Source organism: Bacteroidia bacterium, assembly GCA_023228875.1.
GTDB lineage: Bacteria > Bacteroidota > Bacteroidia > NS11-12g > UBA955 > JALOAG01.
Genome location: JALOAG010000001.1, coordinates 403,700 through 461,370 on the forward strand (window position 1 = coordinate 403,700; position 57,671 = coordinate 461,370).

53 protein-coding genes (2 of these 53 running past the window's edge) are annotated in these 57,671 nt (G+C 35.4%); 27 read left to right on the forward strand and 26 right to left on the reverse strand.

Features of this window, described 5'->3' with window-relative positions:
- The 5 genes from rpoC to M0R38_01965 all read left to right on the forward strand — a co-directional run.
- Positions 1-2,617: the 3' portion of a DNA-directed RNA polymerase subunit beta' gene (gene rpoC, locus M0R38_01945; protein ID MCK9480505.1), read on the forward strand. It extends 1,676 nt beyond the left edge of the window; only the last 2,617 of its 4,293 coding nucleotides appear in the window; its start codon lies beyond the left edge, outside the window; its stop codon occupies positions 2,615-2,617.
- A 78-nt stretch (positions 2,618-2,695) separates the two neighbouring features.
- Positions 2,696-3,019, forward strand: coding sequence for a DUF3467 domain-containing protein (locus M0R38_01950; GenBank protein ID MCK9480506.1), 324 nt, complete (start codon positions 2,696-2,698; stop codon positions 3,017-3,019).
- A gap of 201 nt (positions 3,020-3,220) precedes the next feature.
- On the forward strand, positions 3,221-4,165 hold the full coding sequence (locus M0R38_01955; protein ID MCK9480507.1) for a DUF6089 family protein: 945 nt from the start codon (positions 3,221-3,223) through the stop codon (positions 4,163-4,165).
- Positions 4,166-4,193: 28 nt separating this feature from the next.
- On the forward strand, positions 4,194-4,874 hold the full coding sequence (gene purQ / locus M0R38_01960; GenBank protein ID MCK9480508.1) for a phosphoribosylformylglycinamidine synthase subunit PurQ: 681 nt from the start codon (positions 4,194-4,196) through the stop codon (positions 4,872-4,874).
- Between the two features lie 77 nt (positions 4,875-4,951).
- Positions 4,952-5,713 (forward strand): alpha/beta hydrolase, encoded by a 762-nt coding sequence (locus M0R38_01965; GenBank protein ID MCK9480509.1) that lies wholly within the window; start codon positions 4,952-4,954, stop codon positions 5,711-5,713.
- On the opposite strand, the gene M0R38_01970 is transcribed toward M0R38_01965, so the two are convergent.
- From M0R38_01970 to M0R38_01995, 6 genes are all read right to left on the reverse strand, one after another.
- On the reverse strand, positions 5,681-6,829 hold the full coding sequence (locus M0R38_01970; protein MCK9480510.1) for a glycosyltransferase family 1 protein: 1,149 nt from the start codon (positions 6,827-6,829) through the stop codon (positions 5,681-5,683). The two genes, M0R38_01965 and M0R38_01970, sit on opposite strands and share 33 nt — an antisense overlap.
- Entirely contained in the window at positions 6,816-7,916 is a 1,101-nt protein-coding gene (locus M0R38_01975) for a glycosyltransferase (protein ID MCK9480511.1), read from the reverse strand. The genes M0R38_01970 and M0R38_01975 overlap by 14 nt, the downstream gene beginning before the upstream one ends.
- The gene (locus M0R38_01980) at positions 7,895-9,817 is read right to left on the reverse strand and encodes a RecQ family ATP-dependent DNA helicase (protein ID MCK9480512.1); all 1,923 of its coding nucleotides are present in this window, start codon (positions 9,815-9,817) and stop codon (positions 7,895-7,897) included. The genes M0R38_01975 and M0R38_01980 overlap by 22 nt, the downstream gene beginning before the upstream one ends.
- A 66-nt stretch (positions 9,818-9,883) precedes the next feature.
- Positions 9,884-10,261, reverse strand: coding sequence for a DNA primase (locus M0R38_01985; protein ID MCK9480513.1), 378 nt, complete (start codon positions 10,259-10,261; stop codon positions 9,884-9,886).
- Positions 10,262-10,355: 94 nt separating this feature from the next.
- Entirely contained in the window at positions 10,356-11,744 is a 1,389-nt protein-coding gene (locus tag M0R38_01990) for a nodulation protein NfeD (GenBank protein ID MCK9480514.1), read from the reverse strand.
- 35 nt (positions 11,745-11,779) lie between these two features.
- Complete coding sequence (locus M0R38_01995) at positions 11,780-12,880, reverse strand: AI-2E family transporter (protein ID MCK9480515.1); 1,101 nt, start codon at positions 12,878-12,880, stop codon at positions 11,780-11,782.
- Between the two features lie 155 nt (positions 12,881-13,035).
- Here M0R38_01995 and M0R38_02000 point away from each other — a divergent pair, with 155 nt between their 5' ends.
- Positions 13,036-13,623 carry an N-acetyltransferase gene (locus M0R38_02000; protein ID MCK9480516.1) on the forward strand — a complete coding sequence of 196 codons (588 nt, stop codon included), beginning with the start codon at positions 13,036-13,038 and terminating at the stop codon, positions 13,621-13,623.
- Positions 13,623-14,645 carry a UDP-glucose 4-epimerase GalE gene (gene galE / locus M0R38_02005; protein ID MCK9480517.1) on the forward strand — a complete coding sequence of 341 codons (1,023 nt, stop codon included), beginning with the start codon at positions 13,623-13,625 and terminating at the stop codon, positions 14,643-14,645. The genes M0R38_02000 and galE overlap by 1 nt, the downstream gene beginning before the upstream one ends.
- Before the next feature lies 1 nt (position 14,646).
- On the opposite strand, the gene M0R38_02010 is transcribed toward galE, so the two are convergent.
- The 9 genes from M0R38_02010 to M0R38_02050 form a co-directional block, all read right to left on the reverse strand.
- On the reverse strand, positions 14,647-15,516 hold the full coding sequence (locus M0R38_02010; protein MCK9480518.1) for a UbiA family prenyltransferase: 870 nt from the start codon (positions 15,514-15,516) through the stop codon (positions 14,647-14,649).
- A 15-nt stretch (positions 15,517-15,531) separates the two neighbouring features.
- On the reverse strand, positions 15,532-16,479 hold the full coding sequence (locus tag M0R38_02015; protein MCK9480519.1) for a mevalonate kinase: 948 nt from the start codon (positions 16,477-16,479) through the stop codon (positions 15,532-15,534).
- A 75-nt stretch (positions 16,480-16,554) separates the two neighbouring features.
- Positions 16,555-17,592: a diphosphomevalonate decarboxylase gene (locus M0R38_02020; GenBank protein MCK9480520.1), complete on the reverse strand. Its 1,038-nt coding sequence runs from the start codon at positions 17,590-17,592 to the stop codon at positions 16,555-16,557.
- On the reverse strand, positions 17,583-18,539 hold the full coding sequence (locus M0R38_02025) for a GYDIA family GHMP kinase (GenBank protein MCK9480521.1): 957 nt from the start codon (positions 18,537-18,539) through the stop codon (positions 17,583-17,585). Before M0R38_02025 ends, M0R38_02020 begins: the two co-directional genes overlap by 10 nt.
- Before the next feature lie 427 nt (positions 18,540-18,966).
- On the reverse strand, positions 18,967-19,653 hold the full coding sequence (gene mnmD / locus M0R38_02030) for a tRNA (5-methylaminomethyl-2-thiouridine)(34)-methyltransferase MnmD (GenBank protein ID MCK9480522.1): 687 nt from the start codon (positions 19,651-19,653) through the stop codon (positions 18,967-18,969).
- Positions 19,640-20,614: a glycosyltransferase family 9 protein gene (locus M0R38_02035; GenBank protein MCK9480523.1), complete on the reverse strand. Its 975-nt coding sequence runs from the start codon at positions 20,612-20,614 to the stop codon at positions 19,640-19,642. Before M0R38_02035 ends, mnmD begins: the two co-directional genes overlap by 14 nt.
- Positions 20,615-20,684: 70 nt before the next feature.
- Positions 20,685-22,724, reverse strand: a complete 2,040-nt coding sequence (locus M0R38_02040; GenBank protein MCK9480524.1) for a site-specific recombinase — start codon at positions 22,722-22,724, stop codon at positions 20,685-20,687.
- A gap of 17 nt (positions 22,725-22,741) precedes the next feature.
- Positions 22,742-23,473 (reverse strand): TIGR00730 family Rossman fold protein, encoded by a 732-nt coding sequence (locus M0R38_02045; GenBank protein MCK9480525.1) that lies wholly within the window; start codon positions 23,471-23,473, stop codon positions 22,742-22,744.
- A gap of 59 nt (positions 23,474-23,532) precedes the next feature.
- The gene (locus tag M0R38_02050) at positions 23,533-24,603 is read right to left on the reverse strand and encodes a UDP-GlcNAc--UDP-phosphate GlcNAc-1-phosphate transferase (protein MCK9480526.1); all 1,071 of its coding nucleotides are present in this window, start codon (positions 24,601-24,603) and stop codon (positions 23,533-23,535) included.
- 229 nt (positions 24,604-24,832) lie between these two features.
- On the opposite strand from M0R38_02050, the gene M0R38_02055 reads away from it, so the two are divergent.
- The 4 genes from M0R38_02055 to trmD all read left to right on the forward strand — a co-directional run bounded on the left by M0R38_02055 (position 24,833) and on the right by trmD (position 29,813).
- Positions 24,833-27,175, forward strand: a complete 2,343-nt coding sequence (locus tag M0R38_02055; GenBank protein ID MCK9480527.1) for a TonB-dependent receptor — start codon at positions 24,833-24,835, stop codon at positions 27,173-27,175.
- Between the two features lie 3 nt (positions 27,176-27,178).
- A complete protein-coding gene (locus tag M0R38_02060; protein MCK9480528.1) occupies positions 27,179-28,036 on the forward strand; it encodes a DUF4249 domain-containing protein in 858 nt (285 codons plus the stop codon).
- Positions 28,037-28,130: 94 nt separating this feature from the next.
- The gene (locus M0R38_02065) at positions 28,131-29,105 is read left to right on the forward strand and encodes a hypothetical protein (protein ID MCK9480529.1); all 975 of its coding nucleotides are present in this window, start codon (positions 28,131-28,133) and stop codon (positions 29,103-29,105) included.
- 30 nt (positions 29,106-29,135) lie between these two features.
- The gene (gene trmD, locus M0R38_02070; protein MCK9480530.1) at positions 29,136-29,813 is read left to right on the forward strand and encodes a tRNA (guanosine(37)-N1)-methyltransferase TrmD; all 678 of its coding nucleotides are present in this window, start codon (positions 29,136-29,138) and stop codon (positions 29,811-29,813) included.
- A gap of 57 nt (positions 29,814-29,870) precedes the next feature.
- On the opposite strand, the gene rsmA is transcribed toward trmD, so the two are convergent.
- Positions 29,871-30,662, reverse strand: a complete 792-nt coding sequence (gene rsmA / locus M0R38_02075) for a 16S rRNA (adenine(1518)-N(6)/adenine(1519)-N(6))-dimethyltransferase RsmA (protein MCK9480531.1) — start codon at positions 30,660-30,662, stop codon at positions 29,871-29,873.
- Positions 30,663-30,711: 49 nt separating this feature from the next.
- On the opposite strand from rsmA, the gene M0R38_02080 reads away from it, so the two are divergent.
- Genes M0R38_02080 through M0R38_02090 form a run of 3 tightly spaced genes read left to right on the forward strand, consistent with a single transcriptional unit; the run spans position 30,712 to position 32,122 of the window.
- Positions 30,712-31,209, forward strand: a complete 498-nt coding sequence (locus tag M0R38_02080; protein MCK9480532.1) for a DUF1573 domain-containing protein — start codon at positions 30,712-30,714, stop codon at positions 31,207-31,209.
- A gap of 39 nt (positions 31,210-31,248) precedes the next feature.
- Positions 31,249-31,677, forward strand: a complete 429-nt coding sequence (locus tag M0R38_02085; GenBank protein ID MCK9480533.1) for a DUF1573 domain-containing protein — start codon at positions 31,249-31,251, stop codon at positions 31,675-31,677.
- A gap of 16 nt (positions 31,678-31,693) precedes the next feature.
- Positions 31,694-32,122: a DUF1573 domain-containing protein gene (locus M0R38_02090; protein ID MCK9480534.1), complete on the forward strand. Its 429-nt coding sequence runs from the start codon at positions 31,694-31,696 to the stop codon at positions 32,120-32,122.
- A gap of 13 nt (positions 32,123-32,135) precedes the next feature.
- On the opposite strand, the gene M0R38_02095 is transcribed toward M0R38_02090, so the two are convergent.
- Together M0R38_02095 and M0R38_02100 are read right to left on the reverse strand one after the other, a co-directional pair.
- A complete protein-coding gene (locus tag M0R38_02095; protein ID MCK9480535.1) occupies positions 32,136-32,987 on the reverse strand; it encodes a pyridoxal-phosphate dependent enzyme in 852 nt (283 codons plus the stop codon).
- 13 nt (positions 32,988-33,000) lie between these two features.
- Positions 33,001-34,782, reverse strand: coding sequence for a M1 family metallopeptidase (locus tag M0R38_02100; protein ID MCK9480536.1), 1,782 nt, complete (start codon positions 34,780-34,782; stop codon positions 33,001-33,003).
- Positions 34,783-34,996: 214 nt separating this feature from the next.
- Here M0R38_02100 and M0R38_02105 point away from each other — a divergent pair, with 214 nt between their 5' ends.
- Both M0R38_02105 and M0R38_02110 read left to right on the forward strand, forming a co-directional pair.
- Positions 34,997-35,761: a hypothetical protein gene (locus M0R38_02105; protein MCK9480537.1), complete on the forward strand. Its 765-nt coding sequence runs from the start codon at positions 34,997-34,999 to the stop codon at positions 35,759-35,761.
- Positions 35,742-36,437 (forward strand): hypothetical protein, encoded by a 696-nt coding sequence (locus M0R38_02110; GenBank protein MCK9480538.1) that lies wholly within the window; start codon positions 35,742-35,744, stop codon positions 36,435-36,437. Before M0R38_02105 ends, M0R38_02110 begins: the two co-directional genes overlap by 20 nt.
- A 40-nt stretch (positions 36,438-36,477) precedes the next feature.
- Here the strand turns inward: M0R38_02110 and M0R38_02115 are convergent, their stop codons facing one another.
- From M0R38_02115 to M0R38_02125, 3 genes are all read right to left on the reverse strand, one after another.
- A complete protein-coding gene (locus M0R38_02115; protein MCK9480539.1) occupies positions 36,478-38,376 on the reverse strand; it encodes a T9SS type A sorting domain-containing protein in 1,899 nt (632 codons plus the stop codon).
- A 148-nt stretch (positions 38,377-38,524) separates the two neighbouring features.
- Positions 38,525-39,601: a glycosyltransferase family 4 protein gene (locus M0R38_02120; GenBank protein ID MCK9480540.1), complete on the reverse strand. Its 1,077-nt coding sequence runs from the start codon at positions 39,599-39,601 to the stop codon at positions 38,525-38,527.
- 9 nt (positions 39,602-39,610) lie between these two features.
- Positions 39,611-40,447 carry a 2,3,4,5-tetrahydropyridine-2,6-dicarboxylate N-succinyltransferase gene (locus tag M0R38_02125; GenBank protein MCK9480541.1) on the reverse strand — a complete coding sequence of 279 codons (837 nt, stop codon included), beginning with the start codon at positions 40,445-40,447 and terminating at the stop codon, positions 39,611-39,613.
- A gap of 22 nt (positions 40,448-40,469) precedes the next feature.
- On the opposite strand from M0R38_02125, the gene M0R38_02130 reads away from it, so the two are divergent.
- On the forward strand, positions 40,470-42,707 hold the full coding sequence (locus M0R38_02130; GenBank protein MCK9480542.1) for a S9 family peptidase: 2,238 nt from the start codon (positions 40,470-40,472) through the stop codon (positions 42,705-42,707).
- Positions 42,708-42,740: 33 nt separating this feature from the next.
- Here the strand turns inward: M0R38_02130 and lhgO are convergent, their stop codons facing one another.
- Both lhgO and M0R38_02140 read right to left on the reverse strand, forming a co-directional pair.
- Entirely contained in the window at positions 42,741-43,949 is a 1,209-nt protein-coding gene (gene lhgO / locus M0R38_02135; protein MCK9480543.1) for an L-2-hydroxyglutarate oxidase, read from the reverse strand.
- Positions 43,946-44,254, reverse strand: coding sequence for a LapA family protein (locus M0R38_02140; protein MCK9480544.1), 309 nt, complete (start codon positions 44,252-44,254; stop codon positions 43,946-43,948). The genes lhgO and M0R38_02140 overlap by 4 nt, the downstream gene beginning before the upstream one ends.
- Before the next feature lie 174 nt (positions 44,255-44,428).
- On the opposite strand from M0R38_02140, the gene M0R38_02145 reads away from it, so the two are divergent.
- From M0R38_02145 to nadB, 10 genes are all read left to right on the forward strand, one after another.
- Complete coding sequence (locus M0R38_02145) at positions 44,429-46,243, forward strand: ABC transporter ATP-binding protein/permease (protein ID MCK9480545.1); 1,815 nt, start codon at positions 44,429-44,431, stop codon at positions 46,241-46,243.
- Between the two features lie 129 nt (positions 46,244-46,372).
- Entirely contained in the window at positions 46,373-46,606 is a 234-nt protein-coding gene (gene rpmB / locus M0R38_02150; protein ID MCK9480546.1) for a 50S ribosomal protein L28, read from the forward strand.
- A gap of 3 nt (positions 46,607-46,609) precedes the next feature.
- Positions 46,610-46,795, forward strand: coding sequence for a 50S ribosomal protein L33 (rpmG, locus tag M0R38_02155; protein ID MCK9480547.1), 186 nt, complete (start codon positions 46,610-46,612; stop codon positions 46,793-46,795).
- Between the two features lie 2 nt (positions 46,796-46,797).
- Entirely contained in the window at positions 46,798-46,950 is a 153-nt protein-coding gene (locus M0R38_02160; protein MCK9480548.1) for a DUF4295 domain-containing protein, read from the forward strand.
- A 61-nt stretch (positions 46,951-47,011) separates the two neighbouring features.
- Positions 47,012-48,004: a signal recognition particle-docking protein FtsY gene (gene ftsY, locus M0R38_02165; GenBank protein ID MCK9480549.1), complete on the forward strand. Its 993-nt coding sequence runs from the start codon at positions 47,012-47,014 to the stop codon at positions 48,002-48,004.
- Positions 47,985-49,295, forward strand: coding sequence for a 30S ribosomal protein S12 methylthiotransferase RimO (gene rimO, locus M0R38_02170; GenBank protein ID MCK9480550.1), 1,311 nt, complete (start codon positions 47,985-47,987; stop codon positions 49,293-49,295). Before ftsY ends, rimO begins: the two co-directional genes overlap by 20 nt.
- A gap of 2 nt (positions 49,296-49,297) precedes the next feature.
- Positions 49,298-50,890, forward strand: a complete 1,593-nt coding sequence (bshC, locus tag M0R38_02175; GenBank protein MCK9480551.1) for a bacillithiol biosynthesis cysteine-adding enzyme BshC — start codon at positions 49,298-49,300, stop codon at positions 50,888-50,890.
- Between the two features lie 128 nt (positions 50,891-51,018).
- A complete protein-coding gene (locus M0R38_02180; GenBank protein ID MCK9480552.1) occupies positions 51,019-52,560 on the forward strand; it encodes an outer membrane beta-barrel protein in 1,542 nt (513 codons plus the stop codon).
- Between the two features lie 172 nt (positions 52,561-52,732).
- Positions 52,733-53,668 (forward strand): quinolinate synthase NadA, encoded by a 936-nt coding sequence (gene nadA, locus M0R38_02185; protein MCK9480553.1) that lies wholly within the window; start codon positions 52,733-52,735, stop codon positions 53,666-53,668.
- A gap of 52 nt (positions 53,669-53,720) precedes the next feature.
- The gene (gene nadB / locus M0R38_02190) at positions 53,721-55,211 is read left to right on the forward strand and encodes an L-aspartate oxidase (GenBank protein MCK9480554.1); all 1,491 of its coding nucleotides are present in this window, start codon (positions 53,721-53,723) and stop codon (positions 55,209-55,211) included.
- Positions 55,212-55,228: 17 nt separating this feature from the next.
- Here nadB and M0R38_02195 read toward each other — a convergent pair whose 3' ends face one another.
- The 3 genes in view from M0R38_02195 to M0R38_02205 are tightly spaced (at most 16 nt apart) and all read right to left on the reverse strand, a layout consistent with a single transcriptional unit that may run on beyond the window.
- The gene (locus tag M0R38_02195; GenBank protein ID MCK9480555.1) at positions 55,229-56,443 is read right to left on the reverse strand and encodes an O-antigen ligase family protein; all 1,215 of its coding nucleotides are present in this window, start codon (positions 56,441-56,443) and stop codon (positions 55,229-55,231) included.
- 12 nt (positions 56,444-56,455) lie between these two features.
- A complete protein-coding gene (locus tag M0R38_02200; protein MCK9480556.1) occupies positions 56,456-57,097 on the reverse strand; it encodes a PIG-L family deacetylase in 642 nt (213 codons plus the stop codon).
- A gap of 16 nt (positions 57,098-57,113) precedes the next feature.
- Positions 57,114-57,671: the end of an acyl-CoA carboxylase subunit beta gene (locus M0R38_02205; GenBank protein ID MCK9480557.1), read on the reverse strand. Its footprint extends 984 nt past the window's final position; only the last 558 of its 1,542 coding nucleotides appear in the window; its start codon lies off the right edge, out of view; the stop codon is at positions 57,114-57,116.

Below are 57,671 nucleotides of genomic sequence, written 5' to 3' on the forward strand. Positions count from 1 at the left end.
AAACAAACTTACCTATAAATTTATAGATACTACAGTAGGTCGAGTGCTCTTTAATCAAGTTGTCCCTGCTGAAATGGGCTTTATTAATCAAACATTGACCAAAAAATCATTAAGAAACATTATTGGTGAAATGGTGCAAGTTTGTGGTATAAAAGTTACTTCTGATTTCCTTGATAATATTAAGGATATGGGCTTCTATTATGCATTTAAAGGAGGGTTGTCATTTAATATTTCAGACGTAAATATTCCTGAAATGAAGAAAGAACTTGTAGATCAAGCGAGAGCTGAAGTGGAAGAGGTAACAATGAACTACGAGAATGGATTCATTACAGATAATGAGCGTTATAATCAAGTTATTGATATATGGACCAAAGTTAACTCAAGAGTGTCTGAAATTCTGCTTAAACAATTAAGTGAAGACAGACAAGGGTTTAACCCAATCTATATGATGTTAGACTCTGGCGCAAGGGGGTCAAAAGAACAGATTAGACAGTTAGGAGGTATGAGGGGGCTGATGGCTAAACCAAGAAAACACGTAGGTGGTGGTGGTGGTGAGATTATTGAAAACCCAATTCTTGCGAATTTTAAAGAAGGGTTATCTGTATTAGAGTATTTTATCTCAACACACGGTGCTCGTAAAGGTCTTGCAGATACTGCACTTAAAACTGCAGATGCCGGTTATTTGACCAGACGTTTGCATGATGTAGCTCAAGATGTAATCATTACTGAAGAAGACTGTGGTACCTTAAGAGGTATTACAATGGGTGCGCTAAAAGAAAATGATGAAATAGTTGAACCATTGTCAGAGCGTATTTTAGGTCGAATTGGTTTACACGATATTTACCATCCCAAAACCAATAAATTAATTATTGCTGCTGGTGAGCAAATTGACGAAATCGTTGCAAAACAAATAGATGAGGCAGGAATCGAAGAGGTGGAAATCCGTTCTGTAATGACATGTGAATCACACTCAGGAGTTTGTACCAAATGTTATGGTCGCAATCTTGCAACCAATAGAATGGTGCAAAATGGTGAAGCAGTTGGTGTTATAGCTGCACAATCAATTGGAGAGCCAGGTACTCAGTTAACTCTTAGAACTTTCCACGTGGGAGGTACGGCTGCAAATATTGCTGCTGAATCTGAAATCAAGAGTAAGTATGATGGGATTGCAGTTTTTGAGGAAATTAAAACGATTACTGCAGAGAGGATTAATGAAGAGACTGGTGAAGAATCCAAAACTGAAATTGTGATTGGACGTTCAGGTGATGTGAGAATATTAGATAGTAAAACCAACTCATTGATTACAACCTATCATATTCCTTATAGCTCAACACTTTATATAAAGAATAACCAAAAAATTTCGAAGAACAATTTAATATGCTCATGGGATCCATATAATGCCATTATTTTATCAGATTTGGATGGAGTAATAGAATTTTCAGGACTTGAATCAGGTGTTTCTTTTAAAGAAGAAATAGATGATCAAACAGGTTATAAAGAGAAGGTAATTACTGACAGCAAGGACAAAACAATAATCCCTATCATTAAGATTAATGACAAGAAGGGTGCTACTCTGAAAGAGATAAACCTCCCTGTAGGCGCACGCTTAGCTGTTGATAATAAACAAAAGATAAAAGCCGGAGATGTAATTGCAAAAATCCCTAGAACAGGAAGTAAAACAAGTGATATTACCGGAGGATTGCCTCGTATTACTGAGTTATTTGAGGCAAGAAATCCATCTAACCCTGCAGTAGTGTCTGAAATTGACGGTATTGTTACTTATGGTGGAATCAAAAGAAGTAACCGTGAGATTATTGTTCAATCTAGGGAAGGCGAAGTAAAGCAGTATTTGGTGCCATTGTCAAAACATATATTTGTACAAGACGGTGATTTTATTAAAGCTGGAAGTGCACTCTCTGATGGAGCAATAACTCCGCAAGATATTCTCCGTATTCAAGGTCCTACAGCTGTACAAGAATATATCTTAAATGGTATCCAAGAGGTGTATAGACTGCAAGGTGTAAAGATTAATAATAAGCACATTGAAATTATTATTCGTCAAATGATGCAAAAAGTTGAGGTTGTAGAATCCGGAGATACTGTTTTATTAGAAGGTGAATCGGTTGAGAAATGGGAATTCAATCAGGAAAATGATGCAATCTTTGATAAAAAGGTAGTATTAGATGCAGGTGATTCAACCACGTTGAAACCTGGTCAAGTTGTTTCTTTGAGAGAATTAAGAGAAGAAAATTCAAAATTGAAAAGACAAGATATGAAACAAGTGGAGGTGAGAGACGCTGTAACTGCTACCATGATGCCTCTGCTACAAGGAATTACAAAAGCTTCTTTAGGTACTCAAAGTTTCTTGTCAGCTGCTTCCTTCCAAGAAACAACCAAAGTGTTAAATGAAGCTGCAATTTCAGGTAAAGTTGATGATTTACGTGGATTGAAAGAAAATGTAATTGTAGGGCATTTAATACCTGCCGGAACCGGATTAAGAGAATATGAAAATATTGTTGTTGGTTCTAAGGAAGAGTATGAAATGCTTTTGGCTTCTAAAAATGAAGATGAATTGGATGTTAAAGCTGGAGACTCAGTCTCATCCGCCTCTCATTAATTCTCAACTGTATAAAATGACTTATAAAGAAACCCACTATGCAGTGGGTTTCTTTGTCTAAACTAAAATTAAAATAATATGGAAAAGAAAGAAACAAATTTGCCTCCAAATCAATTGGATATAGAATTATCTGAAGAGGTAGCAGAAGGTATTTATTCAAATCTTGCAATAATTACACATTCAAATTCTGAATTTATTATTGATTTCGTTAAGATATTGCCGGGCATTCCTAAAGGAAAAGTCAAATCAAGAATTATATTAACCCCGCAACATGCGAAGCGATTATTAGCTGCGCTTTCTGATAATATGAAACGTTTTGAAGATAATTTTGGAGAGGTTGAGAGTAATAATAACCCACCCGGATTTCCAATTAATTTTGGGGGAATGACAGGACAAGCATAAAAATAATACTTTGTTCTCTAACATAGATCTTAAAAGTATAAATAATCGCAGTTATTAACATGTTCATAATATGTTAATAACCCGAATCGTATTGTTGGCGCTAAATTTTGTCCTTTTTTTCTGTTTTTATCCAATTCTGTTTTTGTTTTATTAATTCGTTGATTACCTTTGCCAACTGCAAAAAAAAGAGGAGATAGAAGTTTGAAAAGTATTTATTCAAAAAAACACATGGGAGGCGTAGTACGGTTTTTTAGACAGTCTTTTTTCTTAGTGGTGTGTTTATTTTTGTGTACACGCCAATCGTTTGCTCAATTTGAAATAATTGGTGCAGTCGGGACAAGTCATTTTCTTGGAGATCTAGGAGGAAAGCCATTGAGAGGTACAAATGATATTTCTGACCTTAATTTTGCTTCAACTCGTTATGCTCTTCTAGGCGGCTTTAGAGTTTTTTTAGGAGATAAAGTTGCTTTCCGTACCAATATTGCCTATGCACGGATTACAGCAGATGATAAACTTACGAAAAACGTTGAGAGACATGGAAGAAATGCAAACTTCTTTAGCCCAATAGTGGAAGGAAGTGCTGTTTTTGAATTACACTTTGGACATAATGGACGAAGTCGATACGATAAGTCAGGTAGTTTCTATCTATATGGCGGGGTAGGCTTCTTTTATTTTGAGCCAAAGGGCAGATTAAATGGAGAAGTTATCAAATTAAGACCACTTGGAACGGAAGGTCAAAATTATCGAGATGATATAAAACCCTATAAAAACACAGGTGTCAATATACCTTTTGGTCTTGGATATAGATTTAGAGTTGGTGATGGCTATTTGGGTATTGAAGTAAATACTAGAAGAAATTTTACTGATTACCTTGATGATGTTAGTACTGTTTTCCCGGATCGAAATAAATTATATACTTCAAGTGGTGCTAAAGCATTAGAGTGGGTTAATAATACTACGAGTACAATTCCGGGTTTCGATGCGCCAGGTGCAATTAGAGGAGATCCTAAGGATAAAGATGGATATTTCTTTATTCTGATTAAATTTGATTATCCGCTAAGAGGTGTAATGGATCTGGGATTCGGTTCCGGTAAGCGTGGACGCGGAGGATTTAGATTTAATAAAGGTAAATGTTGGGAGTTCTAAACCGCTTAGTATTTCATATTTTTGTTGCATGAAAATTGGTGTTGTTGTTTTCCCTGGTTCAAATTGTGATAGGGATTTGATAGAAGTACTTTCATCCATCACTCATACTACCGTTGAAGAACTATGGCATAAGAGTTCTGATCTTAAAGGTTGTACACATATTTTCCTTCCAGGAGGGTTTTCCTTTGGGGATTACCTTAGAAGTGGTGCATTGGCTAAGATTTCTCCTATTATGCAAGAGCTGAAAGTCTTTGCTCAAAATGGAGGTAAAATCATTGGTATTTGTAATGGATTTCAAATACTTTGTGAGTCAAATTTACTACCCGGTGCTTTGTTAAGAAATGAAAACAGAAAATTTGTTTGTAAAGATGTTTATCTAAAAGCCAATTCAAATGCTGTCAAGACCCAAACATTATCCCATATCCCATATAAAGTGCCAATAGCACATGGTGAAGGGCGCTATTTTGCAGACACAACTACTTTAAATAATCTGAAAAAGAATAATCAAATCTTGTTTACTTATTGTAGTGCTGAAGGTTCCTTAACCGAAGATTCTAATCCAAATGGGTCAGTTGATAATATTGCCGGTATTTGTAATGAAACGGGTAATGTTATTGGTATGATGCCACACCCTGAAAGATGTGCCTCTGACTTTTTATATAATGTTGACGGTAAAGCTATCATAAAGGCTTTCTTAAAACTGTCGTAAAAACTAGGGGTTATATGCCCATTTTCTCTTCTAGAAATTCAAAGATTCAATATTCCCTTTTTGGGGAGGGTGAAGTTTTGATAATTGCATTCCATGGTTATGGTAAGGATGCCGATAGTTATAGGGTCTGGAGCGATTCAATTTCAAATGCAATGGTACTTTCAATTAGTCTTTTTGAGCATGGAGAAAGTGTATGGAGAGAGGAAGGAGGGCTTGAAAAACAGGATTTTAAAGAAATTCTTGAGGCATTAATTCAATTTTTAAATCTTGAAAATAAATTTATAGTTTCTCTGGGCTATAGTATCGGTGCTAGATATGCTATCTCTCTGACTTGCTTATTGCCTCATTTATTCAAGTCATGTATTCTTTTAGCTCCGGATGGTTTTCAGAAGGTGAATGTTGTTCAAATTTGTGCTCGACATCAATGGATACCTAGATTCTTAATTCACCATCCTGACATTGTTTTTTTCATATTAAAACTGCTTACGTTTATTCAAATACTACCTGAAGGAGTATTCCAGTTTTATTTGCAGAAGTTTAATTCAATTCCAAAAAGAGCCAGATTATTTACTGTGTGGCTACAAACAGCCGCTATTTCATTCTCTAAGACACAGATTCAACAATGTTTTCAAGATTATTCGATATCAACTTTCTGTATTCTTGGAAAGGAGGATAGAATTATAAAGCCTTCTATTCAATCCACTGTTCAAAGAATATTTCCGGAGGCGAGAATTAGGATTGTTAATGAAGGACATGCGTTAATAAATCCCAACATTGGAAGCGTGGTCAACGAGTTTATTATCGAGTTATACTCTCACTTTCTCGTCTCTTCTAAATAAGTCAAGAATCTTTTCTGCACTTGAAGCATTGCTGAATTTGCTGTCCAATAGGTGTACTCTTTCTTTTACTTGAATTTCGGAAAAAGGTTTTTCCCAAAGGTTGAAGATACTTTCAGCTAATTCAAAAGGATTATTAGCTACATGACATAATGCTTCAACTCCGGTATTTTCAACCATTTGTTTATTAACAACGGTATGTCTGCCAATAAATAATGAATTGAGTAACTTGAGCTTAATTCCGGTAGCTTGGAATGTTACCAGCACATTTACTTGTGCATCGCGAATATGCTCCATGATTTCTTCATTGCTAAGATTATCTTTGAGTGTTACATAAGATAATTTTTTAACAGCTCTTCTCAATTCTGCAGAAGGATTACTGCCTGCAATAATTACCGGAAGGTTGATTAACCTAAAGACTTCTTTTACAAGGAATAAAGCTGCATGATTATTCTCTGGTACTCCTAAGTTTCCATGATAAAATATGTAATTTCCTGTGCCCGGCTTAATATCTACATAGTCATTAGGATGAAATGCTGATACCCAACGAGCGTTAATGCCCTTACTTTTTAAATATGTCGTATCGGGTTGTGAAATTGCAAGAACGTAATTTGCATGGATTAGATTTGACTCATAATTTTTTAACCTCATAGCTTCTTTTTGAAAAAATATTCTTTTGAAAATATTCTTTTCGACTTGAGCTAGATTGTTATAGTATTCGTGTTCAATATTATGGTTACGTACTATCTTCAATCGGTGTTTTAAGTCAGGATGATTTAAATAAAACGTAGTGTGAATTCCTTCAAATATGATTGGGTAGTTATCTTGAAGGAGATTAGTTAAGAGTTCTGGACATTCTCTGGATGAAACAATATAGGGCAGGGTGCCTTTTAGTGGATTTAACAAGCGTTTGCGTGGGTAATAATATACTTTATGACAATATTTATTGAGTTCAGCTTGTGCAGATCGTCCATATTGAAAACAATGTAGTATTATATTGATATTGCAATCTGCCAAAGCCCTTATTTTATGAAATACATCCATTACTCCACCGTAATCGGCAGGAAAAGGTACATCAAAACTAATGATGTGTAGGTAGTTGTCTTTATATTCTAGCATAGAGTGTGATTAATTGTTTTTTTTCATTTTCCCAGTTCCAAATTTGAGCAGCTCGTTGGCAATTGCGCTTTAGTTGCATATAGTATTGATTGTTTGCAATGGCTAAACGTGTTTTGGCTACTAAGTCTTCAGGTCGAGAATCTGTAAGGATGCCTACTTCTTGAATTTGGTTTAAATTTTCGTATTCTGGAAACTTGTTGAGTAGTGAAGGTAGCAGCGCATGTACATAGTCAAAAAATTTATTGTTGAGAGAATAGAAATAACTTAGCCCAACGTTTTCAGATACATTCAATCCTAAAAAGGCTCTTTTTGAATAACCTCTCAGTTCTTCTGGTGTCATATACCCTAAGAATTTAACTTTGTTTTCTAAGTTATTTTCTTTTACCAATTTTTTCAGAATATCACTCAAATCACCTTCTCCAACTATATGAAATTCAATATCTAATTGTTGCATGGCAAGTATCATGTTTTCAATACCTCGCGCTTTGTTTAAGGCTCCTTGATAAAGAATAAATTTTTTTTCAGGAATAGATAGTTCTGCATGAAGTATGCTTTCATCTAACTTTGGTGTATTTCTTATAACATAAAATTTACATTTCAGTCTGGTAGTAAAGTTTTCAGCCAACTTTTCCCCCACGGTATAACATAAATCTGCTTGTGGAACGAATGTTTTTTCAATCCAAGACCAAACCCTCTGCACACCTTTTCTGTCAACTACTTCTGGTACTTGTGTGAAATATTCATGTGCATCAAAAACAAGTTTTTTTCGTTTAAGTTTTGCAATGATTGCACAAGGACTTATGGTATCTAAATCAACGGAAGAAACAATATCAAACTTAGAAAAGAGTAAGTATATCAACAATCTTACATTGTATTCAAGATAAAACAAGAACCCTTTATTTATGTAACAGCGCAGCCTTTTTTGCAAATAATTCCTTTCTTGTAGTTTTTGAGAAGAAGGTAATTTTCGTCCTACTAACACAACTTGATACCCTTCCTCTGCCAAAGCACTACAAATCTTTTGCATCCTTTGGTCAAAACTGAGATCGTTTGTTACCGTAAATATTATTTTCCTCTTTTTTTCCATTCAAATAATCCGGTTTTGTCTCTCGTAATCCAATTGTTATTAAGCATCCATTCAAATGCTTCAAGGAACTTTCTTTTTTCTGATGTCTTTAAGCCGAGTACAAGACTTTTAAGGTCTTGTTTTTGTTTTGTTAATTTATCTTGAATCAGATTCATGTAAATCTCGAACTCTTTCTCGGATAAAGGTTCTATATTGTTTTCAATACAAACATTGCATTTGCCGCAAGTGTATTTTGATTTTTCTCCAAAATACAAGGCAAGAAACCGATTGTTGCAAATTTTCTCATTTTGTACATAGGTGCGAATACTCTCAAATCTTTCTATAGCCTTCTTATGCAAGAGATTGACTAACGTTCTGTTAGGGTTTATTTTGTCATATCGGGATTCAGTGAGAATGAGTTGAGGTGTGGAAGTTTTTGGAATATAATCGATGTAACCCTCTTTGTGGAGGGCTAAGAGCATTTTTTTTACATTTGCTTCCTGTGTGTTAATCAACAATGCAATTTTCAACTCATCTATTTGAGTATAAAAGTCAAAGTATCCACCGCGTGTGCGTAGTATTGCTAAGAAAAGGAGATTGTAATTTTCATTTTGGACTTGTAGTTGATATAATTCTTGAGGAGTTACAAGGATTTTGAGTGTGCTGATTACAATGCCTGTTTCATTGATTTGAAGATACCCTAATTTTTGTAACAGACTAATGGCAAAGTATGAATTACGTAAGGGGAGTTTGTATTCATTGCAAAATTGACTAAGGGTAAAATCATGACTAATTCCTTGTCCGCTTCCTTCCATAATTTTGAGAAAATTGCAGATTTTCTGGTATATTGAGTTAAGAGATGTGTTATCAGGGAATTGTTCGTTGATTCTTGTACGTTCATTTTCAAAATCAATATCCATGTAACACAAGATACAGTAAGCCTTTTGACCATCTCTACCTGCTCTGCCTGCTTCTTGATAATATGATTCTAAACAGTCGGGAGGTTCGTAGTGTACAACAAAACGTACATCCGGTTTGTCAATACCCATTCCAAAAGCATTAGTGCAAACTATAACTCTTGTTTTGTTTGAAATCCAGTTGCTTTGTTTTTGATTTCGTTCTTCTGTTGTAAGTCCGGCATGATAGAAATCACTTTGAATCCCATTTTGACTTAGATACTTTGAAATTTCCTCTGTTCCTCTTCTGTTCCTGCTGTATATGATGCCTGTACCTTGTACCTTTTTGCAGATTTCCAGTATCTTAAGATTCTTATTCTCAACTTTTCTGGTTATATAAATAAGATTCTCTCGGATAAAACTATTTTGAAAAACTTTAGCTGTTGGTCTAAATTTCAAAGACTTCATAATGTCTTTGACAACTTCTTTAGTAGCACTTGCAGTCAAAGCAAGCATAGGTACATTGGGAAACAATTCCCTAATTTCGGCAATTTGTAAATATTCCTGTCTAAAATCATAACCCCATTGACTGATACAGTGGGCTTCATCAACGGCAATTAAACCTAATTCCATATTTTGAAGCCAGCCTCTGAAATCCTTGGAGGCCAACCGTTCCGGTGATAAATATAAAAACGATAATTGATTATTAACTGCTTGGTCTAAAATGGTGTTTTGTTCTTTTGCAGATTGTCCGCTAAAGAGTGCATGTGCTGTGATGCCTTTAGACACAAGATGCCCAACTTGGTCTCGCATTAAAGCTATTAAAGGAGAAATAACGAGGCAGAGTTTTCCGGAAAGTAATCCCGGCACTTGGAAACAAATTGACTTGCCTCCACCAGTTGGTAGAAGAGCTAAGGTGTCGTTTCCTGCTAATACAGAGCAGATGATATCTTCTTGTTGAGGTCTAAATGAATTATAGCCCCAATAGTGTTGAAGTGTTTCTAGAAGTTTTTCTTTTGAATTCAATCTCTCTGCTTTGTTCTATCTCTGAAATGTCAAAAATAGAAGTTGCAGAAATCTCATTTAGAAATATTAATCCTCATCATCATCCTCATCGTCCTCAGAAGCAGAATCATAATTGTCTTCTTCATCATCTTCCTCTAATTCATCTTCAGGTATGATGTCTTTAGGAACAATATTTTTTGCTAAGGTTGAACTAACATCTTTGTCCTCATCATCGTCCTCATCCTCATCATCATAGTCTTCAAGCATTTCTTTTAGTTGTTTGCTAACCTTGACGAGGTAAATTGCAGAGTTGGTTTCGACTCTTACAGCATAAATTAATTCTCCTTTTGCATTTGGAAATTTAATTACATCATGTTCAAATCCATCAGGGTATTTTTCTTCCATTAAAGCCAAAATATCCTTAGGAAGAGAACTGTATTCAATAATTATGCGCTTCTTCTCCATTTCTGATGTTGCTTTCAGCGTTCAAATAACTAATCTAAAATATTACAAAAATTAGAGCTTAAAAGGTTATGGACGAAATAACATTTTTTTGCGACTAATGCGCTTCTACTAACCAGCTATTACCTTCTTTCCTAATGAATTTTACCTCACTATCTTTTTCAATTAGTCCATAAATTGAATGTACAGGAACTATTTTATTTTGACAAATTACTTTGCCTTGGGGTTTGATGTCGGTAAATGCTATTCCTATATCTCCAATTGAAATGTAAGCGTCTTCTGTGTTTTCTATTTGTTTTGATTCTGTTAATGTTGATTCTAAACTCATTTTTTTCAATAATATAGAATTATGGAATGAGACACCGGAATATATTATAATGCTGATAAAGACTGCAAGCGCAATGCTGACAATTAAGAGAGCATTGCTGATTTGAGCAGGGTTTTGAATACTAAAGTCGAATCCATTGTTTGACACTAAACCAAGCACTAATGAAGAAAGTATTGCGATAATGCCGGTAATCCCGGTTACACCAAATCCTGGGATAGCAAAGATTTCTATCAAAAGCAGAATAACACCAACTATAAAAAGCAGGATTTCCCAATTTGCAGCTAATCCGTCAATATAATTTGGCGCAAAGTACAGCACTGCTGATACTGCTGATACAACAATTGGAAAACCAATTCCGGGTGTGCGTAGTTCATAATAAATTCCTCCAATAATTAATAGAACTAGAACACTGCTAACTGCAGGATTTTTAAGAAATCCGAATATAATATCAATGACATTCTTTTCTACTTTAATTATTTCGTAATGTTGGATACCTTCAGCATTGATTACTTCTTCGATATTGTTTTTAATGCCTTCACAAAAACCATATTTAATAGCCTCAGCGGATGTAAATGTTATTACCTTTCCCTTTGCTGTAATACCTTCAATCTCAATATCCTGATCAACCATTGCTTCAGCAATATCCGGGTTGCGTATCCAGATTGAATCACCTGCTGAGTTTATGGTCCTGCCATGAGCTTCTGCGGTGGAGCGCATGATACTTCTCATATAACTTTGATATTTGTCGGGAGCAGCATTTCCATCTTCTGTAACCACTGTTGCAGCACCAATACTAGCACCTTGAGACATATAGATGTGTTTACAAGCGATTGAGATTAATGCACCCGCAGATGCAGCATTAGGATTAATAAATACAACAACCGGAATCTTTGATTTTAGAATGGCGTATCGAATCGAGTCTGCATCGTTGACTAAGCCGCCATAAGTATCCATATTAATGACAATTAAATCTGCATTTGCTTCTCTGGCAATGCTTAAAGCTTTGCTGACAAGCCGGGTTGCAGTAGGAGCTATCTCTTCTCTTATGTCAAAAACTACAACGGTGGACTTTGTTGAGTCAGATGCGTATATGTTTAAAAATGGTAGAAATGGGAGTAAGACAATCAAAAACAATCTCTTGCTCAAGCGTAGTAACATAATTACAAAGATAGTAGTTTGTGAAATTAATATGGTTACTTATTCATCTTGTCAGTGAGTTTTTTTACCACTTTTAAACCGGGGAAAAACTCTCTGAATATGACTCTGAATATCGTGTAAACCGGAATGGCAGCAATCATGCCTAATATTCCAAATAAAGTTCCGGCAATCAATACGACAATAAAAATTTCGAGGGGATGTGCATTAACACTTTTAGAGAAAATAAGCGGTTGAAAAACAATATTGTCCAACAGCTGGACAGCCATGTACACTGCAAATATTTTTATAGCGAAAATGCCAATGTTCACATTGCTTGCTATTGCCAACTCTGAAGTAATTCCAATCAATACTCCAATAACAATGCTGATTAAAGGTCCAATATATGGAATAATATTAAGCAGCCCTGTAATCAATCCTAACACCAATGCATTCTCTACACCAATCATGGCAAGCCCTGCCCAAACAACTATAGAGATTAGAGTAATTTGAATGAGAAGTCCTAAAAAATATCGGGATAACATCTCTTTGCTATTTTGGATTGTGTTCTTCACTTTATCCATGTATTTTTCGGGAGTTAATGAAAGTATTATTTGATTGAACAAGCCTGCATCTTTTAGTAGAAAAAATGTAATGAAGAAAGCAGCAAATATGGCAATTAGTATTCCTGTAGAAATACTTAGTGCTGTTCCAAAGTAACCACTGATGTCTTTTGCAGAAAATACGCTTAATATTTTGTTGAAAATGGATTGCCAATCCTCTTTCGAGGGCCATAGATTGAGCTGTTCTAACCGTATAATTATTCCGGACATCCTTGTTTCTATTGTGTTATACACTGCGTTATAATCTATGCTTGTTAAGAATTTAATTTGTTTGCTTATCAAAGGAACAAACAACAAAATAAAGCCAAAAATCAATAATGCAAAAATCAGCAAGGTGAATATTGCTGCCATTGAGCGAGGTATTTTAATTTTTCCAACACCTTTTTCAGAGAGTATGTGTACCAACGGTCCTCCAAGAAATGACAGTATAATGGAAATAGTAAAATATAGAATGACATTACTCAAATAGGTAAAGCACAGATAAATTATTAATGCAATGCCTATCCAAACCAGCCAATGTGTTAATTTGCCTTCCATAACTGTGAAAATGTAAATGCAAACATAGTGAAGTTCTGAGTCGATACACACTTTGTTGCTTCATAAGTATCTTAAATATATACCACTCAAGAATCCAAAAATGTCTTTATGAAGAGTTGGAATACTTGGGTCTAAAACTATATTTTTGCACTCCAATGCAAAACAAAGAGAATACGTATTTTGCCCATGAAACAGCTGTTGTTGATGAAGGGTGTGAGATTGGAGAAGGTACCAAAATTTGGCATTTTACTCATATTATGAGTAATTGCAAAATAGGCAAGAATTGTAATTTTGGACAAAATGTTGTTGTGTCACCTGAGGTTGTGTTGGGTAACAATGTAAAAGTGCAAAACAATGTTTCAATATATACCGGAGTTACTTGTGATGATGATGTTTTTCTCGGACCTTCAATGGTTTTTACTAATGTGATAAATCCACGTAGTGCTGTCAATAGAAGAAACCAATATGCCAAAACACATGTTGGACAAGGTGCAAGTATAGGAGCCAATGCAACGATTGTGTGTGGTAATGATATTGGGAAGTTTGCATTTATTGGAGCCGGTGCTGTTGTTACTAAAGATGTACCTGATTTTGCACTGCTTATTGGAAACCCAGCGCGTCAAACTGGGTGGATGAGTGAATTCGGTCATAAATTAGTCTTTGATAAGAATGGCTTCGCCACTTGTCCTGAAAGCGGTCAAGAATATAAGTTAAGTAATAACAAAGTTGTCCGTATTAAATAATGGCTAAAGATATTTTAGTTACCGGAGGATTAGGATTTATAGGATCACATACAGTTGTAGAACTGTTTGCCAAAGGGTATAATCCTATTGTAGTTGATAATCTGAGCAATAGTTCTGTCAATGTGTTGAAAGGCATAGAAAGTATTTGCAAAAAGTCCCCAATATTTTATTCTATTGATGTGAATGACAAAAGCGCATTGGATATGATTTTTCAGCAACATTCTATTGATATGGTGGTGCATTTTGCAGCCTATAAAGCGGTTGGTGAAAGTGTGCAAAAACCGCTTTTGTATTACAGAAATAATGTTGGTGGCTTACTAACTTTGATGGAAGTAATGCAAAAGAATCATTGTTCAAAAATTGTGTTTTCGTCATCTTGCACAGTCTATGGACAGCCGGAGCATTTGCCGGTTGCAGAGAATGCGCCTGTCGCCATTCCGACTTCTCCGTATGGCAATACAAAGAAAATATGTGAAGAAATTTTACGTGATTCAATCAGCGAATTTCAAACCGTATCGCTTAGATATTTTAATCCGATTGGTGCTCACCCTTCGGCTGAGATAGGAGAGTTGCCTTTAGGTGTGCCGAACAACCTGGTGCCATTTATTACCCAAACCGCAATTGGAATTAGAAAAGAACTCTCCATTTTCGGAGATGATTATAATACCCCTGACGGAACTTGTATTCGTGACTATCTGCATGTGTGTGATTTAGCTGATGCACATATACTTGCATTAGAACGATTACTCAATCCGGCATTTGGTAGTAATGAAGGAAATTTTGAAGTTTATAATCTTGGTACAGGAACAGGTTATTCTGTAAAAGAAATGGTTGAAACTTTCCAACAGGTAAGTGGCGTCAAGCTGAATCATGTATATGCAAAACGAAGAGAAGGTGATGTCGAACAAGTATGGGCAAACCCTTCAAAAGCATCTCAAGTGCTGCATTGGCAGGCAAAAAGAGACTTGACAGAGATGCTTGATTCTGCTTGGAAGTGGCAGCTAAAACTCAGCCGACAATAATTTAGAAGAATACTAAGTTGAGTGTTCCTAACACTATCAGTACTTTAAACACAAAGTTGAGTATATAAAAATCTCCTTGTCTGAGTTTGAGCAATCCAAACAAAACACCTAATAAAGTAATATTAGAGAAGAATATATAATACAGCCAATGCGCAGGATAGAATTGGAAATAAAGAAATACTGAGTAAACGAGTTGAATCAATATAGAAATACTAATCACAATGCGTGTTCTGCGGTCGCCCAAAATACCCGCAATACTGTTGCGCTGCAATAAAATATCACCTTTTACTTCTTCTTTCCCTTTGATAATTGCTTTGGTGAAAAGTAGCATTGTGAAATAGACCCCAAATGCAATCACTTCCCAATAAATTTTGCCATAGTGCATTCCCACACTAAAGAAGCATGACACTGTCAGCAATGATGAAGCAATCTCTTTAATGAGTGGATATTTCTTCAACTTGTGAGAATAGAACCAGAGCGAAAATGCCAAAACAAAGAAATATAAGAAGATTTCGAATGATGCAATGAGTGCTAATCCCAGTGCAATGAGATTAAGCCAGACATACAGTCGTATTCTGAAGTCTTTAGATAAATACTCTTGAAAGATTGTGATATGAGGTCTTACTATTAAATCATGTTTGAAATCATAAAAGTCATTGATGAGGAATCCACCGGCAATTATTAATAAGGTGCAGAGAACTATCAGATGGAGTCTCAGGTCAAATAAAATGACAAGTAACCCCTCAGGAAATGAATTGAAAATACAAATTGCAGATAGATACTGTGCAAATGCAGTTAATAGAATATTGTACCAACGTACAGAAGACATCAGCGCAAGAACCTTAAGGTATTTAATGTTCCGGCTGTTCATATTACAAAGGAAAGGTTAAAATTTATATATGATTTGCGGGTTATATGCTTTTAGATATTGCTCAGCAGCTTTGAAATCTTTAGTAAAACCTAAAATATAACCACCGCCTCCACTGCCGCAGAGTTTGAGATAGTAAGCATTCGTCTCTATGCCTTGTTGCCAAAGCGTTTTAAACACTTCAGGAATCATAGGTTGGAAATGTTCAAAAACCAAAGTGGACAGTTCTTTTAATGAACCAAACAAAGGTTTGAAATCTTTTCTCAGAAAAGCATCTATACACAGGTCATTGTATTTTTTAAACTCAGTTTTAATCAGATTCCTAAACCCTTCCGTTTTGCATTTTTCTAAGAATAATGTAACCATACTTTGGGTTTGACCGGGAGTGCCAGAATTGATAAGGAAAATCGCACCCAACCCTTCATCATCTGCTTGTGGCAAACCAATTGGGCTGATATATTGTTCTGATTTTACCAGAACAGGAAGGTTTAAATAACAAATCAGCGGGTCAAGTCCCGAACTCTTGCCATGAAAATAGCTTTCCATTTGAGCAAGACCAGTTTTTAACTCTAAAATTGATTGACTATTTAAATCTTGTACTGTGATTCTATGTTGTGCATATTTATCATATACAGACGCACACAAAGCACCCGAACTGCCAATGCCAAAACCTTTTGGAATACTTGAATCAAAATACATCCCTTTGTTTACATCCTTTTCAAAAGCATCAATGTCAAGTGCAACAATCAATTCGTTGTTGTTTGACAGTTGTTTCAAATAAGAAACGAATTTTTTCAGATGTTGATTGGATTCACTGGATTCTTGTGTAGAACCCTCTTTCTGGATTTTTAATGAGCCTCCAAAGTGATTGAAAGGAATAGAAAGACCCATAGAGTTTTCTATGATTCCATATTCTCCAAAAAGAAGAATTTTAGCTGTGAATAATGCTTTTTTACGCTTTCCCAAGGTAGAGACTCTTTAGTTTTGCGCCTGCAAATATAGTGATTTGTATGAAGATGCTGTGGACTTTAACTTATTAGTTTATAAACGTTGAGGTCCTTTACCTAAACCACTGTGTATGCAAGAGTTTTCAGCGCAGTATCGAAGCAATTGGTTTTCTATAAACAACTGAACATTGTGCTTGTCTTTTTCGAAATACAATACGTGAACATTCGCTCCTGCGTCCATAGTAAAAAAGACAGGAAGATTGCTCTTAGCTCTGAATGTTCTAATTTCATTTAATACAGTCAGTGTGTTTGGGTGAATAAGAAAATACCCGTGAGGAGAGGTAAGCATCATGGCATGTAGGGTAAGTGCTTCTTGTTCGGCAATTTGTCCAAAAGAGTGAATATTATTCTCCTGCAATGAATGTAGCAATGTTAATGTATGCGCTTTCCCTTGCTCAAACCTGCGACTTGCATACCAATGTTCATTGAGCATGTCATGTCCCTTGCTGCTTGACACACTTTTTTCTGTATTTTCAATGAGCAATACACTGTCCATAATATGCATGAAGTCAGGGTGAATGTTTGTTAACGGAATAGCATATTCATCACTGCTTCCGTTGATTTCACTATGATAGCCCCATTCACTGAACCCTCTATAAATTGACCTGCAGGCACTTCCGGAACCTATTCTGCTATAAAATGAAGACTTTCTCATAAAATCATGCTCTGAAAGGATTTTGTTTGACAACTTGTTGTCTATTTCTATAATACACAATGCTAAAGCACTCATTGCAGATGCAGAGGATGCAATTCCGGTTCCGTAGGGAAAGTTATTTTTTGAATGAATTTCTAAATGATAAAGGTTGAGCCAAGGGAAATCATTGCTTATTGCAGACAGAAATTGTGTGATTTTAGGAATAAACTCAGGTTTTGGCTTATCATCGAAAAAGAATGTCAGGTCTATAGTCTGAGTACTTTTTTTCCTTTTGATGTAGAGTTCTGTTTGGGTAAAAATTTGATCTAAAGTAAAACTTATTGAGGGGTTTGCAGGTATTTGAAATCCCTTTTTACCCCAGTATTTGACTATGGCAATGTTGGAAGGGCTTTGCCATGCACTTTTCATTATTTCCATTCGTAATCAATCATTTTGCTATAATCCATAATGGTTTGATAACCTTTTTCTAAAAAATATTTCTCTGTGTATTCGGATGTGCTGTTTGAACAAGCGAGAATAAAGTCACCACCCCATGCCCCTAGTGATTTGATAACACCATCAAAGTCAGGAAAAAGTTCATCTTTGATACATTTCTTCTTTAACACTTCTGACATTATCAACTCATGTCGTCCCAATAGTTGCCTAAACTCCTCGTAGTCTGTAACTGTTGTAATCCTTTCACTGATATTGCTTATTTCTTCAATGAAATTACGGTTTTCATTTTCTTTCCATTTGCTCTTAAATCGGCTCACTTCGACATTGCTGTCTTGTTTGTGATTGAGGTAAATCAATCGACATTGATTTGCAAATTTCTTCCAAGATAACTCTACGGGTTCTGCCCAATGATACATTTCTTCTTCTATAAAATATAGGATAGGTTTACCCATAAGACTGGTAGCAATGTCGTATCCGCTCCCTTGGTTAAGAGTGGATTGAAAAACAAGTTCGAAGGGTTGTAAGTCGGTTAGCATAGCCAAGTTCACAATCAATGAAGAACTGCTGCCCAATCCCCAACCGGGGTCAAAATCCATAAAGGTTTTAAAATTGTATGTTCCTTGCTCTGCAAAGAAATCAGGTTTTGAATTGTTTATTGTGATGAGCAGGCTTCTGATAAATTCAGTTCTTTCACTCCCTTTCTGTTCTGAAGGTTCAAAGTTTTGGTCTATAATGAATTGATTTGAGTACCAAATCAATTCACCTGGTGTCATGGATACCCAATTCACAATTCTTGTTTTGCGTCTTCTGTCGTGGGTGAAATGAAGCTGCTGCCCTAAAACTGTAGGAACTGCCAAAGCTTTTGCTCCACTGATTACTAAATATTCACCGGTAATCATTAACTTGCCCGGACTCCAGAATTTTTCCAACTTGTTTTTTTATTGTGTTGGGCAAAGGTAGTTTTTTAAGAATCGAAATTTGTATTTATTAGGGTTAGATTTAAAGTTTTTTGTTTAGCCAATGCCGCCAATTCATTCTGTTGTTTCTTGTAAAGAAGCAATTGCCTTGTAGAGTTGGATATGGGAACATAACTCAAGTTTTAACCTAAGATGATTGAATACACAGGGTATAGCACGTGAAAATAAACATAGATTTATCAAAGTTTGCAATATTGTGGTGTTTCTGAAATACTTGAGTCTTCATAAATATCTTTTAAAGTACACCCTTAATTCTCTAAATAAAGTCAATGATTTGATTGCTATTTCGATATTACATACCTCTGTATTGGCTCACATGTAAATTAGAACAGTTTGTATAAAGAGGCAATTTGTGTTGCTAATACTATGGATGTAAATTCTATTTTTTCTGAGCTTGGGTAATTTCTCTTCTTGGTCCAATTCCAGGTGGGTTGAATAATGCCATACCCAACGCTTTCATATTGCGCTTAAACTGACCATTGGCGCAATAGGTGATAAAAATACCGCCTGTTTTTAGTAGCCACACACATTTTTCCAATACAGCATAATCCCACATTTCCGGCTGCTTTCGAGGTGCAAATGCATCATAATAAATTAAGTCATAAGTAGATTGCATTCCGTTAAATTCTTGAATGGTTGTTTTCCAACGAGTGAACATGAAGTTTTTTCCAATAGCCTGAGACAGATCAGCCTGTTGTGTGTGCATGTTTGTTAATATTTGCAACAAGTCTTTTTGTTTGGAGATATATCCCATGTCCAAATCCTGTATCATAGAAGGTGAAATAGGAAATGGTTCTAAACTTTCATATACGACCTTCTGTTGTTGTTTTTGAGCTTCTTCAAAGGTGAGAATTGCATTCATTCCTGTTCCAAACCCGACTTCTAAAATTTTGATTGTTTCACCATGATTTATACAGTTAAATCCGTGGTTTATATATACATGAATACTTTCGGTTAGAGCGCCTGTTGCACTATGATACGTTTCGTCTAATGTTGGGAGATAGAGTGTATGACTTCCGTCTTCTGTTTTTTGTAAAATTGGTTGTTCAGGATTAAAGTTCGACATGGCTAAAATCGATATCTCTCATACATTTAAAATGACCCCTTGGGCAATGATCGAAACCCAGTTTGCTGCATGGACGACAAGAGAGGTTTTTAACCTCAAGTATCACACTATGTTTGGCGGACTCACTGTCATTTGCAAAAAATGGATACATGCCAAATTCAGGGATAGTATTGCCCCATATAGAGATGGTTGGTTTGTCAAAAGCTGCACCTATATGCATTAACCCTGTGTCGTGGGTAATGAGTTTGAAACAGTGTTTGACCATAATAGCACTTTGAATCAATGTAAGTTTACCGCATAGATTATAAACCTTCTTGTTTTGTAATAGTGTGGTAAGTAATTCGCCTTGTGCCGAATCTTCTTTTCCACCTAATAAAATAAGTGGATAGGTAGATTTGAAGAGTAATTGTGCAAGCTTTTCTACGGGCATTCTCTTTGTAAAATAAGAGCCTCCAATGGCAACTGCATGATAAGGTTGAGCCGAGATTTCTTGTAATTCTATTGGCAATGTTTCGTTGCCTTCAAAAAAATCTAATCCCTTATTGTCATAAGTAACTCCCAATGATTTAACGGTTTCCATATACCTGTCAACGATATGAAGATTCGGCATGTACTTCTTGTTTTTGGTGCGAACCGTGAGCCACTTCTGAAAATTTAGTTTGTGAAAGCTCTTTGATTTTGTTTGCAACATGGCTTTCATTCTGCATGTACGAAGGTTGTGATGTAAATCCACCACAAAATCAAATCGCTCCTTTTTAATTGTTTTGACAAAAGCACTAAAATCAGACTCTAATAAATGAAGTTGGTCAATATATGGATTGTATGAAACTAAGGATTTGTATTGTGCTTTGGTTGCAAAATGTAATTCAACGTCTTGAATTTGTGATTTAATACAGCGTAGTACAGGAGTTGTAAGAACGATGTCTCCGATTGAGCTAAATCTTACTACGAGTATTTTCATTGATTGCAAAGTTAAGGAGCTTTCTAACCCAAGCATTTAGAAAACGGAAAATAATATAACTTTATCAAGGTCAATGTTCAGTAGCGTCATTGTTTGATTCTTCTGAGGCAATGGATTCTGCCTCTTCGCGAAGTGCATATATTTTTTTAGGTGGAGGGATGAAAAAATCACGTTTATTGTGTTTAAATCTTATCCAAATTGCTATAAAGATTGGTTGGATGTCAAAGAAATGCAGATTGCGAGATCTCAAAGCTACATAGAGGGATAAAATAAAACTCACAATAAAATTAAAGAAGCCAATTAGCCCTATGCCAACAATGGCTATAATGATTTGCCACATTGAGATATCAAATTGCAGCCCCATTAATGCAAGTCCGAAGTTGCCTGCAGCAAAGGTGATATGCCTGATTCCAAGGTCTAAACCAAAAAACATTCCAACAGCTCCTATTGATCCAAGCATCACGCCAAACCAAAAATTACCTGATAGCCCTCCTATATGTTTGTCATAAATTTCAGCTACCTTATTCAAAGTCCTATCCGGAAAAAACCTTCTTAACATTGGATGTTTTTTTATTCTGAATGATATTCTGTCATGGATATTGCGATTAATATAGTACCCTGAAATTAAACCGCTCAAAAATAAGAAGACCCCTGTGAGCATGGCATGAGGGATTGCTTTTGATTGCAAGAAGTTTACTTCTTTCAGCATTTTCTGACTGTGTTCAACAGTGAGGAAGTCAGCGCCAAAGAGGTATTTCCACACTAAAAATAAAAGTATTGCCACAGGAAACGCTAAAAACACATTGCCGATAAAGGCGACAAACTGAGAGCGGAAAAGCCTTGCAAACAGCTCGGCAAAGTCGCTATAGCTAACCTCCGACTTTCTATCCGATTTAATTGCTTTGGCTAAAGTAGCCGCAGTCATAGCGGGTTGTTTGGTTGCAAGGGTAAAGTTGAAAAGATAAATCGCTATAAAACCCATAGCGTAGTTCATACTGTATAAAAATGCTTGGCCAAACGGACTTGTATCAATATTGGAAAGCTGTGATTTGAAAATACATAAGAATCCAACCACTATTCCACCTCCGGCAGCAGAATAAAACATTTTCTTGTATTCATCCCTGGTATTTGTAATATAATGTTCACCTGTTTTGCCTGAATGTTGTGTAATTTGATAGGCTATTAAGTTTGATGAGGTTCGCCAAAATTCTCGAATATTATTCTTTTTTGCATTGAGGTAAATGAGCTTATTGAGAAAAGAAATAGTCTTTTTTTCTGTGTCTTGGTTGTTATCAATAAGAATGTCAAGTAACAATTCCAATCTGTCAAGTTGTTGTTGTAATCTAACAAACTTTATTGTGGTAAAGAAACTGATTCCATATCTGTCTTTGTTATCCAGCGCACGTTTGAGATAGTCTTGACATTGTTTGATTAGAATTCGGACTTGTTTCACATTAATGTCTTCATGGCTTCGTTGAACGTCTTCACTCTTGAATGAGTTTAACATGACTGACACTTCGGTTTGAAGAGTAATAAAAGGGCTGTCGAATCCAGCGTATTCAGGAAGCATGCGCAATAAGGAGTAATCCATAGCTGTGCCTGATATCCTAAGTGCCAGAATATCTATGGAAAACATGAGCTCATTGACAGTAAAACTATCGTTCTTTTGTTTTGTGATGGGAGTGAGATCTAACAATTCAAAGAATACTTTCCAACTTTTTTCATCAATAGCAGAAAACCATTTATAGTCTTTGCGATGGTAGAAAATATTAGTCAGCAAGAAATCCATACTGTTTTCAGGCGGTTGTATCGGTAGGATTTTGTGATAAAATCGTTTAGATACTTCTCTCCAGAAACCACCGGCAGACACAATGCCCAAATCGGCTATGAGTGAACTGAACTTTCTGTTTTTAAGTAATCTGTGTATATAGGATCGGAAACCAAAAAGCAGGTATTCATCTTTCTCTAAGATAAACAGTAAATCGTGAAAACGTCCGACTGCATATTCTGTATTGCGTGAATCAATTGGACGTAATCGCTGTACTACTTGGATAAGGTAGTCCGGGTTTGCATCTTTGCTTTTTGCAATCCTTACGAGAATGTCGTACATTGAACTTGTATGCATTTTTAGAGTCCTGCTTTTTCAAAAAACCAAGGTTTTGGAGTGAATTTTTTCTTTTTTAACCCAAATTTCTTAATGGCATGATCATTAATAAACTGAAGAGCTTCTTCAATATTATCTGTTATTAATAAAGAGGGTATTTCACTCCAGTGTGCAGTACCGGCTTTGTCAAAGTCATTGAGCTGTTTGATGGTTCCTTCCCAGAATTCTTTACCCATAAGCACAATCGGGAAACCTTCTATTTTTTGTGTTTGAACCAAGGTCATAGCCTCGTACATCTCGTCACCGGTTCCTATACCTCCGGGGAGAATAATAAAGCCAAAAGAGTATTTAAACATGAGCACTTTCCTTACAAAAAAGTACTTAAAATCAACTTTGATATTTGCATAAGGATTTGGTTCTTGTTCAAACGGTAGCATGATGTTGCATCCAATGGCTTTGCCACCGGCTTCAGCAGCACCTTTGCAAGCAGCTTCCATAATTCCAGGACCTCCGCCCGTCATGACTGCAAATCCCATTTTTACTAATCTCCTGCCTATTTCTTCTCCCAATTTATAGCTTGGGTGCTCCGGTTTGAAACGTGCAGAACCAAATACGGCAACAGAGGGTCCTGCAAAGTGCAAGGTTCTGTAACCTCTAATAAATTCTTTAAAAACGCGAAAGGTAAAACTTAGTTCGTACCATCTGCTTCTGGGTCCTTCTAAATATAGTTGTTCGTATTTTTTCTTTTCTGACATAGCGACTTCTTCGTTCAGTGTGTGTGATACACTAATTTACAATATAAAATTTAATTTTATCATGTTGATTGATTGTCCTCCTCTTTTGTTTTTGTACGGATATCAATGATGCGGGTCTTAGTAAATCTATTTCTAACACAAATAAAAAGTGCGATTTGAGCGGATATAATAATGAAAACAAGTGAAATTTGTGCATAGACTCCTTTGTTAAAGGGGAGGAATATAATAATAGCATTTATAATAGCTTGTATGGATGCATATATCAATGCAACTTTAACATGGACATATTTGCCAATGTGGACTAATTTCTTAAATAGAAAATCGCGGTGTGGAATGAAAATGTTCTCTTTCAAAATTAGCTTGTAAATTACAGTAAGACCGGAGTCAATTCCTAAAACTGAAATTAATAGAAGATAAGAAATGTTGCCTGTTTTTGAGACAAGCATATAGATTAAATATGTGGTAATAAAAGCAATGCCAACACTGCCGGCATCCCCCATAAATGTTTTTGCATGATAACGAAAGTTGAAGAATAGGAAAACTGCAAGGGAAGCAATTAACGAATAAATAAGTATTGGATCTGCAAACCGGATTAAATGTCCTTCTGCATCTGTTAAAGTTGCATTCAGATATGCTAAACTGAGTAATACAACCATCATACATGAGCCAAGCAAACCGTTAATGCCGTCCATGAAATTAAATCCATTGATGATGAAAGTGCCAAAGATGGTTGCTCCAACCCAGATAGGAAGTTTCTCTGAAAAACTACCATTACTTTCTGAAATTGGAATAACCGATACTATTAAAGCCATTGCAATCAATTGAACAATAAATCTATATGAGTTTTTTAGAAAAATTAAATCATCAACAAAACTCACTGTTACTAATAAAACCAACCCAATCCAAAAGAAATAATGGACATGCATCTCAACAAAAATAGAAGTGATGAACAAACTGACTGTAAACACAATGCCGCTACCGGTGATTGTTCTCTTTGTGTGTGAACTGCGTCCTATAGGGCTGTCATAAATATTGAAATGATTAGCAAGTAAAAAATAGAGAGGGAACAGTATTACTGAAGGTGTAATTACTGCAATCCAGTCCGTTAAACTTACGTAATTATCGAGCATTTTATGAGGCGGCAAAGGTAAACATAATACCGATTTGATTTGATTCTTTTTACATTGACAATATGTTTTATTACTCTATAGTCATTGTTGAGGATATAGGACGATAAGAGCGAATTGCATCAATGAAATGATGTCTTTTTTATGCGTCTGTCGTTGCAATTTTTATTTAATCTTAAATTTCTCTATCACATTGTTTATCAGGTATTTTTGCGACCGTCTTTAACACTATATGTTCCGATCAATTGTATTTCTACTTGTTCTATGTATTCCGGCTGCTGTAGCAGGGCAATCAAAAATCAGTATCAGTGGATATGTAAAAGATTCTTCAAATGGCGAAGCCTTGATTGCTGCTTATGTTTATATAGAAGAATTAGCACAAGGAGCAGTAACAAATTCTTATGGATACTATGCTGTCAATGTGCCTCAAGGACGTTATACTTTAAGGTTTTCTTACATTGGATATAACGATAAAGTTATCGTAAAGTCATTTAATCAAAATACTACTATTCAGGTTGAATTAGTATCAGTATCAAAAATATTAGATGGTGCGGAGGTGCGTGCGAAAAGGAAATCCGAGAGTGTCAAGTCAACAGAGATGAGCGCTGTTAAACTGAATATGAGAACAATTAAGAAAATACCGGCTTTTTTGGGTGAGGTTGATTTGGTGCGGGTTGTGCAGATGATGCCAGGTGTAACTACTGTGGGAGAAGGAGCAACAGGCTTTAATGTTCGCGGTAGTTCGGTGGATCAGAATCTTGTTTTGTTAGATGATGCACCGGTTTTTAACTCTGCCCATTTGTTTGGGTTCTTTTCTGTTTTCAATCCCGATGCGGTAATGGATGTCAAACTCATTAAAGGAGGTATCCCCGCGGTATATGGCGGTCGTCTTGCCTCGATTTTAGATGTGAGAATGAAGGAAGGCAATGTGAAGGAGTATCATGGTACCGGAGGTGTAGGTGCGATTTTTAGCAGATTTGCACTTGAAGGACCTATTGTGAGAAACAGAGGCTCCTTTATTGTTGCAGGAAGAAGGAGTTATGTGGATGTATTAGCTAAACCTTTTATGAGGAAAGAGCTTAAGGGCAGTAGATTTTATTACTATGATTTCACTGCGAAAGGGAATTATTTTCTCAATAAAAATAATCGAATCTTTCTATCTGCTTACTTAGGTAGGGATGTTTTTTCTGCTTCAAACATTTTTGGATTTGATTGGGGAAATCAAACAATAACTTTAAGGTGGAATAAGGTATTTAACAACCGACTGTTTTCTAACCTGACTGCGTTCTATAGCAAATACGATTATAAAATAGATGTGAAAATGGATGAGAGTGGTTTTGACTGGAAATCCAATATTATTAATTATACCTTAAAGCCTGATTTTACTTATTACTTAAGACCCGAATTAGTTGTCAATTTCGGTGCGCAATCTGCTTTCTATAATTTCGTTCCCGGCACATCCCATACAAATATTGATGGTGTTGTGAGTTCACGTTCTTTGGACAATCGTTATGCATGGGAAAATGCTCTTTATACAGATGTTGAACATAAGATTAGTAAGAATTTGAATTTGCGATATGGTCTGCGTTATTCGTATTTTAATTATATAGGAAAGGGTACTGCTTATTATTATAGAGATACAACTGCTAATATTCGTAAACCGTTAGAGAAAACTGAAAAGGTATCTTGGTTTAAGTCCATTGCTGCTTATGGAAACTTAGAACCTCGCTTAGCAGCGACATATACGTTGGATTCTTTTTCTTCTATTAAGTTAAGTTATAACAGAATGGCGCAGTATCTTCAAATGATTTCTAATACTGCAGCTTCCATTCCTCTTGATGTTTGGACTCCTGCAACCAATAACATACCCGGACAGATTGCAAATCAATATGCTTTGGGCTATTTCAGAAATTTTCAGGAAGATAAATGGGAAACCTCTGTTGAAGTCTATTATAAATCTTTGCATAATCAAGTTGAATACATTGACAATGCAGACTTATTGCTCAATGAGTTTTTAGAAGCAGATCTGTTAATAGGCAAAGGGCGGGCTTATGGAGCAGAGTTCTTTGTTCGAAAACACGAAGGTAAACTTACGGGTTGGTTGAGTTATACGCTTGCACGAAGCGAAAGACTTGTTGAAGGCATTAATCGTGGCAAATGGTATCCTGCTCGTTTTGATAGGGCACACAATCTCAATTTGGTACTCATTTACGAAATTACCAAGAAAATTTCAGTGTCAGGTAACTTTGTTTATTATACCGGAACTCCCGCAACTTTTCCCACTTCTAAGTATAATTTTCAAGGTTATATCATTCCGCATATTGAAAATGATGCCCGAAATAATTATAGAATACCGGATTATCACCGTTTAGATTTATCTGTTACAATTCAAGGGAAAAAACGAAAGAAATGGGAAAGCAATTGGGTTTTTTCTGTTTATAATGTCTATGCGAGAAGGAATCCTTTTTCTATCTATTTTCAACCAAACCCAGAGGATTATATGCAAACGCAAGCGATTCGCTTTTCAGTATTAGGTAGAGCGGTACCGGCAATTACTTATAATTTTAATTTTTAGTCCATGAATATGCATAGAATCATTACGGTATTAATAATTGGATTTTTTTCTCTTACTGCTTGTGAAGATGTTGTGGAAGTGGATGTAAATAAGTCTGAAACGCAAATTTGTATTGATGCGATTATAACAAATGCCAAAGAACCTCAAGTGGTAAGGATTTCTCAAAGCATTGCTTATTTTGATAATTCAGGAGATTTTCCACCTTATGCTGTTGACTCGGTTGTGATGTCTGATAATTTAGGGAATAAGTATTATTTTGACAAAACTCAAACCGGTGTTTATACTTATCTGCCTTCACCTCTTGATTCGTTAGAGCAAAATTCTCATTTCATTTTAAAAGTATATAAGGGTCAAGCGGTCTATACAGCCCAAAGTACTTTAATGCGAAGTACATCAATTGACTCTCTTACATACCAATATAATGAGCGAATGAATGGATATATAGTAAGTTTACATGCGAGAGATGCGTATGGAGTAGGAGATTGTTATTGGCTTAGAACATACAGAAATGGTGTGTTTATGAACCATCCCGGTAAAATTAATATTGCCTATGATGCGGGATATCCTCAGATGTTTTCAGATAGCTTAGAGTTCGTTTTCCCAATTGCTATCATGCAAATTAATGATTTTGAAAAGCCTTATCAAATTGGAGAAAAAGTGAAAGTGGAAATATTGGGAATCAACGGGGATTATTATCAGTACTTGAGTATGGCTCAACAACAAATGCAAAATGGTGGAATGTTCGCTCCTCCTCCTGTGAATGTAAGGACTAACTTTACTGCTAATGCACATGCGTTGACCCCGGTAGGCTTTTTTAATGTTTGCGAAGTTCAGTCCGCTGAGATTGAAATAATCAAATAAAAACAAAGACAAGATATTTGTTTTTGTTTTTTTTGTATTTTGCTTGTGTCTAATTGTTGTACTCATACATTTGCGGATAAATTTATTGTTGAATATGTATAAAACAATACTAACCTTGGCTGCATTCTTATCTTTCAATCATTTGTATTCTCAAATTTCTTATAAAGTTAATCAAGATAACCCGTTTTTGAAGGTACACGTGGGTGTGGGCGGATTTTTTGATTATGATTTTTTAGATAAAAATTCGCGAAGCGCAACAAATGCCATTCTTCAGTTTCACCCTTCAAAAAGAATTATGTTAGGGGGCGAAGTTGTATGGGCTAATAAAAAGAATGATAAGGTGATAAAAGAATCTGCTACTGAAATTAAAGCGACAATGTTTGAATGGAACGGGCGACTTTCTTTGTTTCCAAGTGCAAAGGTCAAAAGTAAACAAGTAAAGATTGTACTCGAATCCGCAAGTTGGTCTGATTATTCTTATAACTATTCGTATGAAAATTACATTTTTGCTCCTGCAAAAACCTTGTATCAATACGGTTTCACTTTTAGCGCAGGATCTTTTACTAATAATTTTCTCGACTCAAAGAATGATTCATTGTTGCTCTTAGTTAATAAAACTAGTGGTTTAGACGAGTATTTACCCAATACCGGTACTACCTATACCGGCATGAGATTTTCAGCAGGAGTAGTATATAGTGAAACAAGAAATTTCTCAATTGATGCAAAAGATAAGCGTACGGGGAATGTTTATGGCGATAAGGTAAATAGAGGGCGCACGGAATTTATTGCTGAAATCGTTGCAATGCCAACAATTACAGTAACTAAAGACTTAGTTGCCAAAGAGACCGGAACTGAATATACACTAAAGACAATGCCGGAATTAAAGAATATCGGATATAGGATAAGATTGGAACAGTACTCAACCGGTGTGTTAGCACTTGGCTATCATATTGAATTTGGACAAAGACCGGGTATCCTATATAGATTTGGCAAGAAGGAGCAATTGCGCACCATGTATTTTAAAATTGGAATTAGTGCGTTTATCAATGGAATGAAATCTAAGATATAGCTGTATTTCAACTAATTTTGAAGGCGTAATATGAGAATTGACATACTCACTGTTTTGCCCGAACTTTTTGAAAGTCCTTTGCAACATTCTATCATGAAACGCGCACAAGAGAAAGGCGTGGTAGAAATACATGTTCACAATTTACGTGATTATGCGGTCAACAAATATGGGCAAGTTGATGATTATCCCTATGGGGGTGCTGCCGGTATGGTGTTAATGCCGGAACCGCTTTCCAAATGGATAGAACAATTGCAATCAGAAAGACAGTATGATGAAGTTGTTTTTCTCACACCGGATGGTGAACCTACACGTCAATCGCATGTCAATAAACTTTCTTTATCACAGAACTTACTGATTATTAGCGGACGTTATAAAGGTATAGATCAGCGAATTAGAGATAAATATGTAACTTTAGAACTTAGTATAGGCGATTTTGTTGTAACCGGAGGAGAGTTGCCAACGGCATTGTTGATTGACGGGATAGTTCGGTTGATTCCTTCAGTGCTTAGTAATGAAGAAAGTGCTCTTTCAGATAGCTTTCAGGATGGACTATTAGCCCCGCCTGTTTATACCAGACCTGTGGAATTCAAGGGTATGAAAGTGCCTGATGTATTACTTTCCGGCAATCATGCTGAAATTGAAAAATGGCAACTAAGTGAAGCAGAGCGATTAACCAAAGAAAAACGTCCAGATTTACTCCGTGATTAAATGGAAGAAAGCCATAGTCCTCTATGAGAAGTTAGGATCATGGGTGGAACGCTCTTTTTATCTTTGATTTTGTGTTTCTATTACTTGCGTAATTTTAATAAAGTCTTGCACAGATAAATTTTCCGGTCTTAGTTTGGCAAAGCCTGTTTGTTCAAGTGTTTCTGTTGGTAAGTTGAATTTCTTTAGGCAATTGTTCATCGTTTTTCTCCTCTGGTTAAATGCAGTTTTAACAACATCAAAAAAGAGTTTGTCTGAACAATCACCCAATGTTTCCCTGTATCTCCAACCTTTAATTACTCCTGTTTTTACTTTGGGAGGCGGATTAAATACATTTTCTGATACTGTGAAGCAATATTCCATCTGAAAATATGCTTGCACTAGCACTGAAAGAATTCCATATTCTTTTGAATGTGGTTCAGAACAAATTCTGCGTGCAACTTCTCGCTGAAACATACCTCCAAAGCCATCTACAAACTGCCTGTTCTCTAATATTTTAAAAAGGATTTGAGACGAAATATTGTAAGGAAAATTTCCTATCACAAACCAGTTTGCATCTTTCAGCATTGATGAAGCATTTTTCAAGAAATCACCTTCAATTATCCTATGATGGTATGTAGCATCAATCAAGTTTTCCTTTAGATATTCAATTGATTCAGTATCAATTTCGCTCAGATATAAGTCTTTCAATCGTGTATTCATGAGAAATTGGGTTAGCACACCTGTTCCGGGACCAATTTCCAATATTTTGCCTTCAAATTCTACCGGAATGATAGTTGCGACTTTTTCTGCAATTGATTTGTCTTTAAGAAAATGCTGACCGAACTTTTTTTTGGGTTTTACACAATTCACTTTACTTTTGGAATGAAATTTGAAGCAAAGAAATTCTAAAAACGTTAATATGAAAAAAATATTCTTATCCGCTTTCATTTTATCTGCATTTGTTTGGCAACTCAATGCCCAAACTATTGTTGATAAAGGCTACGAAGGAACCTATGCAGTAGCTAAGACTCTCAATGAGATGCCTTCGACTGTTGCAGTCTTTGGTCCTGAAATCACTTTTACTAAAACTAAGCATAATTTTGGAACTATCAAGCAAGGTGTACCGGTTAAGGTAAAATTTGTTTTTGAAAATACCGGCAATGCCAATCTTGTAATCAATAAAGCAACAGCAGGTTGCGGTTGTACCACTCCTGCCTATTCAAAAGAACCTATTGCGCCAGGCAAAAAGTCTGAAATTGAAGTTGGGTATGACGCTAAAGCTGTGGGCAGTTTTGTCAAAGATGTTACTGTGGAAACGAATGCAGGTACTGTAAAGTTAGTTATTACCGGTGTAGTAGAAGTGGAAGCCACCGACAACAACGGAGGAACTGAAATCAAAATACCAACTAAAAAATAATCTCAAACAATCTAAATTCAATTTTAATAAATAATCGTTATGAAAAAAATTATCCTATCTACAATTATGCTTTGCTTCACAGCAGTAGCTTCTTTTGCAACCGGTTACAACGAACCTCCAACTTCTGAAGATTCTGTTAAGTTTGAAACTCTGATTCATGATTTTGGTGATGTTCAGGCGAACTCGCAAGCCAGATATGAGTTCCATTTTACTAATAACTCTAACAGACCCCTTGAAATTAAAAGTGTAAGAGCAAGTTGTGGGTGTACCGCTCCTTCTTATTCAAAAGAACCTGTGGCTCCCGGTAAAGTAGGCTCTGTGGTTGCTGTTTATTCAGCACCATCTAAAGCTCAAAACTTTGTTAAAACAATTACGGTTGAGACTTCTCATGGTACGTTCAGACTTACAATTAAAGGTACTGTTATTGAAGTAGAACAACAACCGCAAACCCCTGTGAGGGTGAACTAATCAATCCGTTTCTTATATGGTTGATATGAATCTTTCAAAGAACCTTTGTAACATCTGTTCAAAGGTTCTTTTTATTTTTGTTTTAATCTGTAGCGTTAGCTCATCTGCAAGTGCCATTAATGGTGATACCTTACATTTTGACTTCCCAAGAGATACGTTAGACCTTGGTATTGTTAAAGAAGGGGAGATTGTACATTTTTCTTTTACCGTTAAAAATAACTATGAAACCATCGTGCATATCAATCAAGTCTATCCGACTTGCGGGTGTACAAAAACGGATGAAGCAATTGATGCATTCTATCTATATCCTGAAGAGAGCAAAGTGTTGAGTTTTAACTTTGATTCGAATGGCAGAGTGGGACTCAATTATAGATTAATCAGGGTGTTTACTGAGAAAGGTTTATTTGATGTCTATTTCAAAGTTTATGTAGAAAAGAAGGAGTAGGATAGGGTGATATTTATAATGACCATAGACCCGTAAGTCCTCCTGTGTGAACAAAAATTACCTTTGCGTTCTTTTTAAATGTTCCTTTCTTAACTAAATCCAAAAAACCTTTCCATGCTTTGGCTGTATAAACAGGGTCAAATAATACTCCCGTTGTACGAAACTCATCTTGAATAAAGTTAATTAACGTATTGTCAAATTTGCCAAACCCTTTGCCTGTGTAGTCAAACAAAAAATTAAGATTGGATGAAGCAAGTTTAGTTAGAGATTGATCTTTAACAGTTGCAAGAGCCCATACTGTTGAATGTGTGTTATTGTTTTTAAGGAGAGCATCGGCAATTCCTTTGGCAGAAGTTCCTGTACCGGCTGCAATTACGAAATGGTCTGCATTCATTTCAGATTCAATAATAAAATCTTCAAATCCTATTCTGCCGGGTAAGCCACCTCCACCTTCCGGTACATAAAGGAATCCTTGTTTATTCCCGAACATGCTGTTAAAACATTCGTCTTTTTTCCTGTATTGTTCACGATTTACATAATAAATTTCCATACCAAAGAGTTGGCAATGCTTTAAAACCATATTCATTGGCTGCTCTTCGCCTCTAACAATTCCGATATTCTTAAAACCAAAAATAGTAGCAGCAAATGCAGTGGCTATTAGGTGATTTGAGTATGCGCCTCCAAATGTAACCAACGTATGAGATTGCGTTCGTTGTGCTTCTGTTAGCCAACCTTTGAGTTTTCTTATTTTGTTTCCTGAAACAAACGGGTGTATGAGGTCGTCTCGCTTTATAAAAACATCAATTTGATGTTCTTCGAACAGTGCTTTTTCTATTTTCTGAAGTGGTGAAGGGAGATTAAACATGTTGTCAGAGAATCTATGAACCGAATTTAGAATCTAACATTTGTTTAATTGTGTTGTATGAAACAGCATGGTAACCTTTGGCAGCTTTTGCAAATGTTTGCTTAGCAAAATCATTCCACTTTGTGTTGGCTAACATTGCTTCATAAATAGGCTCGAGAAACTTTCTTCGACCGACCTTGGTTAAGAAATCTTCTATGAAAGGTTGAGCCTCAACAAAATCACTTTTTATACACAATATAAACCAATCACAGGCAATCTCTGCATTGTGAGATTGTGTAAACTGTCCGATTGAATCAATTATTTCTATATGATTACTGTAATAGTCGAAGGGCAGATTTCTAAAGAAATACAAAAAATGATGTGTTGTCCAATTGTTGAACATGTCAACATTAATAGGCGTGCCATCAATAAGGCGGTCTATCAGTGAATCTACAGAGTTCAAATATTTTGATTGAATATTAGGAAAGTTATCCGGTATGCCGGGTTCGAATACCCATTGATTTACTCCAATAGAATCTTTTATGTCCGGATAAGCATCCAAGAGGTTTTCATTGAGGTATTGAATAAATGTTGCGGTATTGATTGTTTTAAATGCGAAGGTGTGAAAATATTTTTTCAAAAAAGAGTCAAATACAGGTCGTCCTACATAATGCTCAATTGTTTGAAGAAAAAATCTGCCTTTATCATACGCAATGTCACTCATGCCCTCGTCAGGATCTCTGTTGGATAAATCAAGAAATAATTTAGTGTCATTGGGGTTGCTTTGTAACATTTCCTGCACTGTTTTTTTGAGTGCATCGGAGTCTAATTTACGTAGCATTTCTGCAAAATCAACTCCATACAAGTGTTCCATGATTCTAGATTCGAAGTAAACAGTAAAACCTTCATTTAACCAAAAGTCTTCCCATGTTCTATTTGTAACAAGGTTGCCACTCCAAGAATGTGCGAGCTCATGAGCAATTAGAGATACTAAACTCTTGTCTCCTGTAATAATAGTAGGGGTTGCAAAAGTTAATCGAGGATTCTCCATTCCTCCGAACGGAAAGCTTGAAGGTAAGACCAATATATCATATCTGCCCCAATAGTATTTGCCATATAAGTCTTCAGCGGTTTTTATCATTTTTTCCAAATCTTCAAACTCGGTAACGCATTGTTTAATCATGTCCGGTGTGGCATACACTCCACATTCTTTTCCTAATGGAGCAAATATCAAATCTCCAATGCTTAGTGCCATTAGATAAGAGGGAATTGGTTGTTGCATCTCAAAGTGATATACCGAATCATTTGATTTTTGTTGAGGATTAGTAGCACTCATAAGAGGCAGTAAATCATGCGGACACGTAATAGTTGCATTGTACGTAAATCGAATTTCCGGCAAATCCATACACGGAATCCAAGTTCTGGCTAAAATTGCTTCACTTTGTGTATAAAGAAAGGGTTTGCCTTTGGTTTGTTCAGCACTAAGCCATTGTATTGCTTCCGATTCAGGCTTTGTTCTATAGAAAATCTTAACAATTTTGCTATCTTTTTGAATGGGTATAACTAATGCGGAACCAAATATTTCGATATCTTTTTCTTTCGAAAAGTCTATTATTTCGCCATCTACTTCGGTTGTGATAATTTCAAGATTCTTGGTGTCAAATTGAATTCGATGAACGTTGTTGACTGGTTTTATTTCCCACTCTGCAAAGCCTTCTAACACTTTGGACTGAAAGTTTGCCTTTAGGTTTAAATTGAGATGTATTGGTGTGACTTCGTGAGGATTAGCAAAGCTGTGGTTTTGGAGTTTTATCATTGTCTGGTATTCTTTTTGATTAGGAGATAGACATGAGTTTGCTATGAGTACTATTGCTAAAAAAAGGAACAAATTGGATTTCATTATCAAGGAAATATAAATTTAGAATATGCGTTGTATTACACGGACAAAATTAAAGGGGAAAAGTCAAAAACGAAGCGATTCTTTTTTAATTAAATTTGCGCACCATATAAAAAAACAGCTGACACAAAGAATGATAAAATATAGTAATTGGGTGAGACCTAAGTTTTGGTCTGTTTTAGTTTTTTGTTTGATGTTTTCTTTCTCTAATGCTTATGCCCAGTGGGGAGATGAATACTCAGACTCATCAGAAACCGACTCATCAGACGAAGCCTCATGGGATACAAGCGGATATTACAGTGATTATCCCGTTGATGAAAGCAATGGCGATCAAGGTACACCACCAAAACCACTTAAAAAATATGAGCGTATTGATATTATACCTGTAGATACGCTTACAAAGTTGATTACTTACACAGCCATTCACGATGTTGAAAGTTCATGTGAATATTGTACAGCTGATTCTCTGTATTTTAGGATTAAGAAATATTTGTTAAACAAATATGGAGATGGAAAGAAATTACCCAAGGGTTGGGTGATTGAAGATATAACCAATCAAAGAATTATTATGAAAGTGAGGTTGCCATTGATAACCCATCCTAATTCTCATAGTAATGTTCAAGATGGTGAATATGAATTCAAATTTCAGTTTTGGATCAGAGATTATGCTTATAAATACAAGTTCACTCATATAGTCCATTACGATCCGGTCTTGAATGGGAAGCCCGGTAATTTTACACCCGTATATCTGGAATATTATTTAAAAAATAAATCCAATGTTAAATACACGGATTTAATCCTCAAAGCAATAGATACTGATATGAAAAAACTTATTGAGGAATTCATTATTGTGATGAAGGATCCTGTAACAGTAGATATTGATGAGGAAGATTTCTGATTTAATATTATCAGTCTTTCGTTATATTCCTCAATACTTTTTCCTGTATTTACTTCTTTTTATCCCCATTGTTGTGAGTGGTGGGAATGGTTTTGTTGATTCAATTCCCTTTTATGTGAAAAATAACAAAGGTACCTTGGTAGGTGGTTTTCATAATCGGAATAGTTTTTTAGGGACTGTTCCAGTCAAAGTATATGGTGCACGAGTTGGTTTAGATTATGGACGTAGGGTTGGTGTTTTTATTGGATATTATACAACTTATAATGTTGCAGACAGATATAGTTATAAGGAAGTAAAGCCCTCGGTTTTTGATACCATTGTTCGATATACAAATCTTTCCTATCTTAGTGTAGGTGGTAATTATGTTTTTCATACCTATAAGCGTTTTTCATTTGACTTACCTATAATGGTTGGTTTTGGAGCCGGATTTAGGCATACAAACATTAATCATGTACCTCAAGGCAAAGAACTCATTTTTGTATTACCCATAGAAGCAGGGTTGGGAGTGTCCTACTCTCTGGTTGATTGGTTGGAAATAGATAGTAATATTGGTTTGCGAATCACACCGCTAAACGCCAATGAATTTACCAGTTCCTATTATTCTTTTGGTTTGAATATCAGATTTGGCTATATTTATCGAAAGCTCAAAAAGCAGATTCTACAGCGAAAGAATTAAAAATCATTTTATATGTGATTACAAGTTTGATTAAAGACTTTTATTCTTTAATTACCTTGTAATTTAGCACTGAATGATTGCTAATAATTTTGATACAGTACACACCGCGTTGAAATGCGCTCATGTCTATCATTAACTTTGAATCTGATTGTTTTATAATATTCGGTTCAAATGAGCGCCCATTAAAATCTGTAATAGCAATAGAAATGTTGGTAGTTTGATTTGGTGCATTGATATATAAATTGTTCTCAACAGAAGTAGGGTAAAGGATGAAGTCATTTTGAGCAACTCTGTTGTCCAATATTCTCATACCTAATTCGGTTGTTGTTCCGTCAATATCTGTTTGAGTTAATTTGTAATATGTAACACCGTTAATTGTATGATTGTCAATAAACTCATACAAATTTTCTTGGTGGCTATTTCCTGTACCTGGTATAAAGGCAAGACTCACCCAATGTATTCCGTCTATGGATTTTGATAATGTAAAATAATCATTATTGACTTCTTCAACAGTAACCCATTGTATTGTACATGATGTTGAGCTTATTTTTTTGATGTCATAGCGTAACAGTTCGATCGGCAGCGGTGTTAATTTGCTATTTAAAGAGCCAAGAGTGAAGTAGCTGTTGTTACTCAAAGCAGTAACACCGGAAAATTTATATTTCCTGCCACCCATATTCGTTGCACCGGTAATAGTAGTTGCATTTGAGAAATCCCCATCATTATCTACTAATAAAACCAAATCGCTTGCATTAATAGGTCCGGGGTGGCTGCTTAAATCCCATGTAATATCAATTGCACCTACATCTACTCCTGTCCCACTGTTATTGACCTCGTTTATCCTCCACGTTCTCCCCATGCGAGTTTTCACAGTTGAAGGCATATCATAAATATCTGAAACTAATATATCTCCATTGTTGTGACCCCAAATAAAGAACTCGTTATCGTTTAGATCTTGGGCATTATTAATTCTAATGATACTACTACCTTCTGCATCTGTGTGTAAATCAGTCGAAGAAATTCTGCCTATACCCGCAACTTCAAAAGAAAATCCACCATTAGCAACATTGTCTTGTACATAAAGTTTGTTTGAAGATAAAGGTAAATTGTATTTTGCAGAAAGGTAGTTGTCAATAATAATGCGTTGTGTATTATTTAGCTCAATATTAAAAACAATCACTTCCGCAATATTTCCATCCCAAGATTCGGCAGCTTGCATGCCTATATTGATACTTGACCAAGATTGCAGCGTACCATCAAATGAAGAGTTGTTGTTTGAAGCACTGCTGTTCACGTATTGGTCAATTCGATTACTTCTGTATATGTTGTTTGCAATAAAGAATGTTTTGCTTGCAATCGTTGTCCCTTTTGGAATGTCTTGTTGTACACCATTTGATTGTACTCCGCGCCCCCAAATATTAGAGGTGCTACTGTTTACCCACATTCCGATGGATTTATCTCCAGGTGCAGCAGGGTTTAAAACTGTGGATGGGCGTCCTTGTATGATTCCTGGGTTAGGAGTGGGAAGACTATTGTATGAAGCAACAGTCCAAACAGATGCTCTATTATTTGTTGTAACACCTACTGATTCCAAAAAATCGTTATTCGAACCTGTAAAAGTTATTATTGGTAAGCCATTTAATTGGTTGGAATAATAATTAGGTCTGTTAGATGCAGTAGTTTGAATGGCGTTCTTTCCATTGCCGGAAGCGTCTTGCCATTGATATACATTGTCCGAATTAGATGCATTGGTAATTCCATTGTCATTATAAACCCCTTTGTCAGCTCTAAGCCAAAGTACATTGTTGGAAGAACTTCCTACACCACCCGGTCCTGTTTGAGCATTGAGATTAGAAAATGATAATGAAGTTGTAGTTAACAAAAAAAATGTAAATTGTGATATTTTTTTTGTTTTTGTGGTTAAAAACCTGTTTTTCATTTTGCAATGAATTGAAATAAATGGGCGGCAAAGGTAAACTCTTTTTGATTGATATTTACAAATTATTTTTTATATTTTATTTTCAGTATAATAATACCTCGTTGTATTACATTGAAAAACAGATGATTAATGAAATGTAACCGCTTGATTACAGCAACTCTAAATATGTGTGCTGAAGTTGCTTACTTGTAAAAATTGGTGAGAATTTTTCAGGGAGCCCAATTGGTTTGGTCGAGATAAATTGTTGAGCAGAAAAATTGGATAAGATATTTTCAAGCGAATTATTATCTATAAGAGAAAAATATTGTGCTAAGTTACCCGCAATTTCTCTAAATACAGGAATATCATTTAAAATAAGTGGTTTGCCAAGTTGCATCGCCTCTAATAAAGGAATGCCAAATCCTTCATAAGAAGATGGATATATAAATGCATCAGCATGAGCGAGCCAATGATATTTATCGATTTCAGTAAGATTCGTTATTACCTTGACATCTGCATGTAGTTTGTATTTTGTAATAAAATTTTTCACCTCAACTAATGTTTCACCTTCTTGTCCGGCTAATACCAACATTCGATTGCTCTTGTTTTTGATGTTTGCATAGGCTTGAAGAAGTGTCAAATGATTTTTGCGCTGTTGAAAACTGCTTAAATAGAAAAAATAAGGTTCTTCAATCGGTGGTGTTTGATTGATATGGATTGGCACCTCTGTTCCTGATTGATATATGACTTTAATTCTATCATCTGATACTTTCATTAGTTCTTTCAAATCGTTAGCAGTCTGGTTACTCGTTGCAATGATCATGTCGCAATGATGACAAGCGTGTTTGAGTTTTTGAGTATAGAAGTAACGATCGATTGCTTTATATGTTTGGGGTATTTTTAACCAAATCAAATCATGGATGGTACATACATATTTTGTTGTTGGATTGAGTTTCAATGGGATTTCATTGCTTAACCCATGAAATATATCGAGATGTTGTTTGGCAATACTTTTATTGATGCCGTATGAACGCCAATAGGAATGGAATGGAGTTTTAGGTGTAATTACCTTAAAGTTATTTGTAATGGTATAAAAGCGGTCAGTTTTAGAAGGTGTATATAATAGGTATTCGTTTTCCGGAAACTCTTTTGCCAAATTTCTAACTAAACTCCTTCCATATACACCCAATCCGGTTGTATTATTATAAATACGTTTAGCATCAAATCCTATTTTGAGTGCTTTCATAGAAAGGTATTAAACAACCACATCATTTTCTCTAAGCGCATTGTTAAGAGAGGTTTTTTTGTCTGTACTTTCTTTTCTGCTTCCAATTATCAAAGCACATGGTACATGAAACTTGCCTCCGGTAAAATCTTTTTCGAAAGACCCCGGTATAACAACTGAACGCGGAGGAACATAGCCTCTATACTCGATAGGGGTAGGGTGTGTGACATCTATTATTTTCGTTGATTGAGTAATAGTAACACCGGCACCGATCACTGCTTCTTCACCAACTCTTACCCCTTCAACAATAATACATCTAGACCCAATAAAAGCATTATCTTCAATGATAACAGGTGCTGCTTGAACTGGTTCCAATACCCCTCCAATACCAACACCCCCACTCAAATGTACATTTTTGCCGATTTGAGCACAAGAACCAACTGTAGCCCATGTATCAACCATAGTACCGCTGTCAACGTATGCACCAATGTTTACGTAGGAAGGCATCATAATAACTCCTGGTGCAACATAGCTCCCATATCTGGCAACGCCATGTGGAACAACACGCACTCCCAATTTTTCAAAATCTTTCTTCAATGGTATTTTGTCATAAAATTCCATAAATCCTGCATGAAGAGTTTCCATTTTTTTGATTGGAAAATAAAGGATTACTGCTTTTTTTACCCATTCATTAACCTGCCATTCAGTTTGCCCTACTAATGATTTGCTGGATTTTGGTTCAGCAACCCTAAGTTTCCCTGTGTCCAACATTGCAATAATTTCTTCAATCGTTTCAACTGTTTTTGAGGCTTTTAATAAGTTGCGATTTTCCCATGCACGTTCTATAATTTCAATGTACTTCTCCATGTTTGAATATTATGCTGCAAAAATGCAATCATTTGATAGCTTTACAAAATTAATTCACTTGAACCCTTTGTTGATTCGTTCATTTATGAGCAAATTTGCACGACTCAATATTATTAGTGTAATGAAGAAAATTTTTCTATTATTTGGATTACTTCCTTTGTTTCATTTGACTTTTGGTCAGGAATATGGAATGTTAACCCTTGAAGATGCTGTTTTGAATACAAAATTGTATCCCAAAGGATTGCTTAATTTGTCTTTTTTGCCATCCGGAGAATTTTTTGCTTACTCAAGAAGTGAAACAAAGAAGTTATATTTAGAGAAGATTGATAAAATTCAAATTGATTCTTCATTAACGCTTGACCGGCTTAATAGTGCATTGGAATCTGTAAAAGAAAGTAAACTGTCAGCTTTTCCTCGTATTACTTGGATAAGCGACAATACAATTGAATTTATTTCAGGCAATAAAATAGTAAGATATAATCGGACTGATAATATAGCGAATGTTGTAAATGAGATTCCAAAAGATGCTGAAAATCCGGAATGGAATAGCGACAAGACTTTGTTAGCTTTTACCAAGGAATATAATTTATATGTAAAAAAGGAAGGAAGAGTCGAAAAATTGACAGAGGATGGACATTATGGAGTTGTTTATGGGACTGCCGTACATCGCAATGAGTTTGGAATTAATAAGGGTTTATTCTGGAGCAACAACGGCAAAAAGCTTGCATTCTATCGTATGGATGAAAGTGCAGTTACTGATTATTATACGTATCAGAATGAAGATAAACCCGCAACGATGCAAAAATTCAAATATCCATTCGCGGGAACTACCAGCCATACTGTGAAGGTGGGCATTTATGATACTGAAACAGGTATAATCAAGTATTTAAACATTGAAGGTCCTTATGATCAATATCTGACAAACATTACATGGTCGCCTGATGATAGGTTCGTTTATGTCGCAAAAGTTTCACGTAATCAAAAGAATATGTGGCTTGAGCGTTATTGGGCAGATGATGGGAATTTAGATATCATTGTGTTATCAGAGTTTAATGCTAAGTATGTTGAACCGCAGAATGGACCCAAGTTTTTGCCTTGGAATAGTGAACAATTTATCTGGCAAAGTCAAAAGGATGGATTTAACCATATTTACCTTTATTCAACTAATGGCAAGATAATAAGACAATTGACCAAAGGAGAGTGGGTAGTAACAAATGTTTTAGGTTTGAGTGAAGAAACTCAGCATGTGTTTGTAGAAGGCACAAAAGATGGAGCAATTGAAAGACATGTGTATGCTATTGCTTTGTCAAATGGAAAACTTAGAAAAATTACAACTGAGCAAGGCACCCACAATGTGCAAGTAAACAAAACCGGTTCTTTTTTCTTAGATTCATATTCCTCACTTGTTATACCAAATAAAGTGGATTTGCTCAGTGAAACAGGGGCGTTCTTACGCAATATTCATACAGCTCCAAATCCGCTGAAAGATTATGTGTTGGGAGAAACCAGTATTTTTCCATTGCAAAACGGTAATACAACACTCTATGCACGCATGATAAAACCGGTGAATTTTGATGAAAAGAAAAATTACCCGGTGATTGTGTATGTTTATGGTGGACCACATGTACAATTGGTTCGTAATACATGGTTAGGGGCAAGTAATTTGTGGATGCAGTTTTTAGCTCAACAAGGGTTTATTGTCTTTACAATTGATAACCGAGGTTCTGCAAATAGAGGCTTTGAATTTGAAAGTGCTGTTTATGGACATTTGGGAACCAAAGAAATTGAAGACCAAATGATAGGCATAGAATATCTAAAGAAACTACCTTATGTAGATGCAAGTCGTATTGGTGTACATGGGTGGAGTTTTGGAGGATTTATGACAACCTCTCTAATGACAAGAACACCAGGAGTCTTTAAAGTGGGTGTAGCCGGAGGTCCTGTAATAGATTGGCGCATGTATGAGATTATGTACACCGAGCGTTATATGGGCAACCCGGCTGATAATGCTACCGGATATGATAGCGCAAATCTATTGAATTATGCAGATAAGTTAGAAGGAAGGCTGCTTATGATTCATGGCTGTGATGATGATGTTGTGCTTTGGCAGCATAGTCTGCTGTATGTACAAAAGTGTATTAAGAATAATAATACTTTGCTGGATTATTATGTTTATCCGGGACATAAACATAATGTATATGGGAAAGACCGGTTACATCTAATGACAAAGATTACAGAGTATCTGTTTGAGAATCTTTAGCGAAATTCAAACCGTTCAACATAATCTTTACCTTTATAGATTTTCTATTTTTGAAATTAGTCTGTTGGCAATCGTGTTGCCAATAGATAGGCTTGAAGTTGCAGCGGGAGACGGTGCGTTCAATATGTGAATCATTTGCTGAGTTTCCTCAATTAAGAAATCATCAATTAAAGAGCCGTCTTTTAAACATGCTTGTGCACGTACACCTGCACCCCCCTCGCAAAGATCTGATTCTTGTACTTCCGGAATAAGTTTTTGAAGTGCTTTTGTAAAAGCAGCTTTTGAATAAGAACGATATATTTCACCTAAACCAGTTCTCCAATATTTCATGGCAACTTTCCTGAACCCTTTCCAAGAAATGCTCTCCCATAACTCAGACGCATTAAAATCTGTTTTGTGATATCCTTCTCGTCTATATGCCAACACTGCATTTGGACCTGCCTCCACTCCACCATCAATATGTCGGGTGAAATGAACACCTAAAAACGGAAATGAAGGGTCGGGGACAGGGTAAATAAGGTGTTTAACCAAATGCTTTCTTTCTTCTTTTATTTTATAGTACTCTCCCCTGAATGGAATAATCTTCATATTGGGTTCTTGAGGGTTATCCATTTGGAATATCTTGTCACTGAAGAGTCCGGCACAATTAATCCCAAAATGACAAGGATAGCTGCCTTGGTTAGTTTCAATGGTAAGTTGATTATTGTGTTTGTGAATCCCTTTAACTTTTTGGTTGAATAATATCTCTCCACCCCTTGCTACAATTAACTCTGCTAATTTTGCTGAAACTTTTTTATAGTCAATGATGCCTGTTTGTTTTACTCTTATTGCTTTAATGCCTGCAACATGTGGTTCAACATGTTTTAATTCGTCTTTTTCAAGGAGGATTAAATTTTCTAAACCGTTCTCATTACCACGTTCAAGTAGTTTTTCCAAGCCGAGAACTTCAGTTTCTGAAGTTGCTACAATTAATTTTCCGCAAATATCATATTCAATTCCATGTTCGTCACAGAACTCAAGTAGCATATCATATCCCCAACGACAATTATTTGCTTTTAAACTTCCAGGTTTATAATAAATTCCTGAATGAATAACTCCCGAATTATGCCCTGTTTGATGCCGGGCAATACCATTCTCTTTTTCAAGAATACAGATTTGTAAATTAGGGTTTTTATTTTGTAACTGATAAGCAGTGGCGAGACCTACAATGCCTCCACCTATTACAACCACCTTATTGCTCATTTGCTTTCTGTTGTGTTTGATGTTACTTGTTTCTCTAATCGTGTAATTTCTTGTTCAAGTCTTAGAATTTTACTGTCAGAACTATCTGCTTTTCTATACTTAGGATATAAGAGTACCAACATCAGTAAAACTCCTATTACAAAGGCTAAAAAGAGTAAAACAAATAGAGGGAGAGAAAAACTCCAAAAGTAAATTTTGACTTCTTGAGAAGTGCTGTTTTGAAGTGCTAAAGTAACAATCAACCCTATTAAAATCAGGGTGGAAATTAGTCTAAATAGACTCTTGTCAGATTTTTGATTCGGCATGGCGATGCAATAGTTTGTTGTGCAAAGGACGTAATTATCTCAATATCTTGAACACTTTTCGCAAAAGTTCAGGTATTGAGTTGATAGTATTTTAAATTCATTGCCCTGACTGAGCCTCTGAGAAGAATTTGTAAAGATTAATGCCGAACCCCTCCTATATTTGCGCCTCAATTCATGAAGAATTTTATTCAAATACTTCGCTATGCAAAAGGACAGGGAAAAGAGATGTTTCTTAATATACTTTTTAACCTGATTTTTATTCTCAGCAGTGCATTTTCTCTAACGCTTGCGATGCCTTTGTTGAAATTTCTGTTTTTATCTGAGAAACCTGAAGTTACAGAAAACACTGGCGGATTAGACTTTAATTCAGTATATCAACATGCAATGGCTTCTTTCTATGAATTAGTCTCAGAAGATAAAAGGTACGCATTACTGCTGATTTGTTTGTTTCTGATTGTGTCCATTCTTATTAAGAATACCGCACGTTATTTGGCTTTAGTTAATCTGAAAATATTGATTTTTAAGAGTATTGAAAAACTGAAGAATAAAATATTTGATAAAATACTCTCCCTGCCAATGAGTTACTTTAATCATGAAAAAAAGGGGGATATTATTTCAAGAATGAGTAATGATACCAAAGAGCTGGAATGGTCTATGTCATCCTCTTTAGAGTCAATTTTCAAAGAACCGGTTACCATAATAATTTTCTTGAACATATTAATATATATGAGTCCATTGTTGACCTTATATGTCTTGATGCTATTGCCCATAACGGCATTAATAGTCTCTTTTTTAGGTAAAAAGCTTAAAGCAAGATCTAAGCAAACTCAAGAAAAACAAGGGCTATTGCTTTCGTTTCTTGAAGAAATCTTGGGTGGAATGAAAGTAGTTAAAACCTTCAATGCGGAGAGTTTTATGAGAAAGAAGTTCGGACTTGTAAATAAGGAAACAACCAAGTTGAGTATTAGCGTTAACAAGCGCGTTGATTCAGCATCTCCCATATCTGAAATATTTGGAATAAGTATCGCTGCTGTTTTGCTATGGTTGGGTGGAAATATGGTCTTTCAAAACCGGATTGAACCCGAAGTGTTTATTGGATATTTAATAGTCTTTAGCCAATTGATTCCACCATTCAAACAATTCTCATCTGCGTTTTATAATGTTCAAAAGGGAATAGCAAGTGCAAATAGGTTAGAAGAGATTTTGGCTACAGATATTAAAATATATGAGCACCCTAATGCCAAGAATATCAGCAGTTTTTCTAATAAAATTGAGTTTAGAAATGTGAGCTTTAGTTATGGTCACCATCATGTTTTGAAGAATATCAATTTGGAGATACAAAAGGGAACTAAAGTAGCATTGGTCGGGCAATCAGGTTCGGGTAAAACAACACTGACTGAATTAGTCCCAAGGCTGTACGATGTCACTGATGGGGAGATTTTGATTGATGGTAATAATATCAAAGATGTTTCTATTTTCTCCTTGCGTAAACTTATTGGCTCAGTTAATCAAGAATCAATTTTGTTCAATGATAGTATTCTAAATAATTTAAAAATTGGAAATCAAGAAGCCTCCGAAGAACAACTGTATGAGGCGCTACGTATGGCAAATGCATTAGATTTTGTGAAACAGAAAGAAGCAGGATTGGATGAAATTATTGGAGAAAGAGGCAGTAAATTAAGCGGAGGGCAAAAACAGCGTATTAGTATTGCTCGCGCAATATTAAAGAATCCCGAAATTCTCATTCTTGATGAAGCTACGTCTGCGTTGGATTCAGAATCAGAAAGGTTTGTTCAAGAAGCGTTAGACACCCTTTCAAGTGGTCGAACGACATTGGTAATAGCACATAGATTATCGACTATTTTGGATGCCGATGTAATTGTTGTGATGTCTGAAGGGCAGATTGTTGAACAAGGAACCCATCAAGAATTGATAGAGAAGCAGGGTGTGTATAAAAAACTATATCAAATACAGTTTCAAGATGCTTGACAATATGCGGACTACTAGGCTCTGTAGTTGGGTTTTATTGGATTGCAAATAAATCAAAATTTTAATTTGAAATACTTTTAGAATTAAAAAAGTATGCATACATTTGCACCCCATTTAGAAAACAAGGCTATGTCAAGAGTATGTGATTTAACCGGAAAGAAAGCAATGAAGGGGAACAATGTTTCTCACTCCAATAGAAAAACTAAGAGAAGATTTTATCCAAATCTTCAAGAAAAGCGTTTCTTTATACCGGAAACTGGCGAGTGGATAACACTTAAAGTGTCAACTTCAGCTATTCGTACTATCAATAAAATTGGTATTACAGAAGCATTAAATAGAGTAATTAACAACGGAAAAATCTAACAAATGGCTAAGAATAAAGGAAATAGAGTTCAAGTTATTTTAGAATGTACTGAGCAAAAGAATACGAATGTTGCCGGTATCTCTAGATATATTACTACAAAGAACAAGAAGAATACTACCGAGAGGATTGAATTAAAGAAGTACAATCCTTATTTAAAGAAAGTTACAGTACACAAAGAAATTAAATAATCATGGCAAAGAAAGCGATTTCAAAACTACAAGGCGTTGAGAAAAAAGGATATGTGAAAGTTATCAGAGCTGTAAAATCTGACAAAACAGGAGCTTATATTTTTAAAGCTGAAGTATTGCCGGAAGATTTGGCTAAAGACTATTTTAAATCCTAGATTATCGTAATAACAACTTCATATAAGCTCTCTGAACAGAGGGCTTTTTTCGTTTAATAATATGGCATTTTTTGATTTTTTTAAGAAGAAACAAGATGAGCGCGATGATAAAACCGCACTTAATCAAGGACTTGAGATGACTCGTACTTCCTTTTTGAGTAAGATTGGGAGGTTGGTTGCAGGTAAATCAGAAGTTGATGACGATTTTTTAGATGATTTAGAGGAAGCATTAATTACATCGGATGTTGGTCTCAAAACCACTCTCAAAATTATTGACAGACTCAAATTCAGAGCAGAAAAGGAAAAGTACATCAATAAGGATGAATTAAAAACTTTCTTAAAACAAGAAATTACTTTATTGCTTACTGAGAATAAATCCAAAAGTTCTCTTCAGGATGATTTTGCAGTGGGAAATGTATCCGAGAATTCTCCTTTTGTTTTGATGGTTGTTGGAGTGAATGGAGTGGGTAAAACAACCACAATAGGGAAATTGGCAAGTCATTATAAACAAGCCGGAGCCAAAGTGCTGTTAGCTGCCGGTGATACCTTTCGCGCGGGTGCGGTTGATCAACTTAAAATTTGGAGTGAAAGAGCAGGAGTTGATTTTTATTCGCACGGAATGAATACTGAGCCTGCAGCTGTTGCTTATGAAGCTGTTAAAAAAGGTAAAGAAAACGCGTATGATATTATTATCTTGGACACCGCTGGACGGTTGCACAACAAGGTAAACTTGATGAATGAACTAACTAAAATTAAGAAAGTGATGGGTAAAATTATTCCTGAGGCTCCTCACGAAGTTATGTTAGTGTTAGATGCTTCTACCGGTCAAAATGCTTTTGAGCAAGCAGAGAAATTTACTCAAGCAACAGAGGTTACATCAATAGCCCTTACAAAGCTCGATGGTACAGCCAAAGGAGGAGTTGTTATTGGAATAAGTGATAGTTTTGGTGTGCCGGTAAAATATATTGGTGTAGGTGAAAAAATGGAGGATTTAAGAATATTTGATCCGGCAATGTTTATTGAATCTTTGTTTTATGAGAGTTCGCTCAGCTAAAAAGAATAAAATTAATATTGTAACATTAGGTTGCAGCAAGAATCTTGTGGATTCTGAAGTCATGTTCAGTCAGTTAAAAAATAATAACATGGATGTGGCTCACGAATCTGTAAAGGATGATGCTAATATTGTTATTATAAATACTTGTGGATTTATTGATTTAGCTAAGGATGAATCTATTCAAACAATTCTAAATTATGCTCAAGCAAAATCAAACGGGAAAATTGATAAGATTTTTGTTACAGGATGTCTTTCTGAAAGATATAAGGCTGATTTAAGCAAAGAGATTCCTGAGGTAGATGCCTGGTTTGGCACAAGAGAGCTGCCAAAATTGCTTCAAACGCTTGGGGCTGATTATAAACATGAATTAGTAGGTGAACGTCTTACTACGACACCTTTCCATTATGCATATCTCAAAATTTCTGAAGGGTGTAATAGACCTTGTTCTTTTTGTGCAATACCCTTAATGAGAGGTGGGCATGTTTCAAAACCTATTGAGTTTATTGTTACGGAAGCTGAAAACTTGGTGAAAAACGGTCTCAAGGAATTGATATTGATTGCACAAGATTCGACCTATTATGGACTTGATTTGTATGGTGAACGTAAATTAGCAGACTTGCTCGATGCACTTGTACAAGTCAAGGGCATTGAGTGGTTGCGCTTACACTATGTGTTTCCATCACAGTTTCCAATGAATGTGTTGGATGTCATTGCAAAACACGACAATATTTGTAAGTATATAGATATTCCCATTCAACATATTGCAGACCCTGTATTAAAAGCAATGCGTAGAGGTATAACCAAACAAAGAACGGCTGAACTGCTATATTCAATAAGAGAAAAATTGCCGGAAGCTATTATTAGGACCACGCTCATTGTTGGACATCCCGGTGAAACTGAAAAAGAATTTAAAGAGTTGTGTGATTTTATTTCCCAGTTTAAGTTCGATCGTTTGGGCGTTTTCACTTATTCTCATGAAGAAGGTACTCATTCTTATACTTTAGAAGATAATTTGCCACAAGAGGAGAAAGATAGACGCGCTGAAATCATCATGTCTATTCAAAGTAAAATATCTGAAGAAAAAAACTTACAGAAAATAGGCAAAACGCTAAAAGTGCTAATAGATAGAAAAGAGGGAGAATGGTTTGTAGGAAGGACAGAAGGTGATTCTCCTGATGTTGATAATGAGGTGTTATTTGATGCAAATCTGTATTTTCTGCGACAAGGTGATTTTGTTCAAGCTGAAATTTTATCAGCTTCAGAATTTGATTTGATTGCTAAGCCTTTATAATTATGAGTATTGCTGTCTCACATAAAGATATTGATATCTTATCTGACTTTGTAAAATCCTTTATTTTTAATGAGTCAGATACTGATTTTTTGCCAATAAAAAATGATTTTAGCCATCTTGCACAACACATAGAACATAGAGAGGACTTTTCTCAACACCAAAGGAATGTATTGGTGGATGTGTTGGAGCAACAATATTGCTTCCTATCCAATGACGACAAACAAAAAAGTTTGGTTTGGCACAACATCCAGTTATTGCGAAACAGCTCCACCTATACATTAACAACCGGTCAGCAAATCCATATTTTTTTAGGACCTATGTATGTCCCACATAAAATATTGAGTGCAGTTGCCAACTGTAAAAAACTCAAAGAACAACATCCCAATATGGATTTTGTCCCAATATTTTGGATGGCAACCGAGGATCATGATTTTGAAGAAATAAGGTCTGTTAAGTTATGGAATAAAAATTTTGTTTGGGATGAAGCATCAGGAGGTGCAATAGGGAATCTGAGCTGCCAACATATAATTCCAATTATTGAAGAGATTAAAACTAGTTTTAATTTAGGTGAATTTGAGAGAAGTTGTCTCAATGTATTTGAACAATTTTATTCTGAATCGGCAACGCTGGCAGAAGCTACAACAAAGATTGTGAATTATTTCTTTGGTCAATATGGAGTGATTGCCTTAGATGCTAATAATAAACGCCTTAAAGAGTTTTTTAAGCCATTTATTGTTAAAGAAATTAAGGAGAGCTTTGCTTATCAAGCTGTTAAGACTTTTTCAGAAAAAATCAAACTGCATGGCTTTGATACCCAAATAGGAGCAAGAGATACTTCATTATTTTTATTTGACAATAATAAGAGAGAGCGTATCGATAGGATTGAGAATGATAAATTCAAGTTGGTTCCAAGTGGTAAGATTTATTCTCAAAATGATCTTTTAGAATTAGCAGAAACAAATCCTCAACTCTTTAGCCCTAACGTTGCATTACGTCCGTTATATGAAGAAGTCATTCTGCCAAATATAGCATACTTTGGTGGTGCAGGTGAATTGGCATATTGGTTTCAATTAGTTGATGTTTTTGCCAAAGCTGACATTCCTTTTCCTATTCTGATGTTAAGAAAGATGGCTGTTTACTTTAATAGTAAATCAATGAGTGCATGGAATGAGTTAGGTTTTACAGAAGAAGATTTGCTTCAATCTGTCCAAAAATTTACAAGTATATTAAATGAAAAGATAACCGGACAGTCTCAGTATGCAGAATTAGAAGCAGATTTAGATGTACTCATTCAAAGGTCATGTGATGTTTCCTTTGCTATAGACCCACAAAGTGTGAAATCATTGAAGGCACTTGCTAAAATGTGGAAAAAGGATTTGAAATCACATTTTGATTCATTATCTCAAAAAATTATTGAAAGGAATAATCAAAAAATTTCAAAAGCATGGAAGTTGAAAAATATGATTTTCCCTGAAAATGATTTACAGGAACGTAACTTAAGTTTTTTGGAGTTTCTATTTAAGTTTGGAAAACAACATGTTGATTTGTTTGACTGGTGTAGTGATAATCAGTATATTCAAGTAGTGGAATTTTAAAGTAATTTTAGGTTATTCACAAGTTGTTAAACACTTATTCACAAGAAAAAATCCAAAAAAAGTTTGCTAAGTTCATTACAAGGATTACTTTTGCGACCTAATTATTTTAGAGAATCAAATTTGTAATTATGACAACAATTAAATCGTCTTTGTTTTCTTTGTTAATATTGGGTGTTGTTTCTGCGTATGCACAAACTGAAAACACCAATAACACATGGAAGCGACACCCTTATGCACAAGTTAAGTATCCGGATGGAAAAGGAAGTGAGAACTTTCAAAAAGATTCCGGTCAACACATGCAAGCAAGTGGATTTCTAGACAGAAGAGCTAAAAAATGGTCTATTGGCTTAAAAGGTGGTATTACCCAGTTTCATGGAGATGCAGATAAAAGCAAAATTGGCTGGGATGCCGGATTGTTCTTAAAATACTCTATTTCTCAAACTTTTGCATTAAGAGGGGAGTATAATATTGGAACATTAGCAGGTGAAAGAAAAGACCAAGGTCCAACATTGTTTAAAGATAATTTTAATTTTACCAGTAAGATGCATGATTGGAACATTCAAGCGCAATTCACTCTCGGAAATATTTCTTTTATCAGACCTCTAAGAAAAACCCAGATGTATTTCTTGGGTGGTATTGGTCAAGGTTGGTTCCGCTCAGAAGCTACTTTTGTTGATCAACGACTAACAATAGGTGATTATTATCTAAATTCATATTTTGGTCAAGGTACACCCAACCCAAATCTTGGACAAGAAGTTACAGAAAAATATGAAGGACGTCATTTAATTATGCCTTTTGGTTTTGGATTTAAGCATTATTTAAGTAAGAGCTTTGATTTAGGTCTTGAATATAGAATGACCTATTTGCGTAGTGATAATATTGATGTTTACAATACTGAAATTTGGAAAAACAGATGGTTTGATAAATATTCAATGATAAACCTGACTATCGCGTATAAGTTTGGAAATAAAAATCCACAACATTATGATTGGTTAAATCCTGTTGAGTCTATTTATGATAAAATGACTAAATTGGATGAGAAAGTTACAAAGGTAACTGAGGATGATGATAAAGATGGTGTTTCAAACTATTTTGATAAAGAAAACGATACACCTGAAGATTGTAATGTATATGGTAGTGGTAAATCAGTAGATACTGATGGTGATGGAATTCCTGATTGCAAAGACCAAGAACCATTTAGCCCTAAAGGTGCTGAAGTTGATGAAAATGGTGTTGCAATTGACTCTGATGGAGATGGTGTTCCTGATTTTATTGATAAAGAACCTCATTCTAGACCAGGGGCATTGGTTGATAGAAATGGTGTTGAAATTTTACAATGTTGTTCATGTGAAGACGTGATATTCCCTAGCATTTATTTTAGCTCAACTTCAGATGGAACTATTAAACCTGAATACTACTCAGTGTTATACCAAATTGCTGAAAGAATGAAAACTTGTCCAGATAAGAAATTGATTATTTCCGGATACGGTGATAAGAAAAGTTCTAAATACAATTCATCAACTAATACAAGAAGAATTGATGCAATTGTTAAGCACTTGAATGAAAAGTATGGTATTTCAAGAGATAGAATTATCACTGACTATAAAGGTGAAAAGAATACCAGCACTGATAAATCAAATTCCGGAAAAAGAATTGATTTTAGATTCTAAACCAAGAAATTAAGAATTGAAAAGAGCCTATGAATTATTCATAGGCTCTTTTTTTATATCTATTTGTCTTCAATTTCTATTCTCTACTTCTTATGCTAAACTCTGTTAAAATCAAGTAACTTTGCACCTTGATTTATTTTATACACTTACTTTTAGTAGTTCAAGTTTAATCATGGAAAAATCAGAATTAGTTGCTGAGATTAACAGACTTCGTAAGGCGAAAAATGCGATTATCTTAGCACATTATTATCAAGAAGAAGATATACAAGACATTGCAGATTTTGTTGGCGATAGCCTAGCTTTAGCCAAAAAAGCAGCTGAAACCAATGCAGATATAATTGTGTTCTCGGGAGTGCATTTTATGGCAGAGACCGCTAAAATTATTAACCCCGGAAAGAAAGTGATATTACCCGATATGAGAGCCGGATGCTCTTTGGCTGATGGCTGTCCTCCCGATGCTTTTAGAAAGTTTAAAGAACAATATCCAAACCATGTTGTTGTAACTTATATTAATTGCTCAGCAGAAATTAAAACTATGAGTGATTGGGTCTGCACCTCTTCCAATGCAAAGAAGATAATCAATGCGATTCCTCAAAATCAGCCCATCATTTTTGCACCTGATCAAAACTTGGGCAAATACTTAATTAGTGAAACAGGTCGTGATATGGTTTTATGGAAGGGCTCATGTGTAGTGCATGAAGCTTTTTCTATAGAGAAACTGTTGGATTTGATTAGTAAGTATCCAAATGCAAAAGTTGCAGCACACCCTGAATCTCAAACCCATATTCTTAAAGTCGCAGATTATATTGGTTCAACAGCCGGTATTTTGAATTTTATTAAAACTACAACAGAAGCAGACACATTTATTATTGCTACAGAAGCAGGAATTTTGCATAAAATGGCATTGGATAATCCGGATAAGATTTTAATTCCTGCGCCTGTTGATGAAGATAATTCATGTGCTTGTAGTGAGTGTGCTTTCATGAAACTCAATACCTTAGAAAAGCTTTATCGTTGCTTAAGAGACGAGACCCCCGAGATTGTCTTACAAGATGATTTAATAAAGAAAGCATTAGTGCCAATTGAAAGGATGTTATCCATTTCATAATTACATTTGCCGCCTCATTATACAACTTCATTACAATTTAGATAGTCTTTCCTTGAAAAGTAATTCTACAGATATTCTCGTAATAGGTTCCGGTGCATCAGGATTGTTTTTTTCATTAAAAACAGCACTACAACGACCTGATCTGCAAATTCTTATAATGACTAAATCCGGTGCTGAGAATAGTAATACTCGATATGCGCAAGGGGGTATTGCTGTAGTTACTGATAACTTGAAACTAAGTTTTGAAAAACATATTGAAGATACCATGAAAGCCGGTGGAGATTTGAGTAATAGGGAAGTTGTTGAGATGGTTGTATATCAAGCACCTGAACGACTCAAAGAACTATTGGATTTTAATGTGCAATTTGATAAAAAAAGCAGTGGAGATTGGGATTTAGGTTTAGAAGGAGGGCATACTCAGCATAGAATCTTACATCATAAAGATATATCTGGTTCAGAAATTTTAAATAAGCTTCTCTTGCAAGTGCAAAATACTCCAAATATTAGCTTGATTGAAGATTGTATTGTTTTTGATTTGATTGTTGATGATTCAGGATGCGTTGGCGCAATTTATTTTAACCAAAAAGAAGCAAGATTAGAAACAATAGGTGCAAAAGCGACATTGTTGTGTACCGGTGGAAGTGGGCAAGTGTTTAAACATACTACCAACCCTATTATTGCAACCGGTGATGGTGTTGCAATTGCACATAGGATAGGAGCAAAAATTTGTGATATGCAATATATTCAGTTTCACCCGACTGCACTTTATGAAAAAGATAAGAATCCTTATTTCCTAATCTCGGAGGCAGTACGTGGATTTGGTGCTTATATTGTGAATGATAAAAATGAGCGTTTTGTTTTTGAAACCGATGACAGAGGAGAACTTGCAACTAGGGATATAGTGTCAAACGCAATTGGGATTGAACTTGAAAAGTCAGGAAAAGACTATGTCTATATTGATTGTAGGCATTTAGATTATGAAAAGTTTTATAAACATTTCCCAACTATTACCGACTACTGTAACAGTATTGGTATTGATATAAGGAAAGACCTTATTCCTATTGTTCCTGTGGCACATTATCAATGTGGTGGGATTGATGTAGATATGGATTCCCAGACTTCGATTCCTAATTTGTTTGCTGTGGGTGAATGTGCACGAACCGGATTGCATGGGAATAATCGTTTGGCATCTAATTCTTTGTTAGAAGCACTTGTTTATGCTCATCAAAGTTCGCAGTTTATTTGTGCTCATATAAAGGATGGAAATACAAATTTAAACTCTATAATAGATGAGCAAGTATTGCCCAAAGTTGTTAATCAATATTCGGATGAGCTTGTAACTATGAAAGAGTTATTACAAAGGACAATGACAGATCTTTTTATTAAGAATGCAAATCCTATGAAAGCAAAGTCCATCATTGCAGATATTCATTCAAAATGCTATAAATTGTTACAGCATAATTCTATTTCACTTCAGTTAAAGGAACTGCAAAATTTAGTTAATACAGCCGAATTAATTTGTAATGCAATACAGATTAATTAGTGTATATTTTCTTCGTTCTATCTTGAATAAATCTTTTGTATCCACATCATAGATCCATTGTGAAAGTAGTTACCGGAGTGAAGTAAAAAAGCAATCCAAAATCCAAATACAGGTGCAATGAGTTCCTTGTGTTGGTAACGAAGAATTTTCCTAACAAACATTCCAAACAGTAGTAAACCGAACAAACCCATTTCGGAGAACCAACGTATTGCACCACTTGCACCATCAAATTTGTTAAAATGGGCAATATGAATATTGTGCTGTTCTAATGGTTGAATAATAGATTCGTCATAAGCTTCTCCATGGCTACCCAATCCCCCGCCTAAGAGAGGGTTTGCAGTAAATTGATGCCAAGCGGTAATAGAATTTAGATAAATTGCTCGTGAGGACGTGTTTGTTTGATTGAGAACCTCTTCTGTTGGGAGTTGCGGAAAATTTTGAAAAAGTTGGACAGTTTCCTTTATTCGTAATTGAGTACCTCGATATAAAGTGAATGATGTAATGAATAATAGAAATAATACTCCTGTAATCAGTTTGTAAACCATCTTGGTTTGTCTAAATGCAGAAAAAATGAAATATATACCTATGACTAACCATCCGCCACCACTAAAGGTGAAGAATAAAGCTGTTAGTAATAGGAATAAGTATATCTTCTCTTTCACAATTAGCTTGCTTCCTTTTTCAATGTAATAGATAATACACGGAATCAGAAGTAGTGCAAGCGGAAACGGTTCATTTGCAAAACTAAAACACCTATATAACCCCAGCCAGCCTCCTTTCTTGGGTGTTATATGAATATCAAGCACATGCAGTATCTGTTCAGGAATAGTAAGAAATGCTGCAATAATGGCTATACTAAAGTAGGTATTAAGTATGCTTATTCTGTCTTTCTGCAGTTTGAACATTATAATCCATGCATAGCCGATAACGAGCCATCCAATGATTTGTTTACCCAATTGCAGGTATGAATATGGATGTATCAGATTACTTATGATTGATGTTGATGCTATGATTAAAACAAAATATAACCATCGTTGATTCAATAACGTGCTTATTCCTAAGCGGTATATTCCATATCCAATAACAAGCAAGTACAAAGGATAGAACCAGTAAAAATCAAAAAGATTGAAAAAGTTAGGTGATTTGTCTGTAACAAACAGTGAGAGTACCATAAGGAAATTCAATATATCCAAAAAACTTGGAATTTTCGTTATGGTAAAAGTAGGTTTCATTTGCATGTTGAATTAGCCTACAGACCGTAGTACTTCAAATGTTTCAGCATATTTTGTATGAATTTGTACACCTCGAGTAATTGCTAAGGAGCGTATAAAATCTGCATTGGCATATTGACGGTGAGATTGAGATTTGTAGATTCCCAATGCTTGAATTTTCTTCTGAATGTCTTCTTCAGACAATTTGATAAAACCACTTGTTACAAAATTCAAATTGTTCCAAGGCATTTCATAGCATAAAATACTACAAAACTTGAATGCTCTTAACCCTTCTTCTGCAATCGTCTTATGATCTTGATGGATGTCATTGAGCGAAGGCATCAGTACAAGGGAAGGCTGGATTTTTTCTCTTAATGCAATCAGATTTTCCAGAATCTCTTGTCTGTGATAATTAAATGTCCTCACTTCATAGTCAAATAAAATAAGGCGATTGCTTGGAATGCCCAGAATACGGGTAGCTTGTTTGACTTCTTTAATAAGAACATCTTCTTCAAATTCCGGTTGAACAGACTGTTTGCAAGCCGAAAAAGCAGCATAATAAACTTCTCTGCCGGCTTGATTTAGTTTATGAATAGTACCTCCACAGCCAAATTCGCCATCATCTGTATGGGGTGCTAATACTAAAACCGGTGATTTGTCAGATGTTAGATTCATAGATGAGTGCAATTATTTACAATGGAATATTACCATGCTTCTTTTTGGGCAGATTTACAACTTTGTTTTCAAGCATTTTAAAGGCTGCAATGAGTTTCTGACGTGTTTCTTCCGGGAAAATCACTTCATCTATGAAGCCTCGTTCAGCTGCTCTGTAGGGATTGGCAAAAATATGTGCATATTCTGCTTCTTTTTCCAACCATGCTTTTGCAGGGTCTGAAGAAGACTGGATGTCTTTCTTGAAAATGATTTCAGCAGCACCTTTTGCTCCCATTACAGCAATTTCTGCGGTGGGGTAAGCAAAATTGATATCCGCACCAATGTGTTTGGAGTTCATTACATCATAAGCTCCTCCATAGGCTTTTCTGGTGATGACTGTAATTCTGGGGACAGTAGCTTCGCTAAATGCAAATAAAAGTTTAGCTCCGTTAGTGATAATGGCATTCCATTCTTGGTCAGTACCGGGTAAAAATCCCGGAACATCTTCAAAAACTAATATTGGAATATTGAATGCATCACAAAATCGAACAAATCTTGCTCCTTTCTGTGAACTGTGTACATCCAAGCAACCAGC

What these genes read in the sequence shown, in the direction of transcription:
- M0R38_02020 (MCK9480520.1), bottom strand. Translation starts at nt 17,592, where the DNA reads ATGGAAATAATGAAAAGTGCATGGCAAAGCCCTTCCAACATTGCCATA.
- M0R38_02095 (MCK9480535.1), bottom strand. Translation starts at nt 32,987, where the DNA reads ATGTTTAATCTCCCTTCACCACTTCAGAAAATAGAAAAAGCACTGTTC.
- M0R38_02065 (MCK9480529.1), top strand. Translation starts at nt 28,131, where the DNA reads ATGTATAAAACAATACTAACCTTGGCTGCATTCTTATCTTTCAATCAT.
- M0R38_02160 (MCK9480548.1), top strand. Translation starts at nt 46,798, where the DNA reads ATGGCAAAGAAAGCGATTTCAAAACTACAAGGCGTTGAGAAAAAAGGA.
- M0R38_02085 (MCK9480533.1), top strand. Translation starts at nt 31,249, where the DNA reads ATGAAAAAAATTATCCTATCTACAATTATGCTTTGCTTCACAGCAGTA.
- lhgO (MCK9480543.1), bottom strand. Translation starts at nt 43,949, where the DNA reads ATGAGCAATAAGGTGGTTGTAATAGGTGGAGGCATTGTAGGTCTCGCC.
- M0R38_02100 (MCK9480536.1), bottom strand. Translation starts at nt 34,782, where the DNA reads ATGATAAAACTCCAAAACCACAGCTTTGCTAATCCTCACGAAGTCACA.
- M0R38_02090 (MCK9480534.1), top strand. Translation starts at nt 31,694, where the DNA reads ATGGTTGATATGAATCTTTCAAAGAACCTTTGTAACATCTGTTCAAAG.
- M0R38_02035 (MCK9480523.1), bottom strand. Translation starts at nt 20,614, where the DNA reads ATGAAAATACTCGTAGTAAGATTTAGCTCAATCGGAGACATCGTTCTT.
- nadA (MCK9480553.1), top strand. Translation starts at nt 52,733, where the DNA reads ATGGAAAAATCAGAATTAGTTGCTGAGATTAACAGACTTCGTAAGGCG.
- M0R38_01975 (MCK9480511.1), bottom strand. Translation starts at nt 7,916, where the DNA reads ATGGAAAAAAAGAGGAAAATAATATTTACGGTAACAAACGATCTCAGT.
- M0R38_02080 (MCK9480532.1), top strand. Translation starts at nt 30,712, where the DNA reads ATGAAAAAAATATTCTTATCCGCTTTCATTTTATCTGCATTTGTTTGG.
- galE (MCK9480517.1), top strand. Translation starts at nt 13,623, where the DNA reads ATGGCTAAAGATATTTTAGTTACCGGAGGATTAGGATTTATAGGATCA.
- M0R38_02140 (MCK9480544.1), bottom strand. Translation starts at nt 44,254, where the DNA reads ATGCCGAATCAAAAATCTGACAAGAGTCTATTTAGACTAATTTCCACC.
- mnmD (MCK9480522.1), bottom strand. Translation starts at nt 19,653, where the DNA reads ATGTCGAACTTTAATCCTGAACAACCAATTTTACAAAAAACAGAAGAC.
- ftsY (MCK9480549.1), top strand. Translation starts at nt 47,012, where the DNA reads ATGGCATTTTTTGATTTTTTTAAGAAGAAACAAGATGAGCGCGATGAT.
- rpmG (MCK9480547.1), top strand. Translation starts at nt 46,610, where the DNA reads ATGGCTAAGAATAAAGGAAATAGAGTTCAAGTTATTTTAGAATGTACT.
- M0R38_02145 (MCK9480545.1), top strand. Translation starts at nt 44,429, where the DNA reads ATGAAGAATTTTATTCAAATACTTCGCTATGCAAAAGGACAGGGAAAA.
- M0R38_02200 (MCK9480556.1), bottom strand. Translation starts at nt 57,097, where the DNA reads ATGAATCTAACATCTGACAAATCACCGGTTTTAGTATTAGCACCCCAT.
- purQ (MCK9480508.1), top strand. Translation starts at nt 4,194, where the DNA reads ATGAAAATTGGTGTTGTTGTTTTCCCTGGTTCAAATTGTGATAGGGAT.
- M0R38_02130 (MCK9480542.1), top strand. Translation starts at nt 40,470, where the DNA reads ATGCAATCATTTGATAGCTTTACAAAATTAATTCACTTGAACCCTTTG.
- M0R38_02000 (MCK9480516.1), top strand. Translation starts at nt 13,036, where the DNA reads ATGCAAAACAAAGAGAATACGTATTTTGCCCATGAAACAGCTGTTGTT.
- trmD (MCK9480530.1), top strand. Translation starts at nt 29,136, where the DNA reads ATGAGAATTGACATACTCACTGTTTTGCCCGAACTTTTTGAAAGTCCT.
- M0R38_01950 (MCK9480506.1), top strand. Translation starts at nt 2,696, where the DNA reads ATGGAAAAGAAAGAAACAAATTTGCCTCCAAATCAATTGGATATAGAA.
- M0R38_01985 (MCK9480513.1), bottom strand. Translation starts at nt 10,261, where the DNA reads ATGGAGAAGAAGCGCATAATTATTGAATACAGTTCTCTTCCTAAGGAT.
- M0R38_02040 (MCK9480524.1), bottom strand. Translation starts at nt 22,724, where the DNA reads ATGTACGACATTCTCGTAAGGATTGCAAAAAGCAAAGATGCAAACCCG.
- M0R38_02045 (MCK9480525.1), bottom strand. Translation starts at nt 23,473, where the DNA reads ATGTCAGAAAAGAAAAAATACGAACAACTATATTTAGAAGGACCCAGA.
- bshC (MCK9480551.1), top strand. Translation starts at nt 49,298, where the DNA reads ATGAGTATTGCTGTCTCACATAAAGATATTGATATCTTATCTGACTTT.
- M0R38_01970 (MCK9480510.1), bottom strand. Translation starts at nt 6,829, where the DNA reads ATGCTAGAATATAAAGACAACTACCTACACATCATTAGTTTTGATGTA.
- M0R38_02180 (MCK9480552.1), top strand. Translation starts at nt 51,019, where the DNA reads ATGACAACAATTAAATCGTCTTTGTTTTCTTTGTTAATATTGGGTGTT.
- M0R38_02060 (MCK9480528.1), top strand. Translation starts at nt 27,179, where the DNA reads ATGAATATGCATAGAATCATTACGGTATTAATAATTGGATTTTTTTCT.
- M0R38_02105 (MCK9480537.1), top strand. Translation starts at nt 34,997, where the DNA reads ATGATAAAATATAGTAATTGGGTGAGACCTAAGTTTTGGTCTGTTTTA.
- M0R38_02010 (MCK9480518.1), bottom strand. Translation starts at nt 15,516, where the DNA reads ATGAACAGCCGGAACATTAAATACCTTAAGGTTCTTGCGCTGATGTCT.
- M0R38_01990 (MCK9480514.1), bottom strand. Translation starts at nt 11,744, where the DNA reads ATGTTACTACGCTTGAGCAAGAGATTGTTTTTGATTGTCTTACTCCCA.
- M0R38_02050 (MCK9480526.1), bottom strand. Translation starts at nt 24,603, where the DNA reads ATGCTCGATAATTACGTAAGTTTAACGGACTGGATTGCAGTAATTACA.
- rpmB (MCK9480546.1), top strand. Translation starts at nt 46,373, where the DNA reads ATGTCAAGAGTATGTGATTTAACCGGAAAGAAAGCAATGAAGGGGAAC.
- M0R38_02055 (MCK9480527.1), top strand. Translation starts at nt 24,833, where the DNA reads ATGTTCCGATCAATTGTATTTCTACTTGTTCTATGTATTCCGGCTGCT.
- M0R38_01995 (MCK9480515.1), bottom strand. Translation starts at nt 12,880, where the DNA reads ATGGAAGGCAAATTAACACATTGGCTGGTTTGGATAGGCATTGCATTA.
- M0R38_02125 (MCK9480541.1), bottom strand. Translation starts at nt 40,447, where the DNA reads ATGGAGAAGTACATTGAAATTATAGAACGTGCATGGGAAAATCGCAAC.
- rimO (MCK9480550.1), top strand. Translation starts at nt 47,985, where the DNA reads ATGAGAGTTCGCTCAGCTAAAAAGAATAAAATTAATATTGTAACATTA.
- M0R38_02195 (MCK9480555.1), bottom strand. Translation starts at nt 56,443, where the DNA reads ATGAAACCTACTTTTACCATAACGAAAATTCCAAGTTTTTTGGATATA.
- M0R38_02120 (MCK9480540.1), bottom strand. Translation starts at nt 39,601, where the DNA reads ATGAAAGCACTCAAAATAGGATTTGATGCTAAACGTATTTATAATAAT.
- M0R38_02115 (MCK9480539.1), bottom strand. Translation starts at nt 38,376, where the DNA reads ATGAAAAACAGGTTTTTAACCACAAAAACAAAAAAAATATCACAATTT.